Below are 57,671 nucleotides of genomic sequence, written 5' to 3' on the forward strand. Positions count from 1 at the left end.
GGCTGCATAAGAGCTATGCACTCCAACGGCGAATAAGAACGTTGCAGCCATCAACGCCGAACTCGCCACGATCGCCAGTCGTTTCATTTTCCCCTCCCGAGGTATTTAGAAATCAGGACCTAAAGAACCTATCGAAAAGTCAGTTGTTTTCCAAAGGGGTGTCGAAGCTTTTCAAGCGCCGGTCGCGGCGCGAGACGCTGGTCGTATTCGGCTCGTAGCACGCCCATTGCAACCAGGTCGATATATTTGCCGCGAATGTAGGTTCTTCACGGAACAAACCTTCGCGGACGAAGCCACACTTATCATAGCATCGGATCGCACGCTCGTTGGTCGCATGCGTTGTCAGGTTCACGAGCGCGCAGCCTGACCAGCTTGCCTTCCATGATGACCGGCAGTTTACATCAGTACCGGGCGAAGTCCCAGGGTGTTTTGAATAGCCTCTCCGCGGCTGCGGCCCTGGCCGCAGTCGTAAATCGGGAGAGGCCGCTCTTCGATTCACTTCGTGAATCGGACGGCGGGTGCGGGCGCGTCATCGCGAGCGTTGGTGGGTAGTCGCCCTCACCCGCGCTCCGATTCGCGGTGCGAATCGAATCGCGGCCTCTCCTGGTTTGCGGCTTCCGCCTTCGGCGTCAGCCGCGGGAGAGGCTATCTGCTGTTCCCTCTCCGAGGATGAGGAGAGGGAACAGAGGCTTTGCGAATCAGATCTTAATGCTTGCGGGTGGGGAAGCCGGGGAAGGATGGCTGGCGTTTTTCCTGGAGTGCTTTTACGCCCTCGGCGAGGTCGGGACTGAAGAAGCCCATCATTTCCAGCGCCAGCGAGGCGTCGAATGCCGGCCCGGCTACTTTCAGCCAGCCGTTGAGTGCACGCTTCGTGAAGCGGACTGCCTGCTGCGGACCGCGCGCGAGTTTCTTCGCCACATCCATCGCCTTGGTCATCAGCTGGTCAGGCGGTACGCAGAGGCTCACGAGGCCGATACGCTCGGCCTCTTTGCCGTCGATAAAATCCGCCGTCAGCAGGTAGTACTTCGCCTTTGCCATCCCGCACAAAAGCGGCCAGATGATCACCGCGTGATCTCCAGCCGCGACGCCGAGCCTGAGATGACCGTCAGTTATGCGCATCGCCTCGGACGCGATGCTGATATCGGCCATGAACGCGACGGCGAGCCCCGCGCCGACTGCGACGCCATTGATCGCCGAGATGATCGGCTTGTCGAGGTTCGTCATGTTGAAGACGATGTCGCCGGCCTCTTTCCATGCTTGCGCGATGTTGGCGGCGTTGCCTGCCATGCCCTGGATCATCTCCAGATCGCCGCCGGCCGAGAACGCACGGCCCGCGCCGGTGACGACCACGACGTTGGTCTCGTCGTCCTCGGCGATATCGAGCCATACGCGGCTCAGCTCCCAATGGAGCCGGTTGTTGGTCGCGTTCAGAACTTCGGGACGGTTGAGCGTGATAAGCAGGATGCCATCGTCCTTACGCTCGAACAGAAGGTGCTGGTACTCGCTGTATTGCATCGTGTGCCGCCGATCCTAGCCGCGATAGATGTCCATGATCTTGCCGAGCAGCTCGAGCGCATGAGGCTTCGGGCGCTGGAACGAGTTGCGGCCGATGATCGAGCCGTATCCGCCGCCGGCGTGGATTTCGCGTACATCGTTCATCAACTGCTCGTCGCTCTCCTTGGGTCCGCCCGAGAAGATCACGATACGGCGGCCGTCGAAGGCGGATTGCACGACGTGGCGGATTCGCGCTGAGAGCGGCTCGACCGGAACCTTGTTCGACTCATAGGCCTTCTTCGCCTCGGGCTGTTCGATGAACGCCGTCGGCGGCTTCACCTTGATGATATTGGCGCCGAGCTGCGCGGCGATCTGCGCCGCATATGCGACGACATCGATTGCGGTTTCGCCCTGCTTGCTGATCGTCGAGCCGCGCGGATACGACCATACGACCACCGCAAGACCGTGCGCTTTAGCTTCGAGCGCACGCTCCTGCAGCTCGTGATACATCTGCTGCGCGTGGGATGAGCCCGGGTAGATCGTCATGCCTACCGCGGCCGCGCCGATTCGCAGCGCATCTTTCACGCTCGCGGTGATCGCAGGAAGAGGATCCTTCTCGTCGTGCAGAACGTCGTGACTGTTGAGCTTGAGGATGATCGGAATCTCGCCTGCGTACTCTGCGGCGCCCGCCTCGAGGAAACCAAGCGGCGCCGTGTAGGCGTTGCATCCGGCGTCGATCGCGAGCTGGAAGTGATAGCGCGGATCGTAGGCCGGCGGATTGACGGCGAAGCTGCGTGCCGGACCGTGTTCGAAACCCTGGTCGACCGGCAGAATAACCATCTTGCCCGTGCCGCCGAGCTTGCCGTGATTGAGCATCCGGGCCAGGTTGGAGCGGACCCCGGCATTCTCGGAGTCGTAGTAACTCAGGATCTCTCTAACTCGCTTGGTCATATCGTTCCTCGAACCCTGGTTGGGTGAACTGCGTTTTTCATATCACAATAATGCCGCGGCGCAGTGAGCCGCACCCGACAATGCGGCCCCAGGATTGAGTGAGACCCGCACGTCGATCTGGCGCAGCATCGCATTCAAGCGGCCTTTGGAAAAGAACCCGCGAATGAATGCACCCTTGGTCAGGAACGGCAGGATCTTCGGCGCGATACCGCCGGCGACATAGACGCCGCCCAGAGCCAGCACCTTGAGCGCGAGATTAGAAGCCTCTGCCCCGTAAATCTCAGCGAAGGTCGTGAGCGCATTGACGCAAATCTCGTCGCGATTCTTAAGCGCCGCCTCGCTGATCGCCGCCGCGGGGTCGCCGCCTTCGATTTCCTTCGTCAGCCATTGGGGCTCGGGGTCGCCATGCCGTTTGCGCAGGAAGCGGTAGATATTGTGCAGACCCGGGCCTGAGAGCACGCGCTCGAAGCTCACGTGATCGAAAAACTCGGCCTTGAGGAATCGATACAAGTCAACCTGCTCGTCGTTGAGCGGCGCGAAATCCGAATGGCCGCCTTCGGAGGCGACGGCGTAGTAATGATCGCGTTCGTAAACCAGCGCACCTTCGCCGAGTCCAGTGCCCGCCGCGATTACGGCGACATTGCCGCGTGCGGGACGCTCTGCGCGATGGAGCACGCCAATCTCCTCGGGCTTGAGATAGAGCATCCCGTAAGCAGTGACGCCGAGATCGTTGATAAGCCGCGCCGGAACGCCGCCCATCGCTTTGGAGAGCGTATCCTCGGCCATGATCCACGCGACGTTGGTAGCGCGCGCACGCCCATCGACGATCGGCCCCGGCACTCCCATGCAAACGGCTCGGATCGCAGTGCCCTGGGTAAACTTCAGGCACGCATCTTCGAGCTTCGCAAAATCCCTGGTGATGTATTGCTCGTGACGGACGCGATTGAACTTGCCGTCGTCGATCTCGAACAAGCCGAGATTGGTCTTTGTGCCGCCTACATCGCCCGCAAGAACCAATCCGGCCATGATGATCTCTCCTTAGCCTTCGACCTTCATCTCCTCGGCCAGCCGCACCTCGTCGCCGCTGCCGATGTAAACAGGAAGTCGATCGTGAATCGCAGCCGGAGTAGCGTCGAGGATGCGTCCCGTGCCGGTCGAGGCGCGCCCTCCAGCCTGCTCCGCCACCATCGCCAGCGGCGCCAGCTCGTACATCAGGCGCAGCTTGCCCTTGGTCTTGCCGCCCTCGGTCACTTCACCGGGATAAAGGTAGATGCCGCCCTCGAGCAGGAAGCGATGGAAGTCGTTGGCGAACGCGCCGCAGTAGCGCAGCGAGTAGCTGGTGCGCTTGTCCCTGCGGCTGCTGAGATGCTCGATGTACTTGCGGGCGTTGGGATGCCATTTGCCGACATTGCCCTGGTTGGTGGCATAGACGCTGCCATGCGCCGGCATCTTGACGTTCTCGCGCCACAGGATGAACTCGCCGAGGCTGGGGTCGAGCGTGAAAATATCGACGCCATCGCCCGCGGTGTAGATGAGCTGCGTGCTCGGACCGTAGGCAACGTAGCCTGCGACCACCTGATGTAAACCGGGAGTTAGCAGGTCATCGATTCCGGCGCCGTGCTTCGCGGCGCGTTTTTTTACGGCGAAGATTGTGCCGAGTGAGCCGTTGACGTCGGTGTTCGACGAGCCGTCGATCGGATCGTAGAGCACGCAGTAGCTCGAAGCGCCGCAGCTTCCGCCATAATGGCGCGGCTCATCCATCTCCTCGGAAATCAGGCTGCAGACCGGGAAGCCGTGCTCGAAGGTCTCGAGGAAGACGTCGTTTCCCCATTCGTCGAGTTTCTTGACCTGCTCGCCTTGCACATTCGTGGCGCCGGTGTACCCGGTCTCGCCGCCGAGCGAAGCGATCGCGAGCTCGCGCGAAATCCGCTTGGCGACGAGCTCGATCCGTTCCATGACGAGCGCGAGATCGTGCGAGGGAATCGCGGTGCTCTTCTTGGTCATGATGTGGCGCGTGAGTGTGATGCCGGGGGCGCTCATATCGTTACCTCGTCGTGGACGTTCCCCTTGATGGAAGGTTCACAGCGTGCGCCAGGTGCGGCCGTCGGCTGCGATCATCAGGGCGGCCTCGAGCGGGCCCCACGAGCCCGCCGCGTAGATCCTGGGCTCCTCGAATGACGCGCTCCAGGTGTCGAGAATCGGCTGCAGGAAGTGCCAGGCGGCTTCGACTGAATCGCGCCGCATGAAGAGCGTTTGATCGCCCGTGATAATGTCGCTGAGCAGCGTCTCGTAAGCCTCGGGCGAGGTTGACTGGTAGTGGAAATCGACCTGGACCGGAGCGAGGCGCGTCTGCTGTCCGCCCGGCACTTTGGACATGATGTGCAGGGACAAGCCCTCGTCGGGTTGAATCCTGATCGTCATCATATTGGGCGCGAGCTGGGCTCGCGGATTGGCGTTATACAAAATTCGCGGGACGCTTTTGAAGTAAATCGCGATCTCGCTGGAGCGCTTCGGCAGCCGCTTGCCGGTACGCAGATAGAACGGCACCCCGGCCCATCGCCAGTTGTCGATCCAGCATCTCAGCGCGACGAAGGTTTCGATCTTCGAATCGCGCGAGACGTTGGGCTCCTCCCGATATGCCTTGGCCGCCATCCCGCGCACCAGGCCTTCGTCGTACTGTCCGCGCACGACCCACTTCTCGACGTCTTCATCGCTGATCGCCCTTAGGCAGCGGATGACGTCGAGCTTGGCGTCGCGAACCGAGTCGGCATGCGTCGTGCGCGGCGGCTCCGACGCGATTATCGACAGCACCTGCAGCAGATGGCTCTGCACCATGTCGCGCAATGCGCCTGCACCCTCGTAATACGCGGCGCGCGTGCCGACACCCTCAGCCTCGGCGACGGTGATCTGCACATGGTCGATATAGCGCGCGCTCCAGATCGGCTCGAAGATCGCGTTGGCGAAGCGCAGGACCATCAGATTTTCGACGGTCTCCTTGCCGAGGTAATGGTCGATACGAAAGATCTGGCTCTCGTCGAAGTACTTCGAGAGCATCTCGTTGATCGCGACGGCGCTCGCGAGATCGCGGCCGATCGGTTTCTCGACCACGACGCGGGTGAACGGATGGCCCGAATCGGGAGGAGTGACGAGGCCCGCGCCGCTGATCCCGGCGGAGCAATTCTCGATGAAAGCAGGCGGCACCGCATAATAGAAAAAGCGGTTGCTGCCGGTCATATTCTCGCGATCAAGCCGCTGCATCTCCTTTTTCAGCGAGGCGTAGTCCTTGGCCTCGGTAAAGCTGCCGCGAAAGAAATGCAGCCGTTGCGCGAACTTGGTCCACGCATCGTCCTTCAGTTCCTGGCGCGAGAACTTTTCGATTCCCGAGCGCGCGAAGTTGCGGAAGCTTTCGTCGTTGAGATCGTCGATCGCGAACGCCAGGATGCCGAAGTTCTGCGGCAATTCGCCATCGAGCGACAGGTTATAGAGCGCAGGCAGCAGCTTGCGATGACTCAGATCGCCGGCGCCGCCGAAAATCACCGCCATGCAGGGCGGATAAGCTTGATGCTTGTTGTTGGAGTGGCCAATCTCGATCGATTGGTAAGAATGAGCTGCCATCTTGTGTGATTATTCCTTCATTACGCCGTGGCCGCCGAACTGATCGCGGAGCGCAGCCAGCAGCTTTTCGGAAAACGTACCGGCGGCGCCGTGGCCCGCGCGCGAACGAAATCGCGCGAAGAGTGCGAGCGCAGTCGCCGGTGTAGCAATTCCCCTTTCGATCGCATCGATCACGGCCCAGCGCCCTTCGCCCGAATCCTCGACATAGCCGCGAATCCGGCGCAGCTCCGGATCGCGGGCCAGCACAATTTCCGCGAGCTCGAGCATCCATGAGCGCACCACGCTGCCACGGCCCCATAAGCGCGCCATCGCCCCGAGATCGAAGCCGTAGCCCGACTCGTGCAGCGATTCGAAACCCTCGGCATAGGCCTGCATCATCGCGTACTCGATTCCATTGTGAACCATCTTGGCGTAATGGCCAGCGCCGTTGCCACCGACCCGATCGTAGCCGTTGGGCGGGGCCAGGGTCGCGAAAATCGGCTCATAACGGCGAAAAATCTGTTCCTCGCCGCCGACCATCAGGCAATAGCCGTTCTTGAGGCCCCAGACGCCGCCGCTCGTGCCGACATCGAGGTAATGGATCCCGCGCGTGCCGAGATCGGCGGCGCGGCGCGCATCGTCTTTGAAATTGCTGTTGCCGCCGTCGACGATCGTGTCGTCGGCCTGGAGCAGCGCGCCGAGTTCGAGGACGGTGGACTCCGTCGGCTCGCCTGCGGGAAGCATCACCCAGATAAGCCGTGGAGGCTCGAGCTTCGCCACCATTTCGCTGAGCGTGGCGACGCCCAGAGCGCCGAAGGTCGAGACCTCGGCGAGTTTCGGTTTTTCGAGGTCGAAGGCGACGATGCGATGGTTATCGCGCCGCAGCCGCTCGACCATATTCATCCCCATCTTGCCGAGTCCGACGAATCCCAGTTCCATGTGCTGTTGAATTTCCTTGGCGGAGGGATTTGAAATCAGAGCCGATGGAGATCCGCACTACACAAAGCGGCAACCACGGCGCCAGGCATCAAATTCAAAGTAGTCGAACCCCTCGAGTAGTTCAAAGCAACGCGGCGAGGCTCCATCGTTTTGATTCCATCTGCGGTCGCCTGATTCCCTCTCCCCGGTCAGGGAGAGGGATTAAGAAAGAAAGTGGATAAGCAAAGACCGTTAGTGCTGGTGGATGTCGTCTTCGAGGATCAGGTTGCGGAGATCCTGCTTTTCGAAGATACCGGCTACGCCGCGGGTCAGCGCTACCGACAGGACCTGGCCGGGGAAGTCGTAGACGCCGGCTTCGTCTTCAGGACCAAGCGCGAAGGAGCCGACCGGAGGATCGTAGTAGGTGTCTTCACTCGTGCCTTTCCAGAACTCCACGCTGAACGGCGGTTTGTAAATCGTCACGTCGAGCTCGAAGTCGGCCTCGCTATGCCATACGCCGGCATGCCCGTCGGGTGCCTTGCTCTTCCTGACCCAGCATCGTTTGATTTGGCTCGCCAGCACATAGTCCTGATTCTGCATCGTGCCGGCTCGATAGACACTATCGCCCGAGGCGGATGCGACCATGCCAGCCTCTTCGGCTGAACGCGCGATGGCGTTCTGGACGGTGACGGCGAGCGGTCCAGCGTAGAGGCGCTCGGTCACGTTGCCGTACTGATCGACGAGCTGCCCGATCATAGGATTGCCATTGAGCGGCGGCGCCTCAGCCGGCGGGACGTTGCCGATATCGGCGGCGATGGTCGGCGTCAGGATCGTGATTGTGCGGCGCGGGTAGCTGTTCTGATAGCCCTTCACCAACGAGGGGTAGTACTCGATGGTCTCGACTCCCGTGCTGGTGGCCGGCGCGGCCGCACCACCTTGGCCGGCTTGATTACTGCTCTGCGTGGCGCATCCGGCCGCGAGCGCGACGGCGACAATCGAGGCCATCGCGAGGATCTTGCGCGCCGGGGTCATGCCTACTGTCGCGCAGCTTGTGCGCGCTCGCGGAAGAGAAAGAGCGTGCCGCCGACTTCCAGCCGGTCGCCGCTCTTCAGCGAATATTTACCGTTGACCTGCTGACGATTGACGAAGACCTGCCCGCCGCCCGTGGCGGTGATCACAAAGTTGCGCCCCTCGCGGCGAATTATCGCATGATGGCCGAGCACGTTCTGATCGCCGAAGAGGCCGATATCGCTTTCCTCGGCGCGGCCGATGATCGTGACCGGCTTGGTGAGCGGATACTCGCGTCCTTCGCGGGCGTTGCGGCTCGCGCTGCGCACCACCATCAGCCATCCGCGCTTCAAGAGCTCGCCGACGAGTCCGATGAAGAATCCGATCAGCGCGCCGAGCACGATGATCGCGATCGCGCGGCCGAAGGCCTGCGGAAACGTCGAGGTTAACGCCTGGTAGACAAATCCGCCCAAAGCGCCGCCGACGATTCCGCCGATCGCGCCATTGCGCCGCCGCGCCGCGGATTGCGACGATGCGCCGACTCCGAGTCCGACGAAGACGCCCAGCACGCTCCATCCGAGGATTCGGCCGTTGAGACCGCCGAGAATGTCGAAGGCGAGTTCGGCGACGATGAGTCCCAGCGCACCGCCGATCGCGCCGATTGTACCGCCGGTGACGAGGCTTCGAATCGCAAGCCGCCACTGGCCGACGCTTAGAGCTTCGATCGAAGCGAGGAAGGCCGCAATGAAGGCGCCGATCAGCGCACCGAACAGGATATCGCGCGCATAGACCGAATGGATGCCCAGGATGGGCTCGGCCGCGCCCCACGCCGCAAATCCGCCAAGGCCGCCCGCGGCGGCATAGAAGAGCAGTTTCTCACTCGAAACGTTACTAGCCATCTAACCGTCGATAAGAATTGCGCGGCGCGATTTCAGGTTCAAGCGCAAATCAGCCGCGGCAGAAGAATCAGTTTGTGTTGATCGGTGAAACCCGCGGGCGAGCGTCCGAGACGATGCACATTAGTTAGCCTGCGCGGTCCAGGTGCCGTGTGTGCCCGACGGCGTCGATTCGAACTTGCCGGCCAGCGTGTCACTCGAGCGCGCGCCTTCGAAGTAATAAGTCTCCGTGCCGTAGGGCACCTGGAATTGCAAATGGTTGCCGCGCACGTAGCCTTCAATCGGAGTGAGGCCGAATCCGGGCTTATGAATCACCAGCTCGCCGTGAAGGAAGCCGTTCGGCTGCGGCCTCAGACGTAATTCGAGTTGCGCGTTTCCTCCGCCGGAGAGTCCGCTGATACTCCCGTTTGCGAGCATCGGTCCGAGCATCCCCGGATCGACGGTGCCGCCGCTGGCGCCGAACCCGCTGGCACTGCCGCCGCTTGAGGCATAGCCGCCGCTGGGGAATCCGCCGCCGCTGCTGCCGCCACTGTAACCGCTGCCTCCGCCGTAGCTGCTCCCGCCGCCATAGCCAGGGCTGCCGCCGCCAGATGAATACGTCGCTGCGCCATTGTCGGCGACGTTGAATTTCTTCTCCGCGAAGTACTGCCCGTTCAAATAAAAGTTGACTGTGTAGGTCCCGGGCAGGAATGCGCCGCCTTTTGAGTTGCCGACGCGTCCGCTGAAGGTGACGGTCTTTTGATTCGGCGAGACCTGCTGAAAGTCATTGACGGCGCCGAGCGTACTACCGTCGGGCGCAATATACGCGGCATCGAGGCGGTACTGGCTCGACTCAAGCTTGTAGAGCTCGTTGTCGAACGATACCTGCCATCCGATGAACAGCACCTTCGATATGTCGAAGCTGCTTGACGCATTCGACAGCGGAGTGCCGGTCTTGGTTGTGTTGCGAAATGAGATCTCACGCAGCGCGAGCGGCTTGGCGCGCCGTTTCTCGATCATCGCGAGCTGCTTGGCTTCCTCGGCGCGCTTTCGCTCTTCGGCTTTGATCGCATCGTCAGCTTCTTTTTCCGCCGCGTCGACCTTGGCCTTTGCGCTCAGGTCCTGGGTGACAATAAACGCCTGCTCGGCGAGCGGCTGATTGTCGGCGTAGAGCGCGACCTTGTAGGCGCCGGGCGGCTTGCCGGTCATCGTCGGCATCAGCGCGACGCCGCTGAACTCCACGGTCTTGTCGCTTGGCCCGACATAGCTCTGCTGCGAGCTGGTCGTTATCGGGTCGCCGCCACTCGGACTGTAGAACTTGGCCTCGACCTTTTCGTCGCGGCCCTCGAGTCCGGCGAGGCCGTTTTTGAAATTTGCCGTCCACTTCAGGTAGTGGGCATTGGTCAGATCGATGTCGGAGAAGCTCGACTGTGGAGCGCTGATCGCGGTGCCATCGCGAGTCGAAAGCGCGAGCGTCATCTGCTGGAATTCGAGCGGATGCTCGCGCGCTTGATTGACGAGCTCCTCGTGCTTCCACGGCAGGTTGTCGATGAGAGGCTTGAGTCCGAGCTGCGACTGCAATTCAGGATTCGAGTAGATATAGGTCGCGCCGAAGGCGAGGCCGGCGAGAAAAATCGAAAACGTGATGAGCGCGACCGCGCGCCGCCCGCTCCGGCGCGGCTTCGGCCGCACATACTCCATGTCATCGTGAATTTCGTCGCTGAACGACAGTCCGCCAGTGCCGCCGGTCGCGCTGACGTGGAGCCCGCCGGTGTGCTCGAGGCCGCGGCCATAGAGCATCATGTCGCGGAATTCCTGGATAGTCGCGGGACGGCGGTTCACGTCATAGGCGAGTGCGGCGTCGATCGCGCCGGCCAGGTTGTCCGACACGTTCGGCATCAGCTCCTTGATCTTCGGGAAGCTGAAGGGCGGGAATTTTTCAGGATCGCGGTTGGTAAGGACGAAGTGCAGCGTCGCGCCGAGCGAGTAGATATCGCTGCGCGGATCGACCGTGCCCTGGTACTGCTCGGGCGGCGCGAAGCCGAGCGTGCCGATCATCGTGCCTTTGCGCGCCGCCTTGAACAGCCGCGCGATACCGAAGTCCACCAGCACGACACGTCCCTTCGGCGTGAGCATCACGTTCGAAGGCTTCATGTCGCGGTAGATGATCGGCGGGACGAGGCCGTGCAGATACGCGAGCACGTCGCATAGCTGGCGCGCGACGTCGATCACGAGGCTCTCGGAGAGCGCCTGGCCGGTGGCGGTGATCTCCTCTTCGAGATTGCGTCCCTCGACATATTCCATGACGAGGTAATGGCGATTCTTGTCGTCGAAGCGGTCGGTGATCGAGGGGATCGCCTGATGCTTCAGTTGGGCGAGCGTGTCGGCTTCGCGGGCGAAGTATTCGTTGGCCTCGATGCGCTGCGCCTGGTCGATGAAGTGATCGACCATTTCCTTGATGGCGCAGGGACGATTAGCGAGCCGCTGATCGCGCGCAAGGTAAACCACGCCCATGCCGCCACCGCCCAGGAGCCGCTCGATGAAGTAGCGGTTCTGGAGCGTGGTGCCCGGCGTCAGCGGGCCTGCATTTCCTTGCGTATCAGCCATCACGCATCAGCTCGCGAATACAACAACTACCGAGACGTTGTCGGTTCCTCCGCCAGCGTTCGCGGCCACGACCAGTTCGCGCGCGGCGTCGTACGGATCGCCGTGTCGCGTGAGAATCATTGCAATTTCATTATCGTCAACGTGCGCCGTGAGCCCGTCGCTGCACAGCAGCAGGCGGTCGCCGCGCTTGAGCTTGAGCGCGATCGCCTCTGCTCCTGCGGGCCCAGTCTGGCGCGCGCCGAGCGAGCGTGTGATCACGTTCTTGTGCTCGTGAGTGCGCGCCTCTTCGGCCGTAATCTGTCCGATATCCACCAGGCGCTGAACGAGCGAATGGTCCTTGGTGACCTGGCGCAGCTGGCCGCTGTCCAGGAAGTACGCGCGGCTGTCTCCAACCCATGCGACGGCCGCATCGGGCGGCAATACGAGAGCGCCAACCGCGGTTGAGCCCATTCCGCGCGACTCCTGATGCGCTGCCACGTAGTCCAGAATCTTCTGATTCGCCGCCTCGAGGGCGGCGGCAAGAAGCACTTCCGGCTTCCTGGAGTCCGACCCTTCGAGTGCCGTTTCAACATAATCCCGGATCGTCGCTACGGCAATTGCCGATGCGACTTCGCCGGCTTCTGCCCCGCCCATCCCGTCGGCGACGACAAAGAGATGGTTCTGCGCAGGATCGACCAACGATTCGCGGACGTACTCGACGGCCATCACGGAGTCTTCGTTATGCTCGCGGACGATGCCCACGTCGGTCATCGCGGCAGCGCGTAGCCTGACGTTGCCGGTCATGCTGGTCAGGGCCCCTTTGAAATCGTCGATTGTCGGCCAGCGATCCTTGGAATCGAATGCAATCGCGCGGCGAATGGCCTGCTCGAGTTTCGGCGTCAGCACATGCGGCGGGTAAAAGCGCACCTCGCTGGCTTCCTCACGCCAGCTTTCGCTCGGGATCCGCTCCGCCGTGAGCCACGAATAGAGCAGAGCGCCGGCCGAGAACACATCGGCGCGCTTGTCGGTCCGCTTGCTGCGATAAATCTCGGGCGCCGTGTAGCCGTCATTGAAAATCGGTTCGGACTGAAGCTCGTTGTCGTTGCTGACGTAATCGAGGCCGGTGATTTTGATTCGGCCCTGGGACGAAAGCAGGACAGACTCGGGGCAGATGTCGTTGAGCCGGAGTCCACGGCGATGCACGAACGAAATCGCCTGGCAGACCTGGATCGCGGCCGCGATAGCATCGGCCTCGCTCATCGGCTTGGCTCCGCGATGAACGGGGCGCATCTGCTCATCGGCATAGACGAGGTACACGCGATCGTCGTCGGCAAAGCCTGCGAGCGCGCGCTGAAATGCGGGATGCGTGAGCGTCATCGAGAGCGCGAGCACGCGGCCGAAGACTTCGCCCAAATCCTCGGGTGCGGGCGGCTCGTTGGGCGCCACTTCTTCTGCGGGGGCTTCCAGGGGCTCGGTGTCAGCCTCGGCGAGCTCGACGACGCCCTCGCCAGATTCGGTCGTGGCTTGCGATTCGGGGGCGGCGTGCAGTTCCGCGCGAGGCGCATCGGCCTCGGGGGCTGTGCCATTGGTCGAAGATGCGCCGTTGGTTTCGCTGGGCGGCGGTGCGATCGGCTTCAGCTCGGCGGTCTTCGCCTGCGGACCATTGGGATCGACGACGGGCGCGGGCGGCTCCGGTTGTGGCGGATCGATCGCTTCCGCCTCGGCCTCGGCGTCTTCGAGGCCGGGTCCGAAGCGCTCGCGCAGCATCAGCGTCTCGGTCTGGCCGTCGCGATCGCGCTTCACGCGGTAGCGATTTTCGATCGAGGTCTGTCCCACAACCTCGACGATCTCATAGACACCCTTGAGCTTCGCGCCCGGCTTGAGCGCTAGGGGACGCGTCGCAGGCGGCGGCGCGGCAGCCGCGGCGCTCAGCCCCTGGCCGCATCGATCGCAAAATTTCGCGCCGTCGGGAGCTGCCTGGCCGCATTCAGGGCAGGTGATCATGCACCGCTAGCCTCGTCGAAATTGAAGTATAGCACCGCCTACCACCACCTGATCGCGATCTTTCAACTTGTAGAGTTGATCGCGCCCGAGCCGGCCACGGCCCGCGATGAAAGTTCCGTTGGTGCTGCCGAGATCGCGAATGAAGAAGTCCGCGCCGCGCCGGATAATTTCGGCATGGCGGCGCGAGACGCGATCGGCCTGACCTTTGAGCGCGCCAAGATCGATATCGAGCGCCTCGGTGCCGTCGATCGAGCGTCCGATCACGGCGCGCATCCCGATAATTCCGAATTCCGTCGTATCTCCACGAGCAATCAACTTCGCGGTGTCGACCCCGCCACTACTAGAAGACGCACTGGCAGCCGAGATCGATGCGGACGCGCCGGGCAGGCTCGGCTGAAAAGGTTTCGATTGCGGTACCGTGGTGGCCGGGGATCGGTCCGCCGTAGCTGCGTATTGCGAGCGCAGCGCCGAGCCGCTCACCGGCGAGAGGTCCGCAGTCTTGGCGGTCGATGATACGCGCGACGAATCGAGCTGCTGGCTTATCGCCGAGATGCCGCTTTTTATTCCGCGCGAGATAAGGTCCTTGGCTCGGCTCTTGAGCTTGATTGCGCGCTCAAGTTCCTGCGCAACTTTGCCCGATTCATGCTTGAGCGATGGGCCGCTCGGGACCGAGAGTGGCGGCGCGCTCTCCGACAGCACCACAGTGGGCATCGAGGAGGCCGCTGATTTGCGCGGAACCGCGGAGGACGGCGGCGTGTAGGTAGAACGCGGCGGCGTGTAGGTCGAAGGTGCGATCGTGCGCGGCGTGGGCGCGGGAGTGCTCGGCGCGCTGTTCGACAGGATCACAGTCGCCATCGAAGACATCGGCGCGCCGGGCCTGCCTGTCGCCGGACGATCGGAAGGCTCGGGCAGCATCCGCAGCATTTCCTTCGCCGACGATGGGCGCTTGGTCGCATCGTCATTCAGCGCGCGCGTGATGACCTCCGCAGTCTTGATCGACACCTCGGGCGCGAGGTCGCGGAGTTGCGGGAAACTGAACGGCGGCTCGAGCTGCGGATCGCGGCCGGAGAGCAGATGATGCATCGTGGCCGCGAGCGAATAGAGATCGGAGCGCGCCTCAACCTTGCCCATGTACTGCTCGGGCGGCGCATAGCCGACCGAACCGATCTGAGTGCCGCGGCCGCCGGGCGGCAGGAAGCGCGCGATACCGAAATCGATCAGCATCGCGCGGCCGTCCTTGTCGATCATGATGTTGCCGGGCTTGAGGTCGCGATAAATGATCGGCGGATTTTGCCCGTGCAGGAAGTCCAGCACATCGAGCATCTGCCGCGCCCAGCGCAGCACCTGATCTTCCTGCAGGCGGGCTTTGGGACCCATCTTGTCGAGCATGTGCTGGATGTCGCCGCCGGCGACAAATTCCATCACCAGGTAATTGCGGCTGTTCTCAGCGAAGTGATCGATGAGCGTCGGGATACCGGGGTGAGCAAGACGCGCGAGAACGTTCGCTTCGCGCGTGAAGTCCTCGATAGCTTTCTTCTCGGCGATTCCGTCGCCGACGATCATTTCCTTGACTGCGACGGGGCGGTTGGCGAGGCGCGTATCGTTGGATAGATAAACGCGTCCCATGCCGCCCACGCCCAGCACCTTCTTGACGCGATAGCGGCCGTCAAGAAGATGGCCCTCGGTGAGCTCCTGTCCCGGATTCATCGTGAATGTATCGATACGGCGAGCTCACTGCGCGCGGCCTTTCAATTCCGCGCGCAGGCAGCCTCACATCTTAGGAAATCGGTTCTACCGTCAACTTCAAAAAGGTTTTGCCAATGATGATCTCGTCGCCGGTCTTCAATTCTACCGGAGCGCCCGGCGCCATGCGCGGCTGACGATTCACATAGGTGCCGTTGAGGCTGCCGATATCCTCGATCGTGATCTTGCCGTCGGAGATTCTAATCAGCGCATGTTTGCGCGAGATTTTGGCTTCCGGATCGTCGGCATCGAGATCGACTTCGGGAAACGAGCCGGTATCGGGATCCCATCTGCCAACCAGGTTGTTGCCATCTTCGAGCGGGAACTCCTGGCCTTTGCGGCCGCCGCGAACTACGGCGAGCTTGGCCTTAAATGTCGCCATAGCGGAAGGTGTCGTGGCAGGCTCGGCCGCGGGAGTTGCGACCTCGGGCTTAATCTCACCGGTAGGCGCGTCCGACTTGGGAACTTCAACCGCGGCGGCTTCCGGAGCGGCTTGCGCCGTTTCAACCGCGGGAGTTTCCGGCGCTGCAGGCTCGGCAGCAGGCGGCGTCGAGGCCGGTGCTTCGCTCGAGCTCGCGGGAGCGCCGGCCAGCTTGGCGCCGCATCCGTCGCAATAGTCGAGTCCGTCCATGTTCTCGTAGCCGCATTCGCCGCATTTGATCATGATCTTAAAGTCCTCGCCGGTTGTAAGTAGCGCATCGCGCGCCTAACTCAGGATACCTGGTCGATATTTTAGTTGCCGTTCTTAGTCTGAAATTCCTTGAGAGCATCGGGGTCGAGCATCTGCGTCTTGCGGACCACGGCCTGCGCCTGGAGCAGCGTGGTCTTGGCCGCCTTGGTCTGCAGCGTCTGCGTCTTCTTGATCTGATCCATCAGACCCGCGAGCGCTTGCGTCGCCTTGACGTTGCCCATCCGCTGCGTGCCCTGCAGGGCGTTGCCGAGCAGGCGCGTCGCGCGATCGACGTTGCCCAACTTGAGTTCTTCTTCGGCCTTGGTCTGAAGCTTCGCGATCGATACTTGATCGACGAGATTCATGACGCGGCCGTTACGCTTGCTGGTGAGCGTGCGATCGAGCGTGTACTCGACGGCCAGATCGATATTGGCGGTGCCCGCATTCGCACCCGGAACGTCGTAGCTAAACGTACTCTGCAGCACGCGCACGGGGCCCGGTTTGCGCGGCGGCAGCACGAGCGTCAGCAGCACCGAACCCGGGACGCCGGCCTGCAGATCGCCGATCTCGTAGCTGATGTTGCGATCGTCGGCGACCATCGGTGTGCCGAGGCCGTAGATTTCGGGCGACGCGCGAAATGCCTCGCGCACCTGCACGCCCTGCGACAGCGTCACGTCGATACGGCCATTGCGGACCGATACGGAGCGCAGGCCCTGCAGCTCGTCCTCGAAGATGCCGGGAATCTCGGCCGGGTCGCCGATGAAATGATACTTGCCGTTGGAATCCTGCGAGATGCGCTGGAGCAGCTTCTCGTTGAACTCGACGCCGACGCCCATCGTCGAGAAAGAAATCTGTTCGTGATTCTGCGCGGCGAGCTCGACGCATTCGGTCTCGGCGTAAGTTTGACCGTCAGTTAACACGAGCACGCGATTGAGCTTGTTGGGGCTGAGGCCCTTTTTGACCTGGTCGATCGCGGCGCGCATCCCGAGCGCCATCTGCGTGCCGCCGCCGATTTCGAGCAAATCGATGTCGTCGATGGCGCGCTTGACGAAATTCTTGTCGCGCGCCTGCTCGGGCGTGGCGATCACCTGCGCCTTGTCGGCGAAGGCGACGATTGACACCGAGTCTTCAGGATTAAGATTGTCGGCGAGGAATTTAACCGCATCGACTACGAATTCGAGCCGACGCTCATCGTACATCGAGCCAGAGCGATCGATCACGACGCCCAGGTTCAGCGGAACGCGCCCGCCCCCGCCTTTTCCGCGAGCAGTAGCCTCGAGGAGCACGTAAAGAACGAAGTTTTCAGCGCTCGACAGCACATGTTCGCTGCTTGCGAGCGCCTCGAAGCTAACTGGCTCTGCCATTTGCTAAATCTCCCAATGCCAATTCTAGGGTCAAGCTCCGGACCTTGGCAACCGACCAAATAGAATACGAAACGCACACGAGGTAGGCCAAGAGGTATGACGCTTTTCTCAACAGTCGGTTGCAAATATTTGACGTTCCCCTTGACGATCGGATTCGGATTCGGCCGGCGCCCGCCCGAGCGGTCATTAAGATCGCTTAAATGCGCCATCAGTCGTGCTATAGTATTGCTAATTGCGCGATGCAGAATGCTTGGCGTGCCGTCCAGAACTAGCGTAAGTAGGAACTCGTCATGAGCCTCAGAGCCAAATGCGCAATCGCGGGTCTCGGCCAGACTCGCATGGGCAAGAACTTCGATCATTCTTCGGCGATGGGCTTCGCGGTCGATGCGGTTGAGCTGGCACTTGCTGATGCGGGGCTCAAGCGCACTGACCTCGACGGGCTGATCGTCAACCCCGGAGTGACGTGGATGGACGCGACGATGGCGTCGTTCACGATGCAGCAGGCGATGGGCCTGCGCGACCTGCGCCTGAGCGCGACGATGAACATCGGCGGCGCCACGGCGGCCGGGATGATCATGCACGCGGCGCAATCGATCGCGGCCGGGATGGCCGAGGTTGTCGCGTGCGTATTCGCCGACGCTCCGCTCAAGCCGCCTTCTCCAGAAAAGGGCAAGGGTGGAGGATCGGCGTCGGCCTACGGCTTCGCGCGCGGCCTCAACGCCGCCTACGGGCTTTTCGGCGTGAACGCCGCGTATGCGTTCGTGGCGCGGCGGCATATGCATCTCTATGGCACGACCGGCGAGCATCTGGGCGCGATCGCCGTCGCGCAGCGTCAGTGGGCGAACATGAATCCCGACGCCCAGTTCTACGACTCGCCGATGTCGATGGCGGACTACCACGCTTCGCGATGGGTCGTGGAGCCCTTCCATCTTTATGACTGCTGTCTCGTCTCCAATGGCGGTCTGGCTGTAATCGTCACCTCTGCCGAGCGAGCGAAGGATTTAAGGCGTCCGCCCGTCTATATATTAGGGATGGCGCAAGGGCATCCGGGAGGCGATCCGATGGATACGTTGATCTCGGGCGCGCCGATCGCCAAGGGAACCGCCTTCAAGATGGCGGGAATCGAGTTGAAGGACGTCGATTTTGCCGAACTTTACGATTGCTACACCTTCACCGTCCTGGTGACGCTCGAAGACTACGGCTTCTGCAAGAAAGGTGAAGGCGGTCCGTTCGTGGCCGACGGGCGCATCGGGCCCAACGGCTCGCTGCCCGTGAATACGGGAGGCGGTCAGCTAAGTTCTTTTTATATGTGGGGCATGACGCCGGTCAGCGAGGGCGTCATCCAGGTACGCGGTGACGGTGGGAGGCGGCAGGTGCCAAAGCATGATATCGGCCTGATCTCCGGCAACGGCGGTATTTTATCCACGCACTCGACTCTCGTCCTCGGGGCGAACCCCTGAGCGACACGCGTCGTGGCCTCCCGCCACGCGCCGTATCGAATCCGAATCAATTGTATGGCTGAGCTGAGCAAACCTATTCCGGCGATCACGCCCAATATGGCGGAGTTCTTTGAAGGATCTCGCCAGGGGCGCCTGATGATCCAGAAGTGCGACCAGTGCGGCACGCTGCGCTTCCCGGCTTACGAGCTGTGCTCGAACTGCCTCTCGACGCGATCGCATTGGGCGCCGGTCAGCGGCCGCGGGACGATCTACAGCTTCAACATCATGCACCAGGTTTATCATCCCGGCTTCGCCGCCGAGGTTCCGTACGCGGTGGTCGTGGTGGAGCTCGAAGAAGGATGCAAGTTCACCTCGAACCTGCTCGGCGTCAAGCCGCATGAGATCAAGATCGGGATGCCGGTCGAGGTCGCGTTCGAGAAACTGAGCGATGAAGTGACGATTCCTAAATTCCGGCCTCGCGCAGCGCGTTGAGCTGTGTACAGGCGGGATAACAAACGTTTGCAACAGCACGACTAACCAAACAAAGATAAAACCGATGCTTCCGCTCGATCAGAAATATTTCAAAACTCTCCTGGCGAGCTCGCCCGACATTATTATCGCCGTCGATCGCGAAGGAACCATCAACTATTACAACGACGGCGCGCGCCAGAACCTGGGCTTCACTGCCGACGAGATCATCGGCCAGAAGGTCACCCGGATCTACTCGTCGCTCGAGGAAGCCAAGCGTGTGATGCGCGCGATGCGCGAATCGCCCGTCAAAGGCCGTATCGGCAGCTACGAGACGATCCTCAGGAACAAAGAAGGCGAGCCCATCCAGGTCATGATCTCGGGCGCGATGATCTACGACGAGGACGGCAAGGAAGTTGGCTCGATCGGCTTCGCGCGGGACATCCGCCGGATGCGCCGGGCGCAGCAGCTCGCGACCGCCGGCGAGATCGCGGTCAGTCTCGCGCACGAGATCAACAACCCGCTCGAATGCATCATCAATAATCTCGACCTCGTCTCGCGCGACCTCGAGTCGCACCTGAGCGATGCGGAAAAGGTGGTCGAGGGTGAGCGGATGGAATCGATTCGCCATTCGGTCGAACGCGTGCAGGCGATCGTGCGCCGGCTCGACGAAATGGCGCGCAAGGGCGAGTACGAGACCCGCGACTATCTGGCGGGCAAGCGGATGGTCGACCTCGCGCCCAGGCCCTCGCCGCTCGAGGCGCCCAAGCGCCCCGAATTGGTAACGACGGGCGAGGAATGGCCGCTCAACGGATTCTCCGTGCTCGTGCTCGACGACGATCTTTCCATTGTTCAATCGATGAGCGACCTGCTGCGCGCCGAGCGATGTACCGTGCACACCGCGACGCTGCCTTCGGCGGCATTCGGCATCCTGCGCAACGTCAAGGTTGATGCAGTCATCAGCGACGTCGTGATGCCGGAGATGGACGGCTACGAGTTCTATCTCAAGGTGAAAGAGGAGATGCCGGAGCTGCCGGTGATCCTGATGACGGCGTACTACTACGACAAGGATCACATCCTGAAGCGCACCCGGCTGCGCGGCCTTGAAGGCGCGCTCTTCAAGAAGCCGATCAATCCGCAAAAGCTGCGTCAGACCCTGATGCAGGTGAAGCAGAAGGCCAAGGAAGCCAAGGCCGCCGCGATGCAGGCCAAGATGGCTGCCTCCTGACGATTCGCTCTGATACCCTCTCCCGCGACTTCCTCGCGACGGCAGAAAAGGAACGCGCTTCGCGCAATGTCTGGCACCGGCCCCTTTGGGGGCCTCCAAGATCCCTCGACGTCGCTCGGGATGACAGACAGTCTCTTCTGATTGACTAAGATAACAGTGGGGGTGGGCGTCCCTGCCCGCCATTGAGATGGCGCGCTGCGCGCCGCCTTCTGAACAATTTGGCTCTGCGTGATGAATGACCCGGCAATCGCTCCATGTTAGACACTGCTGAATGATTAAGCGCCGTGGTGCGAAGCGCGCCGCTGGGCGCCTGCTGCCCGAGGCCAACTCGATTCCGCTGCTCGAGCTCGATCCCGCGCGTACCGCGATTATCGAGCCGCGGCATCGGCTCGAAAAGCGCCACGACTTCCCGCAGCATTGCGTGCTCTGCTTCTTCCAGGATGTGATCGATGACCTGGTCCGCAATGGCGCGCGCGAGATCGATCACTCGACGGGCGAAGGCGGGCGGCATCCAGTCTATGAAATCGAGGTCGGCGCCAAGCGAATCGCCGTCGCGCATCCGCGCGTCGGAGCGCCGATGGCGGTGGCGATGCTCGAGCGATGTATCGCGCGCGGCGCGCGCAAGTTTGTCGCCTGCGGCGGCGCCGGCGTGCTCGACTCGAAGATCGCGGTCGGCCACGTGATCGTTCCGACCGCCGCGATTCGTGACGAAGGCACCTCTTATCATTACCTGCCGCCGTCGCGCGAAGTCGCGCCGCATCCGCGGGCGCTGCGCGCCATCGAATCGACGCTCAGCCGCAACGGTATCGATTACGTCAAAGCCAAGACCTGGACGACCGACGCGATTTATCGCGAGACGCGCGGTAAGCTCAAGATGCGCCGCGACGAGGGCTGCCTGACGGTCGACATGGAAGCGTCAGCATTCTTCGCCGTCGCGCAATTTCGCCGCGTGATCTTCGGCCAGATCCTTTATGGCGGCGACGATCTCGGCGGCAAGCGCTGGGACCATCGCGACTGGATGCGCCATCAATCCCGCGAGCGCGTCTTCCAGCTAGCCGTGGAATCCTGCCTCAGCATCTGACTCGGCTAGTTGGTCAGAATCACGTCGAATGGCCCGGTCGTGGTGCTCGTTCCCTCGGTGAAAACCTTCCGCACGAAGCACACCAGTTGCGCGCATCCGCTCGCACCGATCGACCACTGGCCGACCGTGCCGTCGTTCTGATCGGCGGTATAGAAGAAGTTGTTTTGCGGCGCGACGGCGAGCCCGGTCGGAACGCTGACGTTATTGCCAGGGAAATTGCCCGGCGTCCCCACTGTCCCAGGGGTGGTGATTGGATTGAACGAGCCATTCACGGTCGTCGCCTGGTTTGCGACCAGCAAATAGTCCAGCGTTGTTCCTGCGGAGCTCACCTCGGTGATCCCGAGACCAAACGGCTGGGTTTCCGTTGCTCTTGGAAATGCCACTGCAGGCGCCAAGATACCGCCCGTTAGAATTCCAATCGCGGAAATATATGAATTGTTGAAGTCCGCCACGTACACGTAGTTGTCGTTCGGATCGAGCACGATCTTCGTTGGCTTGCCCGGCGAGCCGGTACCAAGACTGGGCTGGGAACTGTTCACCGATAGCAGCCCGCCGGACAAGATCGAGAACGAACTTACGGTGCCATTGCCGGGATCAGCGACATAGACGTAGGTGCCGTCATTGACGATCCCGAACGGCTGCGACAGCCCTATTGCTGACTGGGTCTGATTGCCTGTCAGGGTTCCATTGGAGCTGATCGTCCAGTTCGTGATCGAGGCGTTGCCGGAGTTGGTTACCCACATGAACGAACTGCCGCTGGCGTCGATAGTGATCTGTTGCGGCGAGGTGCCGGAACCCTCAGGAAACGATGGAGTCGAGAGCGGCGAGGGCGTGCCGTTAGAGCCAATCGAGTAGCCGTAGATATTGTTGTCGGAGCCATTGGCAACGTAGATGAAGTCGTTGCCGGAAGTTATCGCCATCCCTTTCGGCCCGATGCCCGAGCCGGTCGCGCCTGCGCTCAGAGCTTTGCCGGCCGTGAGAAATCCGGTTGTGGTATTGCGCGCGAAGGGGACAAGTTTCGCCGTATTGAGGTCGGTAGCATAGGCGAAGTTACCCGTGCCGGGGCTCGGCGTGTTCGTGGGCGTCGCGGTGGCGGTCACTTCCGGGAACAGGCCGCCGCCGCATGACATCGTGCCCGCCAGCATCGCACCCATGAGCACCAGGGCAGGGATCAGAACAACAAGTCTGGTCAGGATTGATCGCTTCGACACGCGGCCTCCTTATTCAGCCCGTCACAACTGACCGCGTCGCCCGCGATCTTCGACACTATAGAAGATTACTGAATACACCCGGAACACAAGAGTTGACACTTAGTTTCGTGCTGTATCTCACAATGATGAGCGTATCGCAATATCGCAGATTCTCAACGAACGTTCATCCAGTCCCGGCTTGACACGAAGGCCTGCTGTGGCGGACATCGTGCGGATGCCCTCGCCGGAGATCATCGTGCGCCGCGCGCACATGAGCGATGCGCCCGCGATCGCCGAGGTCTATATCGCCTCGCGCCGCGGCGCCGCCGCCTACATGCCGACAGTGCATACAGACGATGAAATCCGGGCCTGGGTTTCCGACTATCTGGTGCCGCGCCTGGAAGTCTGGGTCGCGGAAAGCGGCGGGCGGATCGTCGGTTTCCTCGCGCTCGAGGGCGAAGACATGCTCGATCAGCTTTTCATCGCACCCGCGATGCAACGCAGCGGCGTCGGCGATCGCCTGCTCGCGCTCGCCAAAGAGCTTCGCCCGGCGCGGCTGCGCCTCTACACCTTCCAGCGCAATACTCCTGCCCGCCAATTCTACGAGGCCCGCCGCTTCGTCGCGGTTGATTTCAACGACGGATCGCGCAACGAAGAAAAAGAACCCGACGTGCTCTACCAATGGACTCCAAGCAAATAGCTCATCATCCCTGACGGAGGTCATCGATCATGCCGAAAATCGATTTCAACAAAATCCCGCGCTTCTCCGAACTGCCCGTGAAAAAGGGCGCGCCGCCGGAATCGAACTGGGGAGTGTTCGGCGACACTGATGAGCTCGGATGCCTCAATTTCCTGACCGAGGATGGAATTATCGAAGCCGCCGGTCTCGTCAAGAAGGGCCGCGTGTTCCGCCTCGATACTCCCATCAACTACGCGACGCCTCCCCTCTTCAATCGCAATCCGGCCAAGCACACCATTCTGAGCTTCGAGCAATACGGTCTCCTCGGCCACGACGATTCGATCGACAACTACAACACCCAGGAAGGCAGCCAGTGGGACGGCCTCGGCCACGTCGGCCATCTGCGCCACAAGGCTTACTACAACGGCGTCACCGACGATCAGATCAAAGGCGGCACGGGCGGCAAGCTCGGCATCCACAAATGGTCGAACAAGGTCGTCGGCCGCGGCGTGCTGATCGATGCGCGCAAGTACACCCAGGCGCAGGGCCGCGCGATCGACCCCCTGAAGCAGACTTCCTATTCGCTGAAGGACCTGAAGGAAGCGCTCGCCGCGCAGAAGACACCGCTTAAGCCCGGATCGATCCTGCTCGTGCGCACTGGTTGGATGGGCGCCTACCTGGGCGCATCGCCGGAGCAGAAAAAAGCGATGGCGCCGCTCGAGGATCTCACCGCCTGCGGGATCGAATCGTCAAGCGAGCTGGTCGGCTGGCTATGGGACAACCGCGTCGCCGCGATTGGCACCGATTGTCCCGCCGTCGAGCCGTGGCCGTGGTCGTTCCAGGATGAAGGCGCGCTGCACTATCGCACGCTGTCGCTGATGGGCCTGCCGCTCGGCGAGCAGTTCGTGCTCGACGATCTCGCGGCGGATTGCGCGAGCGACGGCCGCTACGAGTTCATGCTGGTGTCGGTGCCGATGCATCTGGAAGGCGGAATCGCGACGCCGCCCAACGCGGTCGCGATCAAATAGTCAGAGGCTGCGCGCGATTGTATCGATTGCGACGCGCGCCGCGCGCTGCATCGTTTCGAGCGGCATGCTCGCGACTGCGCGATGCCGAAGCGCCTGGCGCTCCTCGTACGGCAGGTGGATAAAGCCGACGGGGACGCGCGGGCGCCGCCGCATCAGATGAAGCGCCGTGTACATCAGCGCGTTGCACGCGTAAGCGCCCGCGCTCAACGAAATCGCCGAAGGAATCTTCTCGCGATCGAGCTCGTGCAGGATCGCCTTCAGCGCGATTCGTGCGAAGTATGCATCGGGTCCGCCATTGATTACCGGCACCACGCCGGGATCGCCTTTCGTTCTGAGGCCGTGGCGCTCATCGGCAAGATTGATCGCGAGCTGCTCGAGCGAAATTGCCGTGCGGCCGCCTGCTTCACCGAGTCCCAGAATCGCGCGCGGCTTGTAGCGCACGATCGCAGCGGTTACGCGGGTCGAGGCCTTAGCGCATCCAACGGGAATTCGCACCGACTTTATCAGCAGTGGTCCTGCTTCCTCGCCGTCGAAGCTGCGCGCAACTTCCCACGAGGGATTGACGATCTCGCCGCCGAACGGCGCAAAACCGGTGAGCAGGAAGATTCGTGACGACGCCATCGAGCGTCACTGCTTGCGGCGGGGATGATCGATCGGAACGTCGCTCCGATTCCCCCACTCGGCCCACGAGCCTATGTAATTGCGCACGTTGGTAAAGCCCGCCGCGCGCAAGGCGATGTATGCATGCGCAGCGCGATAACCGCCCTGGCAGTAGGGAATGATCTCGCTCTCGGGATTCAGCCCGATTCCGATGAATTGCTCGCGCAGCTCGCGCGCCGGTTTGACCTTGCCGTCGGCGCCGATCGCCGCCGTCCAGTCTTCATGAATCGCCCCCGCGATCGCGCCGCCGTAGCGTGCGCGCACGCGCTCGCCGAAATATTCCTCGGGGCTGCGCACGTCGAAGATCTGCATGTCGGCGCAACCGAGATGCTCGATGATATACGGCAGCGTTGCGAGCGCCTCCTCGCGCGGCTTCACTTTGAACTGCGTCGTCTCGATGCGCACCGGCTTTTCCGTGAGCTTCATCGCCGCAGCTTTGAGGCCGCCGTCGAGCATCTTCACCTTCGAATGCCCCGCGTATTCGAGCAGCCACACACCCCGCGCCGCGCGCATCCCGGATTGCTCCTCGTAAAACACGACCGTCTCGCGGCCCGTGATTCCGAGCGCCGAGCAGATCCATTCGAGCTGCGCGTTGAACTCGGTAATCCCGCGCGGCGTGGTGTCGTAATAATGAAACGGAAAGGGATCGAAGTGGCGGGCGCCTCTCAGATGTCCCACCCAGTAATCCGCCGCCGGACGCGTATCGATCAATACAACGTTGTCGTCACCGATATGGCTCGCGAGCCATTTCGAATCGACAAGCAGCTTCGGTTTTCCCTGTGTCATGGCTAATCCCGCTCGTCAGTTGCGTGCGTCGACTCCGACCGCATCGCCAATAGAGCCGAAGCCGTCGCGTCTCAGCAAGCGCACGAGCCCCGCCTTGATATCGCGCGGCAGTGTCGGGCCTTCATAGATGAGACCGGTGTACAGCTCGACCATCGAGGCCCCCGCGCGGATATGCCCATACGCATCCTCGGCGCTCGCGATACCGCCGACGCCGACGATCGGAATACGCCCGCCGGTATGCCGGAAGATTTCGCGGATAAGCCCGCGCGACAGCTCCAGGAGCGGCCGCCCGCTGAGTCCGCCTTCATACGATGATACGACGCCGACCGCCTCACGCTTCAGCGTCGTGTTGGTCGCAACGAGCCCATCGAATCCGAGCTCGATTGCCGAGCCGCAGATCCTGAGCAAATCGTCGCGCTCGAGATCAGGCGCGAGCTTGATCAGGATCGGCGGGCGCGCCGTTCCAGCCTCAGTGATCGCAGAAAAGATCTCGCGCATCCGCTCCGGCGATTGCCAGTTGCGCAGGCCGGGCGTGTTCGGCGAGCTGACGTTGATCACGATGAAATCGGCGAAGCCGCCAAGACACTTCATCAGCGCCGCATAGTCGGCCGCGACGCCCTCGGGCGGCGTGTCCTTATTGGGACCGAAGTTGAGTGCGAGCTTCATCGGAATCCCGCTGCGCCGAATCCGCGCGACGCGAAATGCGACCGCATCCATGCCGACGCTGGGAAAGCCGAGGCGATTGATAAGCGCGCGATTCGCCGGCAGCCGGAACATCCGTGGCCGCGGATTCCCAGGCTGCGGCCGGGGCGTGATCGTGCCGAGCTCGGCAAACCCGAGTCCCATCGCATGCCACGCGCGCACCGCGCTCGCGTCCTTGTCCATCCCGGCCGCCAGTCCGATCGGATTTGAAAAATCGATGTCCCACAGCTTTGTTTTGAGCTCGGGCGGATCAGGCGCGGGCGAAAGAGCGGGCGTCGCCGAGAGCATCGCCAGCGTCATGTGGTGGGCAGCCTCGGGATCGAGCATGAAGAGCAGGGGCTTGCCGAAGTTGCGATAGAGGAGGTCGATCATCATCAATCAGCAGAACTCACCACAAAGGCACGAAGTCACCTAGAAAGAAATCCTTCGTGCCTTTGTGACCTTCGTGGTAACGCCTGGTTCTGGCTCACTCGTCGTCGGCGTCGGATGGCCGAGGACCAGGCTCGACCATCCGCTTCATGTAGATCAGCTCCGGATCGGCTTCATCCAGGTTCTCGACGATGCCGCTGCGCTTGAAGCCGAGCCGTTCGCATAGCGCCTGCATCGCGAGGTTCGACTGGTTGGTCGAGGTAAACAACTTGTCAGTCTGGCAATCGAGCTCGGCCGCGCGCATCAGGGCGCTGGCGATTCCGCGGCGGCGAAAATTCGGATGTACGACCAGTAGCCGCACGAAGCCCTGATCGAAAAAATTCTGGTCGGTCAGAACGAAGCCGCCCACGACTCCATCGACACGCGCCACCGCGACGCGGCCCTCGGCGAAGGCCCGTGCGATCGATCTGCGCCGCGCGCTGCTGCCGTAAACCGTTTCGTCCAGCGCGCAAATATGCTCAAAATCCGATTTCGAAGCGCGCTCGACTATAACCATAAACCGCTATGCGCAGAGGCGACCCGCTGTGAGTGACAATTCTCAAGAACCATTGCTCGTGCGTCACGAGGCTCCGCTCGGATGGCTGATTCTTAACCGCCCGCGGGTCCGCAACGCGCTCAATCTTAGAACCTGGCAGCTAATCGCGGAAGGCATGGCGGAGCTTTCGGCCGACGATGCCGTCCGCGTGATTATCATGCGCGGCGCGACGCCCGAGGCGTTTATCGCCGGCGCTGATATCTCGGAGTTCCCGGCCATGCGCTCCGACGCCGAGCAGGCGCGCAAGTATCGCGACGCGCCGGCAGCCGCCATCTCCTCGCTGATCGAATCGCGCAAACCCGTGATCGCGATGATCTCCGGCGTGTGTATCGGGGGTGGCGTGCAGGTCGCGCTGTCGTGCGATATCCGGATCGCGGCTCGCGGAACCAGGATGGGAGTGCCGGCGGCGCGCCTCGGGCTTGCCTATCCGCTCGATGGCGTGAACGCGCTGACGCAGACCGTGGGTCCCGCCAATGCGCGCGACATCCTGCTCTCGGCGCGGCTCTTCGATGCGGACGAGGCGCTGCACATGGGCCTCGTCAATCGCGTCGTCGATCCTGACGATCTCGAGGCTAACGTTCGCGACTACGCGACCAAGATGGCGACCAACGCCCCGCTGACGATGGCGGCGGCGAAGGTCGCGATTCGGGAGAGCCTGCGCGATCGTGAAGAACGCGACGCCAAGACCGTCGGCACGATGGTCGCGCGCTGCTTCGACAGCGAAGACTACAAGGAAGGCGTGCGCGCGTTCCTAGAAAAGCGCCGCCCGGTCTTCAGCGGGAAGTAAGCCGGATCCTCGAAAATCGAAAGGCTCTCTGCGATCCCCGAGTTCCGCACCACGCTGGCGCGGGTTCAAAAATCTTCGCACGCCGATGCTGAAATAGCCTCTCCCGCGGCTGCGGCCGAAGGCCGTAGCTGCGCATCGGGAGAGGCCGTCGTTCGATTCACCTCGTGAATCGGACGGCGGGTGAGGGCGATTCCCCACCAACGTTCGCGATGACGCGCCCTCACCCACGGTCCGGTTCGCTTCGCGAATCGAATCGCGGCCTCTCCCGGTTTGCGGCTTCCGCCGTTGGCGTCAGCCGCGGGAGAGAGGCCTCGCATCGCTCGCCCAGGTGTCCTCTACGATAAAAGAAACAATCAGGCCTGCTTGCAACAATCAAGTCTGACTGTTATTGAGTCCTTAACTGAACTTTCTCCCCAACGGATCAGAATGTCATCGCTTCAAGAAGAACGAAGTGCGGAAACCAGGCGCCGGCTGCTCGATGCGACCGTCGCCTGCCTCTATGAGCGCGGCTATGCCGGCACCACCACGACCGAAATCGCGCAGCGCGCGGGAGTCTCGCGCGGCGCCCAGCTTCATCATTTTCCGAAGAAGGACGAACTCGTCGTAAGCGCCCTCGAGCATGTTTTCACTCTCAGGCTTGCCGAGCTCGGCAATGCCGTGGCCGAACCGCCCCCCGGCGATCGCGAGGCGCGCCTTGAGCAGCTCGTCGAAAAGATGTGGCCGATTTTCAAGGGCCCGACTTTTTACGCATGGCTCGAGCTGGTCGTCGCGAGCCGCACCGATCCCGCTTTGCAAGAGGCGGTGCGGAACGCGAGTGAGCGCTTTACTGAGGGGTTTGTCCGCGGTTTCGCGGCAGTGCTCGCTTGGCCCGAGAGCCGCGAGTTCGAGCTGATGGAATTGCTCGGGACGATCTTTGCTTTTCTCGAATCGATGGCACTGGAGCGGGTCTTGAGTCCCGACCAGGAGGCCGATCCGCCGATATTCGTGCAATCGCTGCAAACTCTAAAAAGGCTCGCCATCCATCTGCTGCGAAGCATGGATTCGCTGGCGTCAACTCATAACTCGGGAGATTAACTATGAGTGAGCAAGTTGCGGCCGAAACGCAGAGCTTCTATTTCAATCCGTGGGACGAGAGTTTCCGCGCCAATCCATATCCGCATTACACGCCTCTGCTCAGCGGTCCGCCGCGGATCCTCGACATGGGATTCAAGTTCGTGCTCGCCGCGCGCTATGCCGACGTGCTCGCAACCTTGCGCGATCACGCAACGTTCTCGAGTGTGCAGCCGAAGGAAATGGGCTTCGACGAGCAGAACGCGCTCTTCCTCGATGCGCCTACGATGCTCGGCTCCGACCCGCCGACTCAAACACGGCTGCGTCGCCTCGTCGCGCGCGATTTCACACCGCGCCGAATTCGCGAGCTCGAGCCGCGGATCCGCGAAATTGCGGCACGCCTCGTCGACGACGCGGCGAATCGCGGTGAGTTCGACGTGATGCACGATCTCGCCAATCCACTGCCCGTGATGGTTATTTCCGAGCTGCTCGGCGTTGCGCCAGAGCAGTACAAGCAATTCAAGCGCTGGTCCGACAAGGTCGTCGAGGGCGACAACGCCGCGCCTGGGATGCCGATGCCACAGGAAATCAAGGATGCGGCTTCTCAACTGCGTGAATACTTCGCGCGCGAGATCGAGCGCCGCCGGAGCAATCCCGGTGCTGATCTCGTGAGCGCGCTCGTCGCCCATCACGACGCCGACTCAGAATCGCTCAGCGCTGACGAGCTGTTGAACTTCGTTGTCCTGCTGCTGCTCGCTGGCAACGAAACGACTACAAATCTGATCGGCAACGGATCGCTCGCGCTCGGGCGTCATCCTGGGGCGATCGAGGCGCTGCGCGCGAAGCCCGAGCTGATGCGCACCGCGATCGAGGAGATGCTGCGATACGACGGACCCGTGCAATCGACATTTCGCACGGCGTTGCGCGATTGCGAGATCGCCGGAACCTCGGTGCCCGCGAAGACGGGAATCTTCGTAATCGTCGCTGCCGCCAATCGCGATCCCGCGCAGTTCTCCGATCCCGAGCGCTTCGACATCACGCGCACGCCCAACGAGCATGTCGCGTTTGGCGAGGGGATTCACTTCTGCATCGGCGCGCCGCTGGCGCGGCTCGAAGCGACGATCGCATTCGAAACGATGCTCGCGCGCTTTCCGAATCTGAAACTGAAAAATCCCGATGCGCCGCTCACCTACAAAGGATCGTATTTCCTTCGCGGGCTGAGCAGCCTGCCGATGGCGATCTAGCGCACGCGATGCACTGCGCGCAGCGGCACGACTGCGCGTAGGCACGCGCAAAACACAGAGAATCAAACGACGCCGGATGGCATCGCAGTTGCTCCTCACGAGCACGGTAGAACGGAAGGCGGATTAACGAAAAGGACACGACGAAATGAATCAGGCTGCCGAACCGATCCGCTTCAATCCGTGGGATCCCGACTTCCGCTCGAATCCCTATCCGTACTATAAGCCGCTCCTCGCCGGCCCGCCGCAACTCCTCGATCTGTTCGGGCCGGTGGCGCTGATCGCGCGCTTCGCTGACGTGAGCGCGATGCTGAAAGACTATCAGCGATTTTCCAGCGTTGAATCGCGCCCGAAGGACTTCGTCGATCAGGGTCCATTCCGGGGGGCGAAGACCATGCTGTTCGCCGATCCCCCGGTTCAGACGCGCTTGCGCCGTCTGGTCGCGCGCGATTTCACGCCGCGCCGAATCCGCGACATGGAACCGCGCATCCGCGAGATCGCCAAGGACCTGCTTGACGCCGCCGCGCGCAAGGGCGAGCTCGACGCGGTCAAGGATCTCGCCAACGCGCTGCCTGTGATGGTAATCGCGGAGATGCTCGGTGTGCCGAGCGACCTCTATCCGCAATTCAAGCACTGGTCCGATACCGTCGTGCATGGCGGCAATACTCTCCCGGGGATGCCGCTGCCTGACGACATCATCAAGTCGGCGGACGAGCTTCGCGCGTATATGTTTGAGGCGATCGAGCGTCGCCGCACGAATCCCGGGCCTGATCTGATAAGCGCCCTCGTCGCCGCCCACGCCGACGGCGAAACGATGACGGCCGAGGAGCTGCTCGCGTTCGTGGTGCTGCTGCTGCTCGCGGGTAACGAGACGACGACCAATCTGATCGGCAACGGGATGCTCGCGCTCGGGCAAAATCCCGATCAGCTGAAGCTCTTGCGCGGCAACATGGAGCTTGTGCCGCGCGCGATCGAGGAGATGCTGCGTTTCGATCCGCCCGTGCAATCGACGGTGCGGCGCGCGCTCGTCGAGGCGGAGATCGGCGGCACGGTGATTGCGCCCCAGACGCGATGCTTTGCGATTCTCGCCGCTGCGAATCATGACCCGGCGCAATTTCCGGATCCCGATCGTTTCGATATCACGCGCGAACCGCGCGACCATGTCGCGTTCGGCGCTGGAATTCACTTTTGTATCGGCGCGCCGCTCGCGAGACTCGAGGCTGGCATCGCGATCGGCTCGGCGGTCGAGCGCTTTCCGAATCTCAGACTAAAAGATCCGAACGCGCCGCTTAATTATAAAGGCTCGTACTTTCTCAGAGGCCTTGCTTCATTGCCGCTGGCGATCGACTGAGCAGAGGAATAACGATGAGCGAGCAGGCGCCGATCTATTTCAATCCGTGGGATCCCGCGTTTCGCGACAATCCCTACCCGCACTACGGCGCGCTGCACGCCGGTCCGCCGCATATCATGGAATTCGGCGCGATGAAGATCGCGCTGGTCGCACGCTACGCCGACGTGATTCGCGTGATGCATGATCATGCGACGTTCTCGAACATGGGTCCGCCGCCGCCGAAGGAGGCATACCAGGGCCGTCTCGCCGGATCGCGCAATTTGCTTGGCGTCGATCCCCCTGATCACACGCGCCTGCGCAAACTCATCTCGCGCGATTTCACTCCGCGGCGTATCCGCGAGTTGGAGCCGCGTATTCGCGAAATCGCGGCGGGAATTCTCGACGAAGCTCAGCGCAAACACGAGTTCGACATCGTTAAGGATATGGCAAATGTCCTGCCCGTGACTGTGATCGCGGAGATGCTCGGCGTGCCGTCGGATTTGCACGCGACGTTCAAGCATTGGTCGGACAAGCTGATCGACGCCGGCAACAATCTGCCCGGTACGCCGACGCCGCCCGACGTGGTGCGCACGATCGACGAGCTCACCGATTACTTCCAGGCCGAGATTGAAAACCGCCGCCAACATCCCGGGCCTGACCTCGTGAGCGCGTTGGTGCGGGCTCATCACGAGGCCGACGCACTTTCCGCCGTCGACCTTCTGAACTTCGTGTCGCTGCTATTGATCGCCGGCAACGAGACCACGACGAATCTTATCGGCAACGGCACACTTGCGCTGATGCGAAATCCCGATCAGTTCGCGCTTCTGCGCAAGAACCCGGAAATGCTGCCGCGCGCGATCGAAGAGATGCTGCGTTACGACGGACCGGTGCAATCGACGGTGCGATTTCCGAAATCGAACGCGGATGTTGGCGGGCGCGAGATTCCAGCTGGTGCGATCGCTTTCATTATACTGGCCGCGGCGAATCGCGATCCGGCAAAGTTTCCGAATCCCGAAAACTTCGACATCACGCGCGAGCCCAACGATCACGTCGCATTCGGCGAGGGCATCCATTTTTGTATCGGCGCCCCGCTGGCGCGGCTCGAGGCGACGATCGCATTCAGCGCCACGTTCGACCGCTTCAAGCATCTGAATCTCAAGGATCCCGGCTTCAAACCCACGTACAAAGGCTCCTACATTCTGCGTGGACTCGAATCGATGCCGATGGCATTCGAGTAAAGGCGAACGATGGCAACGCCTGAATCAGAACTGTCGGCCGCGGGCGAGCTCAACGGCGAGGCGGAGCGCAAGAGCCTGCACCTCGGGCTCTTCGGCCGGACGCCGCCGTTCACACCGCGCCAGTGGCGAGTCTTTCTGATCGCCATAACCGCAGGCTTCTTCGACCAATATGACGTTGCGCTCTTGAGCCTCGCGCTCAAGCAAATCCAGAAGAGTCTCAAAATCGCCGAAGAGCATCTGGGCGCGATGCTTTCGATGATCCGCCTCGGCTACCTGTTGTCGATGGCGATCACGCCGCTCGCCGACATCTTCGGGCGCCGCCGCCTGCTGCTCTACACGATCGTCGGCTACACGATATTTACCGGACTCACCGCGATCGCACCGGGCGAACGCAGCTTCGTGATCTTCCAGGTACTTTCGCGGGCCTTCGCCGGCGCCGAGACGACGATCGCCCTGGTGATCCTGATCGAGGAGATCGATGCGCAGTACCGCGGCTGGTCGGTGGGATTGCTGACCGCAATTTCCTCGGTCGGCTACGGTATCGCGGCGCTGGTGTTCTCGATGATTAACATCGTGCCCTACGGATGGCGCGGCCTTTACGCACTGGCCCTGATTCCGCTCATCCTGATCATCCCGCTGCGGCGCGTGCTTCCGGAGAGCCGGCGCTTCGAAGTCGAATCGAGCGCAGATCGGCCGACGAACGTATGGCAACCGCTTGCGGCGCTGGTGCGCGCATATCCGGGGCGGCTTGCGATGTTGCTGACGATTTCCTTTCTGAGCCAGATGGGCGGAAATGCCGCCGGTGAGTTTTTTCCCAAGTTCCTGCAGGAAGTGCATGGCTACTCGCCCGCCAATGTAACCACGCTCTTTTTTATTGGCGGTGGACTGGGGATTTTGGGAAATATCGTCGCCGGCCGGCTGAGCGATCGTTTCGGACGCCGCCACGTGGGAGCGGTTTTCATGTTGCTGGCGCCGCTCCTCACGATTTGGATTTACTCGGCGAAGGGCTTCACGATCGCGCCCGCCTGGACGATTGAGCTTTTCTTCGACATGGCATCTGGCACGATCATGCGCAGCTTCACGGCGGAATTGTTTCCGACCTCGTATCGCTCGACCGCCGGCTCGGCGCACATGGTCGCCGGCACGACCGGCGGGGCACTGGGATTTGCCTTTGAAAGCGTCCTTTATCGTATGACCGGTTCGCACTGGACGGCGATCAAGTACCTGACTGTTTTCTGGATGCTCGCGCCGGTTTTGATCATGCTGTTGCCCGAAACCGCGGGCCGCGAGCTCGAGGAAATTTCTCCCGAAGTGGCGTAACGAAGAATCGCGAGGCTACCGATCGACTCGCGCGCCGGTTAAGATTTGCCGCCATGCGAAAGTTCGCCGGAATCGTTACCTCGCTCCTGCTGTTCTTTGTCCTCGCCGCCTGCACCGATGGTCCCTGCGTCACGATCGTCACGCCCGAGGGCAAGACGCTCGCTTCGGTGAGCGTCGAAGTCGCTGATACCAACGACAAGCGCGAGCTCGGGCTCATGTATCGTACCCATCTCGACGAGAACGCCGGAATGATCTTCGTCTTTCCGCATCCGGACGAACTGGTGTTCTGGATGAAGAACACGAAAATTCCGCTCGACATGATTTTCGCCGAAAGTGGCGGTCACGTGCTGGGCACAGTCGCCAACGCGGTGCCGTATTCGCAGCAGAACGTGGGAGTGCGCGGACTGTCGCAGTATGTGCTCGAAGTGAACGGCGGCTTCGCCGCCAAGCATGCGATCGTCCCCGGCGATCGCATGGAGTTCACCGGCTTCGAGCCGCACACGCTGCGGTGATGAGCGCGGGATTTTGAACTGTCCCCCACCCTCTTAGACTCGCAACCATGAAGCAGAAGCTCATTTATCTTCGGCCAGGGCCCATCCAGTCCGCAGAAGAGATGGCGGTGGAACTAGGAATCAAGCCCCACCGCTTCCGCGAATTGATGGAAATGGTCAACAAGATTGCCGAAGAAGAAGGCCCGCGCAAAACGAATTCGCGCACAACAAACGTGTCGCGCGGCCCGAAGCCAACCGCTCGCCTAAAGGCGGCGGCGGCTGCCAAAACCAAGCGTGGAACTGGACCTGGCGTTCACTCGCGGCCGCGCAGCTCGACGTAGTTTTCTCGCCACAAAATGTTGGGATAGCAGGCCGTGAGCTTCGCGCGCAGGCCGCGTTGATCGTATTGGAGGCCGCTCAGGATCAGAAAGGGCGCGCCGCCGCATCCTCCAGTGCCGACGACTTCAGCGCGCCGCGCCTCGGGATAGTAGTAGCGCACCACGCTCTCCGCGAACCACGGCGCGACTGCTACCTGTCCTCGCCCGGTGTTGAGCCGCTCGGCGGCTGATGCGGCCTCGCGCCACGCCACCGGCAAATCCCAGTAGCGATACGGCGTAAAAAGGCATGACAGGGCAATCGCTGCCGCCACCACCATCGCATACGGAATCGTCGAGGCAAGAAAAATCGCGGCCAGACACATCGCCGCGACGAATGCGATCAGCAGGTAGCGGAACATCTCAAATGGAGTGATCGTCTCGGAGATGGTCCACACGATGAGATTGGGACCAAAGAAGCAGAAACTCAGAAACCCGATTCCGACCCCGAATCGTCCACGTATTCCGATCAGTGATACGCATGCGAGCACAGCGACCACGTTGCCGAGGTGGAAACCCGCGTCCGCGATCGGCCACCACACTGGTTGTGGAGCGTACGAAATCACCGCGTTGACGACCCGCGGATCGAAGCGGTTTGTCGCTATGAAGATCGGCACCGCCACGATGAGAGCGCTGCCAACCAGGGCGAGGACTGGCGGCCAGAACCACATCTGCGCGAGCCGCGGCAGACGCGATCGCCCCGCCGCTACCACGAGAAGCCAAACACCCTCGCTGAAGAGCAGCATCACCGCCGTATAGTTGCCCGCGATCGCCAAAGCGCCGAAGAGCGTCGCGGCGCCGGCGTCGATCGTGCGGCCGTGTTTCACACTGCGCACAAAGAACAGCGTCTGGAGCAGTTCCATCGCAACCACGAAGGTGTACATCCGCACCGTTCGATCGACGGCCATCATCGTGGTGTTGGTCGCCATGAAAAGCGCCGCCGCGACGCACGCGGTTTCGATCAGCGAAGGATCCGCTCCCTCAGCAAACAGCGTAAGCAGCGTCCGCATGAGCGCGAAGACCAGAAAGATGTTGACCGTTCCAAGGAGCGCACCCGGGATACGCATCGTCGCGAGGCCGTCGCCGAAAAGCCGAATCCATCCGTGGAGCATCAGGAAGTAGATCGGCAGCTTGCCCTGGTCGTGCTGCTCCAGTTCGACCATCACGTGCGAACTCTCGAGCCTTGCGACGCGCCACGAATCGCCTTCGTCGAGCATTATCTCGTGCGCGCCCAGGTCATGCAGCCGCAGGAAGCCGCCGAGCAGGATCGCGAGCGCTAGCATCGCCAGCGCTCCACGCGAGAGGGGTCTTCTGGATTCGAGTGCCATCGCAATTGCGCGCGAGCATAGCCTGATGCTGCGACGATTGGCATCCAAGTGCCCGCTGTGGTGTTGGCGCCGACGCTTTAACGACCGCGTTACATGCGGTATCTATCTTGCCGGTGGCGCTAACCGCGCCATCTTTGTTTTGCAGCTCAAATCTTTCGCAAAAGAACGGTCCCCATAGATGAGCCTCAAGGAAAATCTCGAACGGATGCAAAAGCTCTCGCGCGAAGCCGAACTCGGCGGCGGCGAGGAGCGGATCAAGAAGCAGCGTCAGAACGGCCGCATGACCGCGCGTGAGCGCGTCGATTTCCTGCTCGATCCCGGCAGCTTCGTCGAGCTCGACAAGTTCAAAACCCATCGCATCTACGACTTCGATATGGAAAAGCGCAAGATCGCTGGCGACGGCGTCGTGACCGGCTTCGGCACGATCGGCGGCCGCCAGGTCTGCGTTTTCGCGCACGATTTTACCGTCTTCGGTGGCAGCCTCTCCGGCGCATACGCGGAGAAGGTCTGCAAGGTGATGGACCTCGCGGTCAAAACCGGATGCCCCGTGATCGGGCTCAATGACGGCAGCGGCGCGCGCATCCAGGAAGGCGTCGTTTCACTCGCCGGCTACGCCGATATTTTCCTGCGTAACGCGCTCTCGTCGGGCGTGGTGCCGCAGATTTCCGCGATCATGGGACCGTGCGCGGGTGGCGCCGTGTACTCGCCCGCGATGACCGACTTCATCGTGATGGTCCGCGACACCTCGTACATGTTCATCACGGGGCCCGACGTCATCAAGGCGACGACGCATGAGGACGTCTCGATGCAGGACCTCGGCGGCGCCGATACTCACTCGACGCGCTCCGGCGTTTGCCATCTCGAAACCGACGACGATCAGGGTTGCCTCGAGACCGTGCGCGAGCTGCTCTCCTTCATGCCGTCGAACAACACCGAGGACCCGCCGTTCGTGCCGACGACCGACGATCACGATCGGCGCGATCCCGAGCTGGATTCGATCGTGCCGGAAAATCCCAACAAGCCATACAACATGGCCGACCTGATCAAGCGCGTCGTTGATGACGGTCATTTTTTCGAGATCCAGAAAGACTTCGCGCACAACATGTTGATCGGCTTCGCGCGGCTGGGCGGCTACTCGGTCGGTATCGTCGCGAATCAGCCGGATTTCCTCGCCGGATGCCTCGATATCGACGCTTCGGTGAAAGCGGCGCGCTTCGTGCGCTTCTGCGATGCCTTCAATATCCCGCTAGTGACGTTTGTCGACGTGCCGGGATTTCTGCCGGGCACCTCGCAGGAATACGGCGGCATCATTCGTCACGGCGCGAAGCTGCTCTACGCGTTCTGCGAGGCGACTGTGCCGAAGGTCACGGTGATCACGCGCAAGGCCTATGGCGGCGCTTACGACGTCATGTCGTCGAAGCACATTCGCGGCGATTTCAATTTCGCGTATCCAACCGCCGAGGTCGCGGTGATGGGGCCCGAGCAGGCGATCAATATTCTCTATCGCGGCGAAATGAGCACGGCCGAGCGCGCGCAGCTTACCGACGACTACCGGCAAAAGTTCGCCAATCCGTTCAAGGCGGCCGAGCTCGGCTATGTTGACGAAGTGATGGTCCCGCGTGACACGCGCCCGCGGCTGATCACGGCGCTCAAGGCGCTCGAGAACAAGCGCGATCGCAATCCGCCGCGCAAGCATGGCAATATCCCCCTCTGACCCGCGGGGCAGTGCGGGTTTATTCGCTACGCTGGAACGGATTAAGTATAAGAAAGTGCGGGACTTGAGCGCCGGCTTCATTAGAGCGGCTTCCCGAAAAAACTGATGTTCAAAAGAATCCTTATCGCCAACCGCGGCGAAATCGCGGTGCGCATCATCCGCGCCTGCCGCGATCTTGGCATCGAATCCGTAGCGGTTTTCTCCGACGTCGATCGCGCCGCGCTCCATGTGCGCGAGGCCGATCACGCCGTTTGGGTCGGGCCGTCTCCGGCTGCGGAAAGCTACCTCAAAACCGACGCAATTATCGAAGCGGCGCGCAAAACCGGCGCCGACGCGATCCATCCGGGCTACGGATTTTTTTCCGAGCGCGCTCCCTTCGCGCGCGCCGTCGAAGCCGCGGGACTCACCTGGATTGGGCCGCCGCCTGACGCCATCGAGCGCATGGGCGACAAGGTCAAAGCGCGCGAGTTGATGGCGAAAGCCGGAGTGCCGATCACGCCGGGCTCGCCGGGCACGCTCGAAACCGAAGAGCAGGTCCGCGACATCGCGAACAAGATCGGATTTCCGATCATGATCAAGGCCGCAGCCGGCGGCGGCGGCAAAGGCATGCGCCTCGTCGAGGGCGACAAGGACCTCGGCTCGATCGTGCGCATGGTCGCGAGCGAGGCGAAGTCGTCATTCGGCGACGGCCGCTTCTACGTCGAGAAATATCTGCGCAAGCCGCGGCACATCGAGGTCCAGGTCCTGGGCGACAAGCACGGCAACACGGTTCACGTCTTCGAGCGCGAATGCTCGATCCAGCGGCGCAATCAGAAAGTCGTCGAGGAATCGCCGTCGCCATTTATCACCGACGAGATGCGCCACAAGATGGGCGAGGTGGCGGTGCGCGCGGCGCAGGCCGTCAACTACAACAGCGCGGGCACGATCGAGTTCCTGGCCGACGCGGATCGCAATTTCTACTTCATGGAAATGAACACGCGCATCCAGGTCGAGCATCCCGTGACCGAGATGGTGACGGGGATCGATCTCGTGCGCACGCAGATCGAGATCGCCGCCGGCGCCAAGCTGCCGTTTACGCAAAAAGATCTCGCGCAGCGCGGATGGGCGGTTGAATGCCGCATCTACGCCGAGGATCCCGCGGCTGGTTTTGTTCCCGCGCCGGGCAAGATCGAGGCGCTGCGCTTTCCGAGCGGCCCCGGCGTTCGCAACGATGCCGGCGTTTATCCGGGCGCCGAAGTTCCGATTTTCTACGACCCGATGATCTCGAAGCTCGCGGTGTGGGGCGCGACGCGCGGTGAGGCGATCGATCGGATGCGCCGCGCACTCAGCGAATTCGTGATCGCGGGCGAGCTGCGCACCAATCTGGATTTTCATCGCTGGCTGATGACGCATCCGCGCTTCATTAAGGGCGACTTCGATACCAATTTCATCGCGCAGGAATTTCATCCCGAGCAGAACGGCGCACTGCACGCCGACAAGGAACATCTCGCCGCGATTTTTCTCGCTGCGATTGCCGCACAGCAGCGCGCTCCGCAGACCAACGGCGCGGCTCAACCCCAGGCGGGGGCGGCGGGATTTCGACCGTCGTCGTCGTGGCGGATGCTGGGCCGGCTCGACATGTTGAGGCGCTGACACGATGCGATACGTTGCTACGCTCGAAGGCACTGACCATGAGATCGAAGTCGAAGAGACGGCTTCGGATTCCTTTTCGCTGCGTCTCGGCGGCACGCGCTTCGAAGCCGATCTGCGCCGTGTTGGCCCGCTGTCATTCTCGGTCCTGCTCGGCAGCCGCTCGTTCGATTTCGAAGTGGTGCGCGACGGCGAGGAACTCGTCGTCAGTTCGCGTCACGGCTCGACGCGGCTGTCGGTCGTCGATGCGGCCCGTCGCGGTGCGCATGGCTCGGGCAAGAAGCGTGGCCCGGCAGGCCCCGCTCAGCTCAAGGCTCTCATGCCCGGGCGAATCATCAATGTGCTGGTGACAGAAGGTGAGCAGGTCAAGTCGGGGCAGGGCTTGCTGATCATCGAAGCGATGAAGCTCGAGAACGAAATCAAGTCGCCCAAGGACGGCAAGGTGGTCGAGGTGAAGGTCGAGGCGGGACAGACCGTCGAAAAGGGCGCGCTCATGGTCGTGATCGAATAACGCGAGGCAGCAATGGCGCAAAACGATCGCAACATCGAATCGGCCCGCAAGAATTGGCAGGAACGCAAGCTCGCCCCCGCGCTCAAGCGCGGCAAGGAGCGCAAGGAACGTTTCGCCACTACGTCAGACATCGAAATCAAGCGTCTCTACGAGTCCGACGATCTGAATGGCTTCGACCTCGTCAACGATCTCGGTTTCCCGGGCGAGTATCCGTTCACGCGTGGCGTGCAGCCGACGATGTATCGCGGGCGGCTGTGGACGATGCGCCAGTACGCGGGTTTCGGCACCGCCGAGGAATCGAACAAGCGCTATCGCTACCTGTTCGACCAGGGCCAGACGGGATTGTCGGTCGCATTTGATTTGCCGACCCAGATGGGCCGCGACGCCGACCATCCGCTCGCCGAGGGTGAAGTCGGCCGCGTCGGAGTTTCGATCTGCTCGCTCGCAGATATGGAAATCCTGCTCGATAGCCTGCCGCTCGACAAGATTTCCACCTCGATGACGATCAACTCGACGGCGGCGATTCTGCTCGCGCTGTATCTCGTGACCGCCGAGCGCCGTAAGGTCGCGTGGACGGACGTCAACGGCACGATTCAGAACGACCTGCTGAAGGAATACATCGCGCGCGGCACGTACATCTATCCGCCGCGTGGTTCGATGCGCATCATCACCGACATCTTCGCCTTCGCCTCGAAGGAAGTGCCGAACTGGAACACGATTTCGATCTCCGGCTACCACATCCGCGAAGCCGGCTCGACCGCCGCGCAGGAACTCGCGTTCACGCTCGCCGACGGAATCGCGTATGTCGAAGCGGCGCTGCAGGCCGGCCTCGAAGTCGATCAATTCGCGAGTCGGCTCTCGTTCTTCTTCAACGTGCACAACAATTTCTTTGAAGAGATCGCCAAATTCCGCGCCGCGCGCCGGATGTGGGCGAAGATCATGAAGGAGCGGTTCGGCGCCAAGGACGAGCGCTCGATGATGCTGCGATTCCATTCGCAGACCGCGGGTTCGAGCCTCACCGCGCAGCAGGTGGACAACAACATTATTCGCGTCGCGGTGCAGGCGCTCGCCGCCGTGCTCGGCGGCACGCAATCGCTGCACACCAACTCGAAGGACGAGGCGCTCGCGCTGCCGACCGAATCGTCGGTGCTGCTGGCGCTGCGCACGCAGCAACTGATCGCCCATGAAAGCGAAGTCGCCGACACGATCGATCCGCTCGCGGGCTCCTACTTTATCGAAAGCCTGACCAACGAGCTCGAGAAGAAGGCGTTCGACTACATCGCGAAGATCGATGAGTTCGGCGGCGCGGTCGCGGCGATCGAGCGCGGCTACATGCAGTGCGAAATCCAGAATTCCGCCTACCTCTACCAGCGCGAGATCGAAACCAAGCAGCGCATCATCGTCGGCGTCAATCAGTTCACCGCCGGCGGCGAGCTGCCGACGGACATTCTCAAAGTGAATCCCGAGCTCGAGCAGAAACAACGCCGCAGCGTCGCCAAGGTGCGCGCCGAGCGCAACTCGCAAGCGGCGCAGTCGGCGCTCGATCGTGTCGAGGCCGCGGCGCGCGACGGCGCGAACCTGATGCCGCCGATCGTCGATGCGGTCCGCAACTGGTGCACGACCGGCGAGATCTCGGACGCGATGCGCAAGGTTTTCGGCGAATACAAACCCGTTAACACTCTCTGATCGGAGACAGAAAACAGATGGGTCCGGTTCCGACAGGCGTTTTTCTAACCAAGGGTGTAGGCAGGCATCGCGAGCGGCTGACCTCGTTCGAGATGGCGCTGCGGGCGGCGGGAATCGCCGAGTTCAACCTGGTCCGCGTCAAGTCGATCTTCCCGCCCAACTGCAAGATGCTGAGTCAGCAGGAAGGGCTCAAGTATCTGGCGCCGGGGCAGATCGTTTTCGCGGTGATGAGCGACAACGCGACCAACGAGCCGCATCGCCTGGTCGCGTCGTCGATCGGCGTCGCGATCCCGGCCAATCCCGCCAACTACGGCTACCTCTCCGAGCATCACAGCCTCGGCGAGACCGACCAGAAGGCGGGCGACTACGCCGAGGATCTTGCCGCGATGATGCTCGCGACGATCCTGGGCGTCGATTTCGATCCCAACGCGAGTTACGACGAACGCAAAGACATCTGGCGCGTGTCGGACAAGATCGTCACGACGCGCAACGTCACGCAGTCCGCAATCGGCGATCGCGACGGCCTGTGGTCGTCGGTCGTTGCCGCCGCGGTGTTCGTCAGCCTCAGGTGAGCCTCGATTGAGCGCCGCGCGCCGAAGCGTTAGCCTTTGACTATGGCTACACGAATCCTTTATTGCGCGGCCTGAGGATACAAGCCTCGCGCGGCCAGTCTGGCCGCCTCACTCAAATCGCAGTTCGGCGAAGCAGCGGAAATCACGCCCGGCAAATCAGGTCAGTTCGACGTGCTCGTCGGTGACAAGCTGATTTTCTCGAAAGCGAATGTCGGAAGGTTCCCGCTCGACGGCGAAGTCGAGAAGACCTTCGCAGAACTGCGCGGGGGCACAGAAAAGAAATAAACACTAAGGGCACAAAGGCACGAAGTCAGTTGGAGCGGAAAATCTTCACCAGTGCTGCACGAAAATAACTTTCTGACTTTGTGTCTTCGTGCCTTAGTAGTAATTTTTTGTCCGGCTCTCCCAGCCAGCAGCGCTAAACCTCAAACAGCGTGCCGAGTTCCGCCGGCGTCATCCGGATGCCGACGTAGAACGGGCCGAACTTCGCATATGACGCGCTCGCCTCGTCAAAGCGCATCTCGTACACAAGCTTCTTGAAGACCAGCGGATCGTCGGCGAACAAATCGACACCCCATTCCCAATCGTCGAAGCCGATCGAGCCCGAGATTATCTGCGTGACCTCGCCGGCGAAGCGGCGGCCGACGAGCCCGTGCTCATGCATCAGGCGGCGGCGATCGTCTATCGGCAGGCGATACCAGTTGTCATCGCCATCGCGCTTCTTGTCCATCGGATAGAAACAAAGGTAGCGGCGCTCAGGAATTTTCGGAAAGAGGCGCGGCGCGATCTTCTCGCGCTGATGCGCGATCTCGGCGGCGATCGCATCGCGCCACTGCGGTGAGCGCAGCGTCACGCCCTTATCGCGCAATTGCTCGAACAGCGCGAGCGTCGCCTCGTAAAGACCGATCTCGATCACGGATACGTACGATGTCGTCGGCTCGAGGAAATCGCAGAGCTGAAGCTTCGCAAGAGTTCGCTGCGCAACCGCAAGATCGTCGAAGCTGCGGCGAAAATGGAGGACCATCAAATCGCCCTTGTGGCCGAGCGCCGTGAAGATCGCGGATTCGCCGTCCTCGCGCCGCGCCATCTCGTCGATCGCCGATGCGGCCTCCTGCACGGCGCGCGTCCGCGCGGCCACATCGAGCGAGCGCCACTCTGCGCGTCGCACGCGAAAAAGCTGGTGCAGCACGCTGAAGCCCTCGAGCGTAAGCGGCGCAGCCGGAAAATCAGCGGGAATCTTGCGATGCTCGTCGGTGCTCATGGCGCGATTCTAATTCGTCGAAGCCCGCGTGTCTCGCAGTCGCAGTACGTCTATCTCTTGCGGGATGTAGTGGGGCCCACCCTACTATTCAAAGAAGACCCGCGATCCGCATGGTCGTGGTGATGTCCAGGTTTTGGCGCACCACCTCGGCCAGGCGATCGTATTCCGCATCGTGTGATGCGATCGTTCCCGCCTTCCAATCGAGACCGCGACGGCGTGCGAGCGACGCGAGCATCGCGCGACGCAGCCCGTCGCTTTCGAAAAGCCCATGAATCATGGTGCCGACGACATTTCCATCCGCGCTCATAGCACCGTCAGCGTGATCAATCGCTTCGCCGTTTCGCTCCACGATTCTGAACGCCGGCGCCGCGCCATCGCGAAGATGCGTGCGGCCCAGGTGAATCTCGTAGCCCGAAAGTCGATCGGCGGATTGGGCGCCCAAAAAAGAATTGCCCGCGAGCATCGCGCGCACCTGTGTCGTCCGCTTTTCCTTTTCGTATCGAACCGTCAGCGGCAACAGTCCCAACCCCTGAACGTTCGAATGCTCGGACTCGACGCGCCCCGGATCTTCAATCGACTCAGCCAGCATCTGGCATCCGCCGCAGATCCCGAGAATCGCACGCGATGCCGCTGCGCGACTCGCGATCGCCTCCGCGAATCCATTGCGGCTCAGCCAATCGAGATCGTGCACCGTGCTCTTCGAGCCGGGAAGGATCAGCAGGTCAGCCACTTCGATGCCGCGCGGCTCGTCGATGAATCGAACGCTCACGCCGGCCTCGTGCTCAAGCGGAAGAAAATCGTCGTAATTCGAGATCGATGGCAGCTTTACGATCGCAATATCGAGCAGTTCGGCGCCGCCGCGCTCGCGACCGCGATCCTGCAACGCTACGGAATCCTCGTCCGCGATTCGAAGCTGCTGGATGAACGGCACGACTCCGAGCACCGGCAGGCCGCATCGATGCTCCAGGAAATCCACGCCCGGCCTGAACAGCTCCGTGTCACCGCGAAACTTGTTCACAATGAGGCCCGCGATTCGTTTGCGATCTTCCGCGTCTAGCAACTCGAGCGTGCCGACCAGTTGCGCGAATACGCCGCCTCGATCGATATCGCCCACGAGCAGGACCGGCGCGTCGGCGAGCTGCGCGACGTGCATATTGACGACGTCCTGCGCGCGCAGGTTCACCTCGGCGGGACTGCCCGCGCCTTCGATGACAATGAGTTCATGCCTCTGCCGCAACGTGTCGAGCGCGCTCGCGATCGCACGCGTCGTTTCCTCGCGCCGCGCATGGTACTGCCCCCATGTCATCGTGCCGGCGACGCGGCCCATCAGCACCACCTGCGAGCGCATCCCGGGCTCGGGCTTGAGCAGGATCGGATTCATCTCGACCGTGGGTGCGATTCCCGCGGCTTCGGCCTGCACCGCCTGCGCGCGGCCGATCTCGAATCCGTCGGGTGTGACCGCGGAGTTGAGCGCCATGTTCTGTGCCTTGAACGGCGCAACGTCGATACCGTCCTGGCGAAAAATCCTGCACAGCGCCGTCACCAGCAGGCTCTTGCCCACCGACGACGCCGTGCCCTGGATCATCAGCGTGCGCGCGCGCGGACGCACGACGCGACCAATCCCTCGGCGACGTTTGGGTTGGAAGCCCAATGCGCGTGCACATACGACGCGAGCACATTGTTCGAGCGATAACCTTCAGTGAACGACACGCCGCCCCATCGCGGCGCGACGCGGTAAATTTCCTCGATACCGCGCGCGTCGCCATTTCGTTCGAGCGTTGAATAGCGAAACTGATGCCCGCGAAATTTCGTTCCCGCCGGACCAACGATCGACGCGGCGCGCGTTTCGACTTCGACGTAGCCGAGGGCCTGCAACCGATCGCGCATCACCGTCACACCGGGCACCAGCCCGACCATCGGATGCGTTTTGCCATCGAGAGTTTTGATTCCGTCAGCAAGATACATCAGCCCGCCGCATTCCGCGTAGATCGGCCCGCCGCGTGCGGCGAAGGCGCAAACCGCATCGAGCATCGCATGATTCGCCGCGAGCTCTTGCGCGAGAACCTCGGGATAGCCGCCGCCGAAATATAGCCCATCCACGGCGGGCAGGGTCTGCTCTCTGACCGGGGAGAAGAAGATCAGTTCCGCGCCGAGCGATTCCAGCCGGCGAAGATTATCGGCGTAGTAAAAGTGGAACGCGTCATCATATGCGACGCCGATCCTGCATCGCGCGCGCGGTTCTTCGCGCGCTTCACTTTCTATTGAGTTCGCCAACGCAGGTGCCGATCGTGCGAGCGAGATTATCGCATCGAGATCGAGCCATTCTTCGGCAAGGCGGCTCCATGCTACGAATTTCTCGTCAGGAATACTGTCGCGATCGGCGGTGCGCAAACCAAGGTGACGCTCCGGAAATGCCAACTCGTCGCTGCGTGGAAATCCGCCGCCGATCGTTAGCTCCGGCTTCGCCGCGTGCAGCAAATCGAGATGACCACGGCTGCCGACGCGATTGCAGATGAGGCCCGCCACGTTGAGCGACGGATCGAAGCGCGCGAAACCCGCGGCAATCGCCGATACCGTGCGCGCGATTCCGTACGCATCGCAGACGACGATCACCGGTGCCTCGAGCCACTTCGCGATCTCGGCGGTCGATCCTTCGTCGGAAACCGGTGTCGCGCCGTCGAACAGACCCATCACGCCTTCGATCACCGCGATATCGGCGCCGGCGGCCGCGCGCGCAAAAGTTGCGAGCACACCCTCGCGCCCCATCATCCAGCCGTCGAGGTTTTGCGACGGCCGTCCAAGAGCGCGCGCGTGATAGGTGGGATCCAGATAGTCCGGGCCGCATTTGAACGCGGCGAGGTTGAGCCCACGCGCGCGCAGCGCGCCAAGGATCGCGACCGTGACGGTAGTCTTGCCGACGCCGCTGCCGGTCGCGCCGATTACGATGCGCGGAATTTTCGGGGCGGGATCCATGGGCGACGCGACTATACTACACGCCTCTCCGCGATGCTGTCGGCGTTCAGCCGCGCACGCGCGGCAGCACTTCGCGCACCAGCCGCTCGTACTGTCCGCGTTGATCCCATCCCGTGATGCGCAGCGTGATCGCCTTCGCGCCGCTCGCGATCAGCGCACGCAGATCGGCGGCGCAATCGTCGGGCGTGCCCGCCGCGGTCCATGCTTCGACCATCTGCGGCCCGAACACCGGCCCGTAGTACTCGTCGAGGAAGCGCTTCGATTCGTCGAGACAGGCCGCGCGCTGCGGCCCGATGTTGACATTGTGATACGCGATGTTCGGGAACTTCGCCGCGTCCTTGCCCTCGCCTTCGAGATGGCCCTTGAGATTCTGCCACAACGCGCCGAAGAGGCCGGGAAAAATATTTACCGTCATCCATCCGTCGGCGATTTTCGCCACGCGCGCAAGCGGCTTGTCGGCCGCCGCGGGCGCGGGATTCGCCGCGATCCAGATCGGGCATGGCTGCTGCACCGGGCGCGGCTGGATACTCACGCCTTCGAACGCGGTGTACCTGCCACTGAAGCTGACGGTGTTTTCGCTCCACAGGCGCCGGCAGATCGCGATATTCTCGGCCATCCGATTGCCGCGCTGCCCGTCCTTGATTCCCCACACCGCGCCCTCTTTGGCGCTCACGCCGCCCGCGACGATCCCGGTGCACGCGGCGAGCAGCATCCGGCCGTTTGACACCATGTCGAGCGTTGCCCACTGGTAGGCGAAAATGATCGGATCGCGAATCGGGAAACTCGCCATGCATCCGACGCCGAGCTTGACCCGCGAGGTCGCACTCGCGAGCGCGCCGAGCAGCGCTACCGACTCCGGCCGCGGCTTCGCCATCACGCTGTCTCCGACCCAGATTGAATCGAACAGCGGGTTCTGGTCGGCTTCGCGCGCGAGCGCGACCATCTCGGGCCAGGTCGCGACGCCGAAGAACACGCCGCGCTGCGGAATCGTGAATCCAAAACTTACATCGGGCATGCGGCTTTCTCCTGGGCCTCGAACCTCACGCGATTCCGAGGCGGGCGCGGCCCAGCAGAATCGGATCGATTTGATCGCGCGCCTGGGCCGTCGCGATGAGTTTCGCTTCAAACGGCGACTCGCCGTGGACTCTGATCCATTTTGCGATCGGACTCGATTCCGACTTTGCCGCGACAATCTGCACGCGATGCGGTCCGATGGCGAACTCAATTCCAGTGCCGTCGAGATCGGCGCGCTGGATTGGCGTACCGGGCGCACCCAGCACCTGGGCGTAGATCGCCGCAAGCGGCGCGGGATCTTCGACAGCGATCGCAACGCCCTGAAGGCCTCGCACGCCGTTGCGATGCTCGCGCTCGTGCGGCACCCGCTCGTCGCGCGGCGTGAGGTCGCGAATCAAAAACGGCAGCCGCGCGTTCCAGGGCGGTGCCGGAATCGACAATTCCCAATTCAAATGAAATCCATCGGGCCGATCGCGGCTCATCGCGAACGGATCGCCAATTTGGGCGCCTGCGTGGCGGATCGTCGCAACGTCGGCCTCGAGATTGTCGGTGACCATGCAGAAATCGACGAGCCCGCTGCCATGCTTTTCGAGCGCGGTTTGCCACGGATGGCCGGTATTCGCGGAAAGAAAAGCGATCAGCTCGATGTAAGCGCCGTCGGCGAATGCGATCAGCGCATTGTGCGAGCCGATCGAATGCTTGCCGCCGCGAACGACACTGAACCCCGCGCTGCTGTAGTGATCGATCGCGGCGTCAAGTTCCGCAACGGCAATTACGATGTGATCGATGGCCTTGAACATTGACGCCTCCGCGCAGCGCCGGTCTGTCAGACCACGATTACTAAACCGCCGGGTATCGCGCCATGGAAATTTTCCGACGCGTCGCGCTAACCGAACAAGCCGTCGACGGCGAGACTCGTGATGCGATCCTCGTCGTAGCCGAGAATCTCCTCGAGCACCAGGGAATTGTCCTGGCCGAGCGACGGCGCCGAGCGGCGCACGTCGGCCGGTGTGCGCGAGAGCTTGGCGCGCGGACCCTCGACCGTGAACGTGCCGAGCGTGCTGTGCGGCAGCTCGACGAAGTGCTGGCGATGCTTCATGTGCGCGTCGGTGAAAATGTCAGCGCTGTTGAATACGCGATGCGCCGGGACGCCGCGCTCCTGAAGGGTTGCCTCGATACGTTCGCCCGCCAGCGCGCGGCTCCATTCGGAAACGATCGCGTCGAGCTCGCGTCTTCGCTCGAGGCGCGCGGCCGCTGTCGCGTAGCGCGAGTCAGACTTGAGCTGCGGCTGGCCGATACAGTCGCAGAGATTTCCGAAATCGCGATCGTCGCGGCACACGATCGCAACCCAGGTGTCGTCGCCCGCCGCGGGATAAACGCCGTGCGGGGCAAAGCGATCATCGTCGTTGCCGTGGCGTCCCTGGCATCGGCCGTTCACCGTGTAGTCGAGCAGCGCAGGACCAAGAAAATGTAGCGACGCCTCGGCCTGCGACAGATCGATGTATTGCCCGTGGCCGGTGCGCCGGCGATGGTCGAGTGCCGCCAGGATCGCGGCGGCGGCGTAGCGCGGTGACACGTAGTCAGTATATGCGCCGAACGGGCCCGCCGGCTGCCGGTCGGCCCATCCCGTAATGTTGTGGAAGCCCGAAATCGCCGCCGCCATGTTGCCAAAGCCCGCGATCGTCGAGAGCGGGCCGCTCTGACCCATGAGGCAACTGCTGAGCATCACGATATCCGGTTTGACCGCGCTCAGCGCTGCGTAATCGAAGCCGAAGCCCTTCATCCCGCGCGGCGAGAACGACTCGGTCACGACGTCGGCCCATCGCAGGAGATCGAAAACGACTTCTTTCGCGCGCGGATTCTTGAGATCCATCGCGATGCCGAGCTTGCCGGCGTTGCAATTGTTGAAGAGCCCGGAGCTGTCGGGGCCGAGCGTGCCGTCTTTGTATGGTTGCAGCGTACGCGCCGTATCGACTCGCGTCGGCGACTCGATTCGGACGATTTGCGCGCCGTAGTCTGCGAGAATACGAGTGCTGGCAGGCCCGGCCATCACCCACATGAAGTCGAGAATCTTGACGTCTTCGAGCGGCCGCCGCGTAGCCATCAGATCACACCCTCGCGTTCCAGTTTCGCGATTCGCTCCGTGCTGAGTCCTAATTCGCCCGCGTAAATCTCGCGATTGTGCTCGCCGACCGTTGGTGGCCGGCGCCGGTATTCGATCGGCGTCGCGCTGAATTTCGCGAACGGTCCCGGGTAGCTGAAACTGCGGCCCAGCTCGGGATGCTCGACCGTTTGCCAGTAGTTGCGCGAGGCGAGCTGCGGACTCTTGACGACTTCCTCGATGGTGGAGACCGGCGTCATCAGGAAGCCCCGATCGACCGCGAACTGGAGAAGCTCGGCCTTGGTGTGACTGCTTGTGAACTTGATAACGATCTGCTTGAGGCGCTCGAACTCGCTGAGCGGCTCCTTGCCGCTCGCCAACAGCTCGCCGAGCCCGATCCAATCCTTGTCGCGCGTCGCCTCATCGCAGTAGCCCTGTTCGCACAGGTATTCCATCAACTTGCGCGTAAAGACGCCCAACGCCGATCCAAACAGGTAGGTGAGCGCGATGAACCCGTCCTTGGCCGGCCACACCAGCGGAATATTCATCGGCCCGAATTTGACTCCGCCTGACATGCGCCGCGCTTCGGCCGATCCAAGCGGCGCTGCGAGCACATACGATTGCGTCGCAATCGGAATCGACTGAATTGCAGCCACGTCGATATGCTGGCCTAGCGCCGAGTCGACGCGCTCATGATGCGCCGCGAGCGCCGCTACCGCCGCGTCCGCCGAGGCATGCAGGTAGGCCTGCGGAACCGACAGGCGCACCGGCGGGCGATCGTCATCGCCGGCAAGGATCAGCGGACCGCCCGCCGCCATCATGATCAAATCAGCGTCAGCGTAATGCGCCTTGGGCCCGTCCTGGCCGAATGGCGTGATCGATACGACGATCATAGCGGGGTTGATCGCGTTAAGGGCGTCATAGCCGAGACCAACGTTGGCGAGATAGCCGGGATCGAAGGACTCGATCAGGAAATCGGCGCTCTTCACGAGCCGGTTCAGCAACTCGCGTCCTTGCGCGCTCGCGATATCGAGCGTGATTGACCGCTTGTTGCGATTGTATGACCACCAGTAGAGCGAGCGGTCGGGATGCGGCTGGTCGTCAACAAACGGCGGAATCAGCCGCGCCGGCGAACCGCCCGGCGGCTCGATTTTGATGACGTCGGCGCCCATGTCGCCGAGAATCTCGGCGCACAAAAGCCCGCGATCGGTTGTGAGATCTAACACCCGGTATGGACTCAGCATCGACATAATAATCGCCGTCGCGATTCTTAGCATTGTTTGCGCGTCGAGCGGGAGAGCTTGAGTGATTCGCCGGCGGTTGCCTGATTTGCTCGCGCGCGGCATCATCCGATGCGCTTTGCGAGTTTCAGCCGCACCCGCCCCCGCCGATCGGCCGCAGAAGCTCTCGCGTGAGTTCTATGCGCGCCCGGTCCTGACCGTCGCCCGCGAATGTATCGGCAAAGTGTTGGTTCATCGGACGGCCGAGGGCGAAGCCGCGGGACGCATCGTCGAGGCCGAAGCGTATCGTGGGCCGCTCGATCTCGCGGCGCATTCGTCGCGCGGCCTGACGCCTCGCACGCGGGCGATGTTCGGGCCGCCCGGTTTCGCCTACATCTACCTGCTTTACGGAATCAGTTGGGCGATCAACCTCGTCGTCGCCAACGAGGGAGAGCCGCACGCGGTGCTGATTCGCGCGCTCGAGCCGGTGCGCGGGCTCGAGCTGATGGCGCTGCGGCGGCGCAAAGCCGCGGAATCGCGCGAGCTCACCAATGGTCCCGGCAAGCTGACGCAGGCACTCGCGATAACCGGCGCCGACTACGGGCGCGATCTGTGCGGCGACGTGCTTTTTCTTGAGGAGGGAGAGGCTCGCGCGATTCGGATCGGGCGCTCGCCGCGCATCAACGTCGACTATGCCGGCGACTGGGCTCACCGGCCGTGGCGCTTCTACGAGCGCGGCAGTCGCTACGTATCAGTACGGCCGCGCGACTGAGTGATCATTCTTAGCTACGCAAAAGGTTGCGCCGCAGCTTGCCGGTCGCAGTGCGCGGAAGCTCTGCGGTGAATTTGATCGCGCGCGGACACTTGTAGTGAGCAAGCCGAGCGCGCACGAAAGCCGTGAGTTCTTCGACGAGCGCCGCGCCCTCCTGCGATCGATCGCGCAGCACGACGAATGCCTTTGGCTTGACCAGCGCGTCTTCGTCTTCGAAACCGATCACCGCCGCCTCGAGCACCTGCGGATGAGCCATGAGAACGGCTTCGACCTCGATTGGTGAGACCCAGATGCCGCCGACCTTGAGCATGTCATCCGAGCGCCCGGCGTAGTGATAGAAGCCGTCGGCGTCGCGTGAATACTTGTCGCCCGTTCGCATCCAACCGTCGACGAACGTGTGTGCATTGGCTTGCGGATTGTTCCAGTAGCCCACGGCAATCGCAGCACCGCGAAGCCACAGATCGCCGATTTGATCGATCGCCGCTTCGCGGCCGTCTTCGTTGCGAATCGACACTTCATAGCCGGCGACAGGACGGCCCGATGATCCACGGCGGACCGCACCTGGCCGATTCGAAATGAAGATATGAGTGCTCTCGGTCGATCCCAGCCCGTCAAGGATTTCGACGCCGACGTGCTCCGCCCAGTGATCAGCCACCGCCGGCGGCAGCGCTTCACCCGCCGAAGTGCAGATGCGCAAACTTCGCGAGAGCGGTTCGTGATCGTTGCCGAGATACGCGAGCATCGAGGCGTAAAGCGTCGGCACGCCACAGAAGATGGTCGGCTGACGCACCCGCATCACGCGCACAACGGCTTCAGGAGCCGGCCGCGCTGCCATCAGGATCATCGTCGCGCCCGCATGCATCGGGAAGATGCAGGCGTTGCCGAGCCCGTATGCGAAGAACAGCTTCGATGCCGAGAAGACAACATCGTTTTCGCGAACCCCGAGGACACGCTCGCCGTAGAGCACCGCCGCGTGGAACAGATCGGTCTGCCGATGCATCACGCCCTTGGGACGGCCGGTACTGCCCGAAGAATACTGCCAGTAGCCGATTGCGTCGGTGTCCACTGGCTGCGCTTCAATCTTGTTGGATTTCGCCGCGATGAACTCCTCGAAGGAAATCGACGTTATCGGCAGCGGCGCGTCGCCCTCGGCAACAATCACTGCGCGAAGGTCATGCGACGCGTGGAGCGCAGTGATCCACGCTCCCGCGACAGGCGCAGATAGCGCCGCGGCGACTGCACCGCTGTCGCGCAAAATGAAATCGTAATCATCGCCGGATAGATACGTATTGATGGGAACCGGCACCGCGCCGATCTTGAGCGCTCCGAAAAACATCGCGGGAAACGCGATCGTGTCGAACAGGCATAGAATCACGCGATCGCCCGCGCCGATGCCATAGCGCCGCAGCGCCGCCGCAGCGCGATTAACCAAGTCTGCCAACTCCGCGTACGAATGCGATCCCGCGTCATCGATGAAGGCGGTTTTCGCGCCGCGTCCTTCGGCAATATGGCGATCGATGAAGTATGCCGCAGCATTGTAGCCGCTCGGCACTTGCAGCGGTGCGTCATGCGATGGGTTATGTGTTCCGGTCGGCATCGTGGTATACGCAAGATAATGCATATCTTTGCCGTAGGAGCAAACGGTGGCTGCGAGCCGAAAGATCGTCCGCGCTGATGCTGAACTCGAATCCGCCGCCGGAGCCGCTCGCACTCGCACTGCCTACCTGAAGCTGCTCGGCGCGCGGGTGCGCGACGCGCGCGCCCGTCATGGCATGACGCGGCGGATGCTGGCGCGTGACTCGGGCATCTCCGAGCGATACCTCGCCGAACTCGAATCGGGGCGCGGCAACTATTCGATCGTGATGCTGCGGCGGCTCGCCGCGTCGATCGATGTCCCGCTGGCCGAGCTGGTCAATGAAGCGCAGCCGCCGCCGGTCGAGTATTCATTACTCGTCGAGCGCCTGCGGCGCCTGGAACCTGCGCAGCTCGCCGAGGCAACCGCGATGCTCTCGGCGCGCTTCGGCGATCTCAGCGGCCGTCTCGATCGCATCGCGCTCATCGGACTGCGCGGCGCGGGCAAAAGCACGCTGGGAGCGCAACTTGCCCAGCATCTGGGCTGGCAATTCGTGGAGCTGAGCCGCGAAATTGAGAAGGAAGCTGGAGTCGCGGTGAATGAAATTTTCGATCTGTGGGGACAGGCGGCATATCGCCGCTACGAACGACGCGCCCTTGAGCGTGTGCTGCGAACGTATACCAAGGTGGTGATCGCCACCGGAGGCGGGTTGGTGTCGGAGCCAGCTACCCTCGAGCGCCTGCTCGATTCGTGCTGGACGGTCTGGATCAGAGCGAAACCGCAAGAGCATTGGGAGCGCGTAATCAGCCAAGGCGATCTGCGCGTGCGCGAGGGCACGGAAGACGCGCGGGCTCTCGCCGATATGAGGAGAATTCTCGGCCAGCGTGACGAACTCTACGGCAAGGCCGACGCCGTTCTATCGACCAGCGGAAAAACGGTTCGCCAATCGCTTCGCGATTTGATCGCACTCGTCGATGCGCCCAAGCGCAAAAAGACTCACGGCCATTGATGCAATATAATGTTTGCGATCTTGGTTTTTATGCACTATGATGCATGCCATTCCCGTACGGAGCAGAGCCCATGATCGACTTTCAGACCGAACCGTCGCGTTATCGCCATTGGAAGCTCAGCTTCGACGGCGCCGTGGCGACGCTGGCGCTGGACGTCGATGAAGCGGGCGGCCTTTTCGCGGGCTACGAACTGAAGCTCAATTCCTATGACTTGGGCGTCGATATCGAGCTTTATGACGCCATCCAGCGGCTGCGCTTCGAGCATCCCGAAGTTCGCAGCGTGATCATCGCGTCAGGCAAGGAGCGCGTTTTCTGCGCGGGCGCCAACATCAGGATGCTCGCGCAGTCGGAGCACGGCTTCAAAGTGAACTTCTGCAAGTTCACCAACGAGACGCGCAACTCGATCGAAGACGCGACCGAGAATTCCGGGCAGCGCTACCTGACCGCGATCAACGGCGCATGCGCAGGCGGAGGCTACGAGCTCGCGCTCGCCACCGACTACATCTTGATGGCCGACGATGGCTCGACGTCGGTATCGCTTCCCGAAGTTCCACTGCTCGCCGTGCTGCCGGGAACGGGCGGGCTCACGCGTCTTGTTGACAAGCGGATGGTGCGGCGCGACCGCGCCGACTTCTTCTGCACGACCGAGGAGGGGGTGCGCGGCCGGCGCGCCGTCGATTGGCTGCTCGTTGACGAAGTTGTGCCGCGCACGCGCCTGATGGAAGTGGCGTGGCAGCGTGCTCTCGAATCCGCGCAGCAAGCGCCGCACACCGACGTGCATGGCATAGCGCTCCCGCCGCTTGGGCGCGCGATTGAGACCTATCGAATTTCGTACCCTCACGTCTCGATCGAGATCGATCGCGAGCGATCGCTTGCGAACATCATTGTCAAAGGACCGGCGGAGCCGGCTCCTGGAGCCGTCGCGCAAGTTCACGCTCTGGGCGACAGGTTCTGGCCGCTGGCAATCGCTCGCGAACTCGACGACGCGATTCTGCATCTGCGCTTCAACCACGCCGACATTCGTTGCTGGACGTTCCGCACCGACGGCGATGCCCGGCTCGCAGCCGCGTACGATCAGTTGCTGCTTTCCGATCAATCAGACTGGCTATTGCGCGAGGTCCGTCTATATCTGAAGCGCGTTTTCAAACGGCTCGAAGTCAGCTCGCGCTCGATGTTTGCAATGATCGAACCGGGCTCATGCTTCGCGGGTACGCTTCTCGAATTGGCGCTCGCGAGCGATCGCATCTACATGATGAGCGGCCAGCGCGAGGGCGACGAGGCTCCGGCGGCGAAAGTCCTTCTGACCGAGATGAACTTTGGCCCGCTGCCGATGTGCAACGGCCTCTCGCGTCTCGCGACCAGGTTTCTCGGCGATCCGCAAAAGCTCGAAGCGCTGCGCGCGAGCGTCGGCGCCGAGCTCGACGCTGAGACTGCAAATGCTCTCGGCCTCGCGACCTTCACTCCCGACGACATCGATTGGGACGACGAGGTGCGCCTCGCGATCGAGGAGCGCGCTGCATTTTCATCCGACGCGCTGACCGGCATGGAAGCATCGCTGCGTTTCGCTGGTCCGGAGACGCTCGAGACCAAAATCTTCGCGCGCCTTTCCGCCTGGCAGAACTGGATATTCCAGCGGCCCAATGCCGTCGGCGAAAAGGGCGCGCTCAAACGTTACGGAACGGGACAACGCGCCGAGTTCGACCCGAGGAGAGTTTGATGGCTATCAATTACTCAGAGCGAATTCCCAACAACGTTTCGCTTTCCGACAATCGCCGACTGCAACGTGCGCTCGAGGAATGGCAGCCGCATTATCTCGACTGGTGGCGCGAGCTCGGCCCCGAGGGTTTCCAGCAGAAGGACGTTTACCTGCGCACGGCGACTTCTGTCGATGCGGCAGGCTGGGCGACTTTCGGCTACGTGAAGATGCCGGACTATCGATGGGGGATTTTCCTCGCCGAGCCGCAGATCGATCGCCGCATCGGTTTTGGCGAGCATAAGGGCGAACCGGTCTGGCAGGAAGTTCCGGGAGAGCATCGCGGAACGCTGCGCCGCCTCATCGTGACGCAGGGCGACACCGAGCCTGCCTCAGTGGAGCAGCAGCGGCATCTGGGCGCGACCTGCCCGTCGCTATACGATTTGCGGAACCTGTTCCAGGTGAACGTCGAAGAAGGACGGCATCTGTGGGCGATGGTTTACCTGCTGCAGGCGTTCTTCGGCCGCGATGGACGCGAAGAAGCCGAGGCGTTGTTGCATCGACGCTCGGGCAGCGCCGACAATCCGCGCATCCTGGGAGCATTCAACGAGCGAACCCCCGACTGGTTGTCGTTTTTCATGTTTACTCACTTCACCGATCGCGACGGCAAATACCAATTAGCCAGTCTCGCCGAGTCGGGGTTTGATCCGCTCGCTCGCACTTGCCGCTTCATGCTGACCGAAGAGGCGCATCATCTATTTGTCGGTGAATTCGGCGTTGGCCGCGTCGTGGCCCGTACCTGCGAGCTGATGAAGCAGCACAATACGGATCAGGTCAGCGCATTTGGTGGAATAGCGCTCGCGCTGATCCAGAAATACATAAACTTCCATTACTCAGTATCGGTCGATCTCTTCGGCTCCGAGCTATCGACTAACGCGGCCAGCTATTACAGCGCCGGGCTCAAAGGCCGATTCAAGGAAGCAGCAATCGACGATGATCACCGCCTCGTCGAATCCACCTACCGTGTTTTGCGGCCCGAAAGCGGCAAAATCGTGGAGCACGGCGAGCCTGCTCTGCAGGCGCTCAATGAAGCTCTGCGCGACGAGTACGTGTCAGACTCGGCACGCGGCGTGGCCCGCTGGAACAAGGTCATCCGCGATGCCGGAATTGACTATGAGTTGAAATTACCACACCGCGGATTTCATCGCGCGATCGGCCTCTTCCGCGATGTCAGCGTCACGCCCGACGGGGCGATTATCCCCAGAGAAGAATGGGAGCGGCGCCAGGATGAATGGCTACCGACCACGGCTGAGCGGCAATTCGTCGGTTCGCTCATGAAGCCGGTCCTGAC

General features: G+C 62.1%; 49 protein-coding genes and 1 pseudogene (1 of these 50 running past the window's edge). 23 read left to right on the forward strand and 27 right to left on the reverse strand.

The window, feature by feature from the left end; all coding sequences use genetic code 11:
• Positions 1–705 precede the first annotated feature (705 nt).
• The 13 genes from VMA09_02180 to VMA09_02240 all read right to left on the reverse strand — a co-directional run bounded on the left by VMA09_02180 (position 706) and on the right by VMA09_02240 (position 17,207).
• The gene (locus VMA09_02180; protein HUA32386.1) at positions 706–1,515 is read right to left on the reverse strand and encodes an enoyl-CoA hydratase/isomerase family protein; all 810 of its coding nucleotides are present in this window, start codon (positions 1,513–1,515) and stop codon (positions 706–708) included.
• A 15-nt stretch (positions 1,516–1,530) separates the two neighbouring features.
• The gene (locus VMA09_02185) at positions 1,531–2,445 is read right to left on the reverse strand and encodes a class I fructose-bisphosphate aldolase (protein ID HUA32387.1); all 915 of its coding nucleotides are present in this window, start codon (positions 2,443–2,445) and stop codon (positions 1,531–1,533) included.
• Between the two features lie 42 nt (positions 2,446–2,487).
• Positions 2,488–3,471, reverse strand: coding sequence for a glucokinase (gene glk / locus VMA09_02190; GenBank protein ID HUA32388.1), 984 nt, complete (start codon positions 3,469–3,471; stop codon positions 2,488–2,490).
• A 12-nt stretch (positions 3,472–3,483) separates the two neighbouring features.
• Complete coding sequence (locus VMA09_02195) at positions 3,484–4,485, reverse strand: class 1 fructose-bisphosphatase (GenBank protein HUA32389.1); 1,002 nt, start codon at positions 4,483–4,485, stop codon at positions 3,484–3,486.
• A 39-nt stretch (positions 4,486–4,524) separates the two neighbouring features.
• On the reverse strand, positions 4,525–6,060 hold the full coding sequence (gene zwf / locus VMA09_02200; protein HUA32390.1) for a glucose-6-phosphate dehydrogenase: 1,536 nt from the start codon (positions 6,058–6,060) through the stop codon (positions 4,525–4,527).
• A 9-nt stretch (positions 6,061–6,069) separates the two neighbouring features.
• Positions 6,070–6,978 carry a decarboxylating 6-phosphogluconate dehydrogenase gene (gene gnd / locus VMA09_02205; GenBank protein ID HUA32391.1) on the reverse strand — a complete coding sequence of 303 codons (909 nt, stop codon included), beginning with the start codon at positions 6,976–6,978 and terminating at the stop codon, positions 6,070–6,072.
• 231 nt (positions 6,979–7,209) lie between these two features.
• Positions 7,210–7,989, reverse strand: coding sequence for a hypothetical protein (locus tag VMA09_02210; GenBank protein HUA32392.1), 780 nt, complete (start codon positions 7,987–7,989; stop codon positions 7,210–7,212).
• 2 nt (positions 7,990–7,991) lie between these two features.
• Positions 7,992–8,864, reverse strand: coding sequence for an FHA domain-containing protein (locus tag VMA09_02215; protein HUA32393.1), 873 nt, complete (start codon positions 8,862–8,864; stop codon positions 7,992–7,994).
• A gap of 120 nt (positions 8,865–8,984) precedes the next feature.
• The gene (locus tag VMA09_02220; protein ID HUA32394.1) at positions 8,985–11,447 is read right to left on the reverse strand and encodes a protein kinase; all 2,463 of its coding nucleotides are present in this window, start codon (positions 11,445–11,447) and stop codon (positions 8,985–8,987) included.
• A gap of 6 nt (positions 11,448–11,453) precedes the next feature.
• A complete protein-coding gene (locus VMA09_02225; protein HUA32395.1) occupies positions 11,454–13,430 on the reverse strand; it encodes a Stp1/IreP family PP2C-type Ser/Thr phosphatase in 1,977 nt (658 codons plus the stop codon).
• A gap of 6 nt (positions 13,431–13,436) precedes the next feature.
• Entirely contained in the window at positions 13,437–15,137 is a 1,701-nt protein-coding gene (locus VMA09_02230) for a protein kinase (protein HUA32396.1), read from the reverse strand.
• A 70-nt stretch (positions 15,138–15,207) separates the two neighbouring features.
• Positions 15,208–15,837, reverse strand: coding sequence for an FHA domain-containing protein (locus VMA09_02235; GenBank protein HUA32397.1), 630 nt, complete (start codon positions 15,835–15,837; stop codon positions 15,208–15,210).
• 68 nt (positions 15,838–15,905) lie between these two features.
• The gene (locus VMA09_02240) at positions 15,906–17,207 is read right to left on the reverse strand and encodes a VWA domain-containing protein (protein ID HUA32398.1); all 1,302 of its coding nucleotides are present in this window, start codon (positions 17,205–17,207) and stop codon (positions 15,906–15,908) included.
• Positions 17,208–17,497: 290 nt separating this feature from the next.
• On the opposite strand from VMA09_02240, the gene VMA09_02245 reads away from it, so the two are divergent.
• The 4 genes from VMA09_02245 to VMA09_02260 all read left to right on the forward strand — a co-directional run bounded on the left by VMA09_02245 (position 17,498) and on the right by VMA09_02260 (position 21,423).
• Positions 17,498–18,667, forward strand: coding sequence for a thiolase family protein (locus VMA09_02245; GenBank protein HUA32399.1), 1,170 nt, complete (start codon positions 17,498–17,500; stop codon positions 18,665–18,667).
• 54 nt (positions 18,668–18,721) lie between these two features.
• Positions 18,722–19,138 carry a Zn-ribbon domain-containing OB-fold protein gene (locus VMA09_02250; protein ID HUA32400.1) on the forward strand — a complete coding sequence of 139 codons (417 nt, stop codon included), beginning with the start codon at positions 18,722–18,724 and terminating at the stop codon, positions 19,136–19,138.
• Positions 19,139–19,202: 64 nt separating this feature from the next.
• Positions 19,203–20,342, forward strand: a complete 1,140-nt coding sequence (locus tag VMA09_02255) for a PAS domain S-box protein (GenBank protein ID HUA32401.1) — start codon at positions 19,203–19,205, stop codon at positions 20,340–20,342.
• A gap of 271 nt (positions 20,343–20,613) precedes the next feature.
• Positions 20,614–21,423 (forward strand): nucleoside phosphorylase, encoded by an 810-nt coding sequence (locus VMA09_02260; protein ID HUA32402.1) that lies wholly within the window; start codon positions 20,614–20,616, stop codon positions 21,421–21,423.
• 5 nt (positions 21,424–21,428) lie between these two features.
• Here the strand turns inward: VMA09_02260 and VMA09_02265 are convergent, their stop codons facing one another.
• Positions 21,429–22,634, reverse strand: coding sequence for a beta-propeller fold lactonase family protein (locus tag VMA09_02265; protein ID HUA32403.1), 1,206 nt, complete (start codon positions 22,632–22,634; stop codon positions 21,429–21,431).
• 196 nt (positions 22,635–22,830) lie between these two features.
• Here VMA09_02265 and VMA09_02270 point away from each other — a divergent pair, with 196 nt between their 5' ends.
• Positions 22,831–23,313, forward strand: coding sequence for a GNAT family N-acetyltransferase (locus tag VMA09_02270; protein ID HUA32404.1), 483 nt, complete (start codon positions 22,831–22,833; stop codon positions 23,311–23,313).
• 29 nt (positions 23,314–23,342) lie between these two features.
• Positions 23,343–24,320 (forward strand): cyclase family protein, encoded by a 978-nt coding sequence (locus VMA09_02275; protein HUA32405.1) that lies wholly within the window; start codon positions 23,343–23,345, stop codon positions 24,318–24,320.
• Here the strand turns inward: VMA09_02275 and VMA09_02280 are convergent, their stop codons facing one another.
• The 4 genes from VMA09_02280 to VMA09_02295 form a co-directional block, all read right to left on the reverse strand.
• A complete protein-coding gene (locus VMA09_02280) occupies positions 24,321–24,941 on the reverse strand; it encodes a hypothetical protein (protein HUA32406.1) in 621 nt (206 codons plus the stop codon).
• Between the two features lie 6 nt (positions 24,942–24,947).
• A complete protein-coding gene (locus tag VMA09_02285; protein ID HUA32407.1) occupies positions 24,948–25,766 on the reverse strand; it encodes a sulfurtransferase in 819 nt (272 codons plus the stop codon).
• 15 nt (positions 25,767–25,781) lie between these two features.
• A complete protein-coding gene (locus tag VMA09_02290; protein HUA32408.1) occupies positions 25,782–26,843 on the reverse strand; it encodes a quinone-dependent dihydroorotate dehydrogenase in 1,062 nt (353 codons plus the stop codon).
• A gap of 91 nt (positions 26,844–26,934) precedes the next feature.
• A complete protein-coding gene (locus VMA09_02295; GenBank protein ID HUA32409.1) occupies positions 26,935–27,393 on the reverse strand; it encodes a GNAT family N-acetyltransferase in 459 nt (152 codons plus the stop codon).
• A 28-nt stretch (positions 27,394–27,421) separates the two neighbouring features.
• Between VMA09_02295 and VMA09_02300 the strand changes: the two genes are divergently transcribed.
• From VMA09_02300 to VMA09_02330, 7 genes are all read left to right on the forward strand, one after another.
• On the forward strand, positions 27,422–28,219 hold the full coding sequence (locus VMA09_02300; GenBank protein HUA32410.1) for an enoyl-CoA hydratase: 798 nt from the start codon (positions 27,422–27,424) through the stop codon (positions 28,217–28,219).
• 426 nt (positions 28,220–28,645) lie between these two features.
• The gene (locus VMA09_02305; GenBank protein HUA32411.1) at positions 28,646–29,293 is read left to right on the forward strand and encodes a TetR/AcrR family transcriptional regulator; all 648 of its coding nucleotides are present in this window, start codon (positions 28,646–28,648) and stop codon (positions 29,291–29,293) included.
• 2 nt (positions 29,294–29,295) lie between these two features.
• The gene (locus VMA09_02310; GenBank protein HUA32412.1) at positions 29,296–30,513 is read left to right on the forward strand and encodes a cytochrome P450; all 1,218 of its coding nucleotides are present in this window, start codon (positions 29,296–29,298) and stop codon (positions 30,511–30,513) included.
• Between the two features lie 145 nt (positions 30,514–30,658).
• Positions 30,659–31,861: a cytochrome P450 gene (locus tag VMA09_02315; protein ID HUA32413.1), complete on the forward strand. Its 1,203-nt coding sequence runs from the start codon at positions 30,659–30,661 to the stop codon at positions 31,859–31,861.
• A gap of 14 nt (positions 31,862–31,875) precedes the next feature.
• On the forward strand, positions 31,876–33,078 hold the full coding sequence (locus VMA09_02320) for a cytochrome P450 (GenBank protein HUA32414.1): 1,203 nt from the start codon (positions 31,876–31,878) through the stop codon (positions 33,076–33,078).
• A 9-nt stretch (positions 33,079–33,087) separates the two neighbouring features.
• The gene (locus VMA09_02325; GenBank protein HUA32415.1) at positions 33,088–34,398 is read left to right on the forward strand and encodes an MFS transporter; all 1,311 of its coding nucleotides are present in this window, start codon (positions 33,088–33,090) and stop codon (positions 34,396–34,398) included.
• A gap of 53 nt (positions 34,399–34,451) precedes the next feature.
• The gene (locus VMA09_02330) at positions 34,452–34,910 is read left to right on the forward strand and encodes a DUF192 domain-containing protein (GenBank protein ID HUA32416.1); all 459 of its coding nucleotides are present in this window, start codon (positions 34,452–34,454) and stop codon (positions 34,908–34,910) included.
• Between the two features lie 292 nt (positions 34,911–35,202).
• Here VMA09_02330 and VMA09_02335 read toward each other — a convergent pair whose 3' ends face one another.
• Positions 35,203–36,546 carry a glycosyltransferase family 39 protein gene (locus VMA09_02335; protein ID HUA32417.1) on the reverse strand — a complete coding sequence of 448 codons (1,344 nt, stop codon included), beginning with the start codon at positions 36,544–36,546 and terminating at the stop codon, positions 35,203–35,205.
• Positions 36,547–36,769: 223 nt separating this feature from the next.
• Between VMA09_02335 and VMA09_02340 the strand changes: the two genes are divergently transcribed.
• From VMA09_02340 to VMA09_02365, 6 genes and pseudogenes are all read left to right on the forward strand, one after another.
• Complete coding sequence (locus VMA09_02340) at positions 36,770–38,305, forward strand: acyl-CoA carboxylase subunit beta (protein ID HUA32418.1); 1,536 nt, start codon at positions 36,770–36,772, stop codon at positions 38,303–38,305.
• 105 nt (positions 38,306–38,410) lie between these two features.
• Positions 38,411–39,937: an acetyl-CoA carboxylase biotin carboxylase subunit gene (gene accC / locus VMA09_02345; protein ID HUA32419.1), complete on the forward strand. Its 1,527-nt coding sequence runs from the start codon at positions 38,411–38,413 to the stop codon at positions 39,935–39,937.
• Between the two features lie 4 nt (positions 39,938–39,941).
• Positions 39,942–40,445, forward strand: coding sequence for a biotin/lipoyl-containing protein (locus VMA09_02350; GenBank protein ID HUA32420.1), 504 nt, complete (start codon positions 39,942–39,944; stop codon positions 40,443–40,445).
• 12 nt (positions 40,446–40,457) lie between these two features.
• On the forward strand, positions 40,458–42,131 hold the full coding sequence (locus VMA09_02355; protein HUA32421.1) for a methylmalonyl-CoA mutase family protein: 1,674 nt from the start codon (positions 40,458–40,460) through the stop codon (positions 42,129–42,131).
• A gap of 17 nt (positions 42,132–42,148) precedes the next feature.
• Positions 42,149–42,703: an arginine decarboxylase, pyruvoyl-dependent gene (locus VMA09_02360; protein ID HUA32422.1), complete on the forward strand. Its 555-nt coding sequence runs from the start codon at positions 42,149–42,151 to the stop codon at positions 42,701–42,703.
• A gap of 87 nt (positions 42,704–42,790) precedes the next feature.
• Positions 42,791–42,988: pseudogene (locus tag VMA09_02365) on the forward strand (Rdx family protein).
• 133 nt (positions 42,989–43,121) lie between these two features.
• Here the strand turns inward: VMA09_02365 and hemQ are convergent.
• From hemQ to VMA09_02400, 7 genes are all read right to left on the reverse strand, one after another.
• On the reverse strand, positions 43,122–43,964 hold the full coding sequence (hemQ, locus tag VMA09_02370) for a hydrogen peroxide-dependent heme synthase (protein HUA32423.1): 843 nt from the start codon (positions 43,962–43,964) through the stop codon (positions 43,122–43,124).
• A gap of 88 nt (positions 43,965–44,052) precedes the next feature.
• Positions 44,053–45,573, reverse strand: a complete 1,521-nt coding sequence (locus tag VMA09_02375) for a cobyric acid synthase (protein HUA32424.1) — start codon at positions 45,571–45,573, stop codon at positions 44,053–44,055.
• Positions 45,549–46,937, reverse strand: coding sequence for a cobyrinate a,c-diamide synthase (locus VMA09_02380; GenBank protein HUA32425.1), 1,389 nt, complete (start codon positions 46,935–46,937; stop codon positions 45,549–45,551). Before VMA09_02380 ends, VMA09_02375 begins: the two co-directional genes overlap by 25 nt.
• A 46-nt stretch (positions 46,938–46,983) precedes the next feature.
• Positions 46,984–47,952, reverse strand: coding sequence for an LLM class flavin-dependent oxidoreductase (locus VMA09_02385; protein HUA32426.1), 969 nt, complete (start codon positions 47,950–47,952; stop codon positions 46,984–46,986).
• A gap of 25 nt (positions 47,953–47,977) precedes the next feature.
• Positions 47,978–48,751 (reverse strand): VOC family protein, encoded by a 774-nt coding sequence (locus VMA09_02390; protein HUA32427.1) that lies wholly within the window; start codon positions 48,749–48,751, stop codon positions 47,978–47,980.
• Between the two features lie 86 nt (positions 48,752–48,837).
• A complete protein-coding gene (locus VMA09_02395; GenBank protein ID HUA32428.1) occupies positions 48,838–50,055 on the reverse strand; it encodes a CoA transferase in 1,218 nt (405 codons plus the stop codon).
• Positions 50,055–51,278 (reverse strand): CoA transferase, encoded by a 1,224-nt coding sequence (locus tag VMA09_02400; protein ID HUA32429.1) that lies wholly within the window; start codon positions 51,276–51,278, stop codon positions 50,055–50,057. Before VMA09_02400 ends, VMA09_02395 begins: the two co-directional genes overlap by 1 nt.
• 79 nt (positions 51,279–51,357) lie before the next feature.
• On the opposite strand from VMA09_02400, the gene VMA09_02405 reads away from it, so the two are divergent.
• Positions 51,358–52,044 (forward strand): DNA-3-methyladenine glycosylase, encoded by a 687-nt coding sequence (locus VMA09_02405; GenBank protein HUA32430.1) that lies wholly within the window; start codon positions 51,358–51,360, stop codon positions 52,042–52,044.
• 10 nt (positions 52,045–52,054) lie between these two features.
• Here VMA09_02405 and VMA09_02410 read toward each other — a convergent pair whose 3' ends face one another.
• On the reverse strand, positions 52,055–53,641 hold the full coding sequence (locus VMA09_02410; protein ID HUA32431.1) for a benzoate-CoA ligase family protein: 1,587 nt from the start codon (positions 53,639–53,641) through the stop codon (positions 52,055–52,057).
• Between the two features lie 46 nt (positions 53,642–53,687).
• Here VMA09_02410 and VMA09_02415 point away from each other — a divergent pair, with 46 nt between their 5' ends.
• The 3 genes from VMA09_02415 to boxB form a co-directional block, all read left to right on the forward strand.
• Positions 53,688–54,626: a helix-turn-helix transcriptional regulator gene (locus VMA09_02415; GenBank protein ID HUA32432.1), complete on the forward strand. Its 939-nt coding sequence runs from the start codon at positions 53,688–53,690 to the stop codon at positions 54,624–54,626.
• A gap of 71 nt (positions 54,627–54,697) precedes the next feature.
• Positions 54,698–56,344, forward strand: coding sequence for a 2,3-epoxybenzoyl-CoA dihydrolase (boxC, locus tag VMA09_02420; GenBank protein ID HUA32433.1), 1,647 nt, complete (start codon positions 54,698–54,700; stop codon positions 56,342–56,344).
• A protein-coding gene (gene boxB, locus VMA09_02425) for a benzoyl-CoA 2,3-epoxidase subunit BoxB (protein ID HUA32434.1) crosses the window boundary here: on the forward strand, positions 56,344–57,671 show its 5' portion. Its footprint extends 91 nt past the window's final position; 1,328 of the gene's 1,419 nt are visible here — the first part of the coding sequence; it begins with the start codon at positions 56,344–56,346; its stop codon lies beyond the right edge, outside the window. Before boxC ends, boxB begins: the two co-directional genes overlap by 1 nt.

The organism is Candidatus Binataceae bacterium (assembly GCA_035508495.1).
Classification (GTDB): domain Bacteria; phylum Desulfobacterota; class Binatia; order Binatales; family Binataceae; genus JASHPB01.

Excerpts from the sequence above, each read along its gene's own strand:
- VMA09_02340 (HUA32418.1), top strand. The coding sequence starts at position 36,770 with ATGAGCCTCAAGGAAAATCTCGAACGGATGCAAAAGCTCTCGCGCGAA.
- VMA09_02380 (HUA32425.1), bottom strand. The coding sequence starts at position 46,937 with ATGGATCCCGCCCCGAAAATTCCGCGCATCGTAATCGGCGCGACCGGC.
- hemQ (HUA32423.1), bottom strand. The coding sequence starts at position 43,964 with ATGAGCACCGACGAGCATCGCAAGATTCCCGCTGATTTTCCGGCTGCG.
- VMA09_02410 (HUA32431.1), bottom strand. The coding sequence starts at position 53,641 with ATGCCGACCGGAACACATAACCCATCGCATGACGCACCGCTGCAAGTG.
- VMA09_02395 (HUA32428.1), bottom strand. The coding sequence starts at position 50,055 with ATGGCTACGCGGCGGCCGCTCGAAGACGTCAAGATTCTCGACTTCATG.
- VMA09_02295 (HUA32409.1), bottom strand. The coding sequence starts at position 27,393 with ATGGTTATAGTCGAGCGCGCTTCGAAATCGGATTTTGAGCATATTTGC.
- VMA09_02275 (HUA32405.1), top strand. The coding sequence starts at position 23,343 with ATGCCGAAAATCGATTTCAACAAAATCCCGCGCTTCTCCGAACTGCCC.
- VMA09_02215 (HUA32393.1), bottom strand. The coding sequence starts at position 8,864 with ATGGCTAGTAACGTTTCGAGTGAGAAACTGCTCTTCTATGCCGCCGCG.
- VMA09_02240 (HUA32398.1), bottom strand. The coding sequence starts at position 17,207 with ATGGCAGAGCCAGTTAGCTTCGAGGCGCTCGCAAGCAGCGAACATGTG.
- VMA09_02245 (HUA32399.1), top strand. The coding sequence starts at position 17,498 with ATGAGCCTCAGAGCCAAATGCGCAATCGCGGGTCTCGGCCAGACTCGC.
- VMA09_02305 (HUA32411.1), top strand. The coding sequence starts at position 28,646 with ATGTCATCGCTTCAAGAAGAACGAAGTGCGGAAACCAGGCGCCGGCTG.
- VMA09_02225 (HUA32395.1), bottom strand. The coding sequence starts at position 13,430 with ATGATCACCTGCCCTGAATGCGGCCAGGCAGCTCCCGACGGCGCGAAA.
- VMA09_02320 (HUA32414.1), top strand. The coding sequence starts at position 31,876 with ATGAGCGAGCAGGCGCCGATCTATTTCAATCCGTGGGATCCCGCGTTT.
- VMA09_02310 (HUA32412.1), top strand. The coding sequence starts at position 29,296 with ATGAGTGAGCAAGTTGCGGCCGAAACGCAGAGCTTCTATTTCAATCCG.
- VMA09_02350 (HUA32420.1), top strand. The coding sequence starts at position 39,942 with ATGCGATACGTTGCTACGCTCGAAGGCACTGACCATGAGATCGAAGTC.
- VMA09_02330 (HUA32416.1), top strand. The coding sequence starts at position 34,452 with ATGCGAAAGTTCGCCGGAATCGTTACCTCGCTCCTGCTGTTCTTTGTC.
- zwf (HUA32390.1), bottom strand. The coding sequence starts at position 6,060 with ATGGCAGCTCATTCTTACCAATCGATCGAGATTGGCCACTCCAACAAC.
- VMA09_02315 (HUA32413.1), top strand. The coding sequence starts at position 30,659 with ATGAATCAGGCTGCCGAACCGATCCGCTTCAATCCGTGGGATCCCGAC.
- VMA09_02185 (HUA32387.1), bottom strand. The coding sequence starts at position 2,445 with ATGACCAAGCGAGTTAGAGAGATCCTGAGTTACTACGACTCCGAGAAT.
- VMA09_02360 (HUA32422.1), top strand. The coding sequence starts at position 42,149 with ATGGGTCCGGTTCCGACAGGCGTTTTTCTAACCAAGGGTGTAGGCAGG.
- VMA09_02325 (HUA32415.1), top strand. The coding sequence starts at position 33,088 with ATGGCAACGCCTGAATCAGAACTGTCGGCCGCGGGCGAGCTCAACGGC.
- VMA09_02355 (HUA32421.1), top strand. The coding sequence starts at position 40,458 with ATGGCGCAAAACGATCGCAACATCGAATCGGCCCGCAAGAATTGGCAG.
- VMA09_02195 (HUA32389.1), bottom strand. The coding sequence starts at position 4,485 with ATGAGCGCCCCCGGCATCACACTCACGCGCCACATCATGACCAAGAAG.
- VMA09_02280 (HUA32406.1), bottom strand. The coding sequence starts at position 24,941 with ATGGCGTCGTCACGAATCTTCCTGCTCACCGGTTTTGCGCCGTTCGGC.
- VMA09_02235 (HUA32397.1), bottom strand. The coding sequence starts at position 15,837 with ATGATCAAATGCGGCGAATGCGGCTACGAGAACATGGACGGACTCGAC.
- glk (HUA32388.1), bottom strand. The coding sequence starts at position 3,471 with ATGGCCGGATTGGTTCTTGCGGGCGATGTAGGCGGCACAAAGACCAAT.
- VMA09_02260 (HUA32402.1), top strand. The coding sequence starts at position 20,614 with ATGATTAAGCGCCGTGGTGCGAAGCGCGCCGCTGGGCGCCTGCTGCCC.
- VMA09_02210 (HUA32392.1), bottom strand. The coding sequence starts at position 7,989 with ATGACCCCGGCGCGCAAGATCCTCGCGATGGCCTCGATTGTCGCCGTC.
- VMA09_02255 (HUA32401.1), top strand. The coding sequence starts at position 19,203 with ATGCTTCCGCTCGATCAGAAATATTTCAAAACTCTCCTGGCGAGCTCG.
- boxC (HUA32433.1), top strand. The coding sequence starts at position 54,698 with ATGATCGACTTTCAGACCGAACCGTCGCGTTATCGCCATTGGAAGCTC.
- VMA09_02220 (HUA32394.1), bottom strand. The coding sequence starts at position 11,447 with ATGGCTGATACGCAAGGAAATGCAGGCCCGCTGACGCCGGGCACCACG.
- VMA09_02230 (HUA32396.1), bottom strand. The coding sequence starts at position 15,137 with ATGAATCCGGGACAGGAGCTCACCGAGGGCCATCTTCTTGACGGCCGC.
- VMA09_02385 (HUA32426.1), bottom strand. The coding sequence starts at position 47,952 with ATGCCCGATGTAAGTTTTGGATTCACGATTCCGCAGCGCGGCGTGTTC.
- VMA09_02180 (HUA32386.1), bottom strand. The coding sequence starts at position 1,515 with ATGCAATACAGCGAGTACCAGCACCTTCTGTTCGAGCGTAAGGACGAT.
- VMA09_02335 (HUA32417.1), bottom strand. The coding sequence starts at position 36,546 with ATGCTAGCGCTCGCGATCCTGCTCGGCGGCTTCCTGCGGCTGCATGAC.
- gnd (HUA32391.1), bottom strand. The coding sequence starts at position 6,978 with ATGGAACTGGGATTCGTCGGACTCGGCAAGATGGGGATGAATATGGTC.
- VMA09_02250 (HUA32400.1), top strand. The coding sequence starts at position 18,722 with ATGGCTGAGCTGAGCAAACCTATTCCGGCGATCACGCCCAATATGGCG.
- accC (HUA32419.1), top strand. The coding sequence starts at position 38,411 with ATGTTCAAAAGAATCCTTATCGCCAACCGCGGCGAAATCGCGGTGCGC.
- VMA09_02290 (HUA32408.1), bottom strand. The coding sequence starts at position 26,843 with ATGATGATCGACCTCCTCTATCGCAACTTCGGCAAGCCCCTGCTCTTC.
- VMA09_02390 (HUA32427.1), bottom strand. The coding sequence starts at position 48,751 with ATGTTCAAGGCCATCGATCACATCGTAATTGCCGTTGCGGAACTTGAC.
- VMA09_02285 (HUA32407.1), bottom strand. The coding sequence starts at position 25,766 with ATGACACAGGGAAAACCGAAGCTGCTTGTCGATTCGAAATGGCTCGCG.